Origin of the sequence: Amycolatopsis oliviviridis (assembly GCF_014654365.1) — a bacterium.
Taxonomy (GTDB): Bacteria; Actinomycetota; Actinomycetes; order Mycobacteriales; family Pseudonocardiaceae; genus Amycolatopsis; species Amycolatopsis oliviviridis.
Genome location: NZ_BNAY01000002.1, coordinates 57,672 through 113,896, shown reverse-complemented (window position 1 = coordinate 113,896; position 56,225 = coordinate 57,672). Strand labels below are relative to the sequence as shown.

General features: G+C 68.4%; 53 protein-coding genes (2 of these 53 cut by a window edge). 31 read left to right on the top strand and 22 right to left on the bottom strand.

The genetic code is table 11. The features are described from left to right. Positions 1–430: the 5' portion of a hypothetical protein gene (locus IE302_RS08020; RefSeq protein ID WP_191253365.1), read on the bottom strand. It extends 158 nt beyond the left edge of the window; the window shows 430 of its 588 coding nt (coding positions 1–430); it begins with the start codon at positions 428–430; its stop codon lies beyond the left edge, outside the window. Between the two features lie 182 nt (positions 431–612). Here IE302_RS08020 and IE302_RS08015 point away from each other — a divergent pair, with 182 nt between their 5' ends. Continuing rightward, the gene (locus IE302_RS08015) at positions 613–936 is read left to right on the top strand and encodes a hypothetical protein (protein ID WP_191253363.1); all 324 of its coding nucleotides are present in this window, start codon (positions 613–615) and stop codon (positions 934–936) included. Positions 937–1,025: 89 nt separating this feature from the next. Here the strand turns inward: IE302_RS08015 and IE302_RS08010 are convergent, their stop codons facing one another. Continuing rightward, on the bottom strand, positions 1,026–1,763 hold the full coding sequence (locus tag IE302_RS08010) for a PhzF family phenazine biosynthesis protein (protein ID WP_191253361.1): 738 nt from the start codon (positions 1,761–1,763) through the stop codon (positions 1,026–1,028). 8 nt (positions 1,764–1,771) lie between these two features. Between IE302_RS08010 and IE302_RS08005 the strand changes: the two genes are divergently transcribed. Further along, positions 1,772–2,218, top strand: coding sequence for a GNAT family N-acetyltransferase (locus IE302_RS08005; RefSeq protein ID WP_191253359.1), 447 nt, complete (start codon positions 1,772–1,774; stop codon positions 2,216–2,218). Positions 2,219–2,287: 69 nt separating this feature from the next. On the opposite strand, the gene IE302_RS08000 is transcribed toward IE302_RS08005, so the two are convergent. Further along, positions 2,288–4,594: a PQQ-dependent sugar dehydrogenase gene (locus tag IE302_RS08000; protein ID WP_191253357.1), complete on the bottom strand. Its 2,307-nt coding sequence runs from the start codon at positions 4,592–4,594 to the stop codon at positions 2,288–2,290. 274 nt (positions 4,595–4,868) lie between these two features. On the opposite strand from IE302_RS08000, the gene IE302_RS07995 reads away from it, so the two are divergent. Beyond that, complete coding sequence (locus tag IE302_RS07995; RefSeq protein WP_191253355.1) at positions 4,869–5,666, top strand: alpha/beta fold hydrolase; 798 nt, start codon at positions 4,869–4,871, stop codon at positions 5,664–5,666. 13 nt (positions 5,667–5,679) lie between these two features. On the opposite strand, the gene IE302_RS07990 is transcribed toward IE302_RS07995, so the two are convergent. The 4 genes from IE302_RS07990 to IE302_RS07975 form a co-directional block, all read right to left on the bottom strand. Then, positions 5,680–6,282, bottom strand: coding sequence for a nucleotidyltransferase domain-containing protein (locus tag IE302_RS07990; protein WP_229907669.1), 603 nt, complete (start codon positions 6,280–6,282; stop codon positions 5,680–5,682). 91 nt (positions 6,283–6,373) lie between these two features. Next, on the bottom strand, positions 6,374–6,775 hold the full coding sequence (locus IE302_RS07985; protein ID WP_191253353.1) for a nuclear transport factor 2 family protein: 402 nt from the start codon (positions 6,773–6,775) through the stop codon (positions 6,374–6,376). Between the two features lie 191 nt (positions 6,776–6,966). Next, positions 6,967–7,740 carry an SDR family NAD(P)-dependent oxidoreductase gene (locus tag IE302_RS07980; protein ID WP_191253351.1) on the bottom strand — a complete coding sequence of 258 codons (774 nt, stop codon included), beginning with the start codon at positions 7,738–7,740 and terminating at the stop codon, positions 6,967–6,969. Beyond that, positions 7,737–8,009, bottom strand: coding sequence for an Atu4866 domain-containing protein (locus IE302_RS07975; protein ID WP_191253348.1), 273 nt, complete (start codon positions 8,007–8,009; stop codon positions 7,737–7,739). The genes IE302_RS07980 and IE302_RS07975 overlap by 4 nt, the downstream gene beginning before the upstream one ends. A 260-nt stretch (positions 8,010–8,269) precedes the next feature. Between IE302_RS07975 and IE302_RS07970 the strand changes: the two genes are divergently transcribed. Continuing rightward, positions 8,270–8,620, top strand: a complete 351-nt coding sequence (locus tag IE302_RS07970; RefSeq protein WP_191253346.1) for a hypothetical protein — start codon at positions 8,270–8,272, stop codon at positions 8,618–8,620. Positions 8,621–9,016: 396 nt separating this feature from the next. Beyond that, positions 9,017–9,934 carry an SAM-dependent methyltransferase gene (locus IE302_RS07960; protein WP_191253344.1) on the top strand — a complete coding sequence of 306 codons (918 nt, stop codon included), beginning with the start codon at positions 9,017–9,019 and terminating at the stop codon, positions 9,932–9,934. A gap of 166 nt (positions 9,935–10,100) precedes the next feature. Here IE302_RS07960 and IE302_RS07955 read toward each other — a convergent pair whose 3' ends face one another. The 3 genes from IE302_RS07955 to IE302_RS07945 all read right to left on the bottom strand — a co-directional run bounded on the left by IE302_RS07955 (position 10,101) and on the right by IE302_RS07945 (position 12,250). Further along, positions 10,101–10,346, bottom strand: a complete 246-nt coding sequence (locus IE302_RS07955) for a TetR/AcrR family transcriptional regulator (RefSeq protein ID WP_229907668.1) — start codon at positions 10,344–10,346, stop codon at positions 10,101–10,103. Between the two features lie 108 nt (positions 10,347–10,454). Beyond that, the gene (locus IE302_RS07950) at positions 10,455–11,111 is read right to left on the bottom strand and encodes a response regulator (protein ID WP_191253342.1); all 657 of its coding nucleotides are present in this window, start codon (positions 11,109–11,111) and stop codon (positions 10,455–10,457) included. Beyond that, entirely contained in the window at positions 11,108–12,250 is a 1,143-nt protein-coding gene (locus IE302_RS07945; protein WP_191253340.1) for a sensor histidine kinase, read from the bottom strand. Before IE302_RS07945 ends, IE302_RS07950 begins: the two co-directional genes overlap by 4 nt. A gap of 161 nt (positions 12,251–12,411) precedes the next feature. On the opposite strand from IE302_RS07945, the gene IE302_RS07940 reads away from it, so the two are divergent. The 3 genes from IE302_RS07940 to IE302_RS42680 all read left to right on the top strand — a co-directional run bounded on the left by IE302_RS07940 (position 12,412) and on the right by IE302_RS42680 (position 16,119). After that, the gene (locus IE302_RS07940; protein ID WP_191253338.1) at positions 12,412–12,894 is read left to right on the top strand and encodes a DUF6326 family protein; all 483 of its coding nucleotides are present in this window, start codon (positions 12,412–12,414) and stop codon (positions 12,892–12,894) included. Positions 12,895–13,213: 319 nt separating this feature from the next. Next, complete coding sequence (locus tag IE302_RS07935; RefSeq protein WP_229907667.1) at positions 13,214–13,612, top strand: hypothetical protein; 399 nt, start codon at positions 13,214–13,216, stop codon at positions 13,610–13,612. Between the two features lie 11 nt (positions 13,613–13,623). After that, positions 13,624–16,119 (top strand): tetratricopeptide repeat protein, encoded by a 2,496-nt coding sequence (locus tag IE302_RS42680; protein WP_229907666.1) that lies wholly within the window; start codon positions 13,624–13,626, stop codon positions 16,117–16,119. Here the strand turns inward: IE302_RS42680 and IE302_RS43235 are convergent. After that, a complete protein-coding gene (locus IE302_RS43235) occupies positions 16,041–16,598 on the bottom strand; it encodes a DUF4386 domain-containing protein (protein WP_373307921.1) in 558 nt (185 codons plus the stop codon). The two genes, IE302_RS42680 and IE302_RS43235, sit on opposite strands and share 79 nt — an antisense overlap. On the opposite strand from IE302_RS43235, the gene IE302_RS07915 reads away from it, so the two are divergent. After that, complete coding sequence (locus IE302_RS07915) at positions 16,500–17,165, top strand: TetR/AcrR family transcriptional regulator (protein ID WP_373307961.1); 666 nt, start codon at positions 16,500–16,502, stop codon at positions 17,163–17,165. The genes IE302_RS43235 and IE302_RS07915 overlap by 99 nt on opposite strands. Before the next feature lie 740 nt (positions 17,166–17,905). Continuing rightward, positions 17,906–20,056 (top strand): putative bifunctional diguanylate cyclase/phosphodiesterase, encoded by a 2,151-nt coding sequence (locus tag IE302_RS07910; RefSeq protein WP_191253333.1) that lies wholly within the window; start codon positions 17,906–17,908, stop codon positions 20,054–20,056. A 78-nt stretch (positions 20,057–20,134) separates the two neighbouring features. Here IE302_RS07910 and IE302_RS07905 read toward each other — a convergent pair whose 3' ends face one another. After that, positions 20,135–20,998, bottom strand: coding sequence for an SAM-dependent methyltransferase (locus tag IE302_RS07905; protein WP_373307920.1), 864 nt, complete (start codon positions 20,996–20,998; stop codon positions 20,135–20,137). A 111-nt stretch (positions 20,999–21,109) separates the two neighbouring features. On the opposite strand from IE302_RS07905, the gene IE302_RS07900 reads away from it, so the two are divergent. The 3 genes from IE302_RS07900 (at position 21,110) to IE302_RS07890 (ending at position 25,627) form a co-directional block, all read left to right on the top strand. After that, complete coding sequence (locus IE302_RS07900; protein WP_191253331.1) at positions 21,110–22,435, top strand: cytochrome P450; 1,326 nt, start codon at positions 21,110–21,112, stop codon at positions 22,433–22,435. An 89-nt stretch (positions 22,436–22,524) separates the two neighbouring features. Continuing rightward, positions 22,525–23,532: an alpha/beta fold hydrolase gene (locus IE302_RS07895; RefSeq protein WP_191254707.1), complete on the top strand. Its 1,008-nt coding sequence runs from the start codon at positions 22,525–22,527 to the stop codon at positions 23,530–23,532. 103 nt (positions 23,533–23,635) lie between these two features. Further along, positions 23,636–25,627 (top strand): galactose-binding domain-containing protein, encoded by a 1,992-nt coding sequence (locus IE302_RS07890; RefSeq protein WP_191253329.1) that lies wholly within the window; start codon positions 23,636–23,638, stop codon positions 25,625–25,627. 112 nt (positions 25,628–25,739) lie between these two features. On the opposite strand, the gene IE302_RS07885 is transcribed toward IE302_RS07890, so the two are convergent. After that, positions 25,740–26,432, bottom strand: coding sequence for a GntR family transcriptional regulator (locus IE302_RS07885; RefSeq protein WP_191253328.1), 693 nt, complete (start codon positions 26,430–26,432; stop codon positions 25,740–25,742). Positions 26,433–26,566: 134 nt separating this feature from the next. Here IE302_RS07885 and IE302_RS07880 point away from each other — a divergent pair, with 134 nt between their 5' ends. From IE302_RS07880 to IE302_RS07870, 3 genes are all read left to right on the top strand, one after another. Beyond that, positions 26,567–27,424, top strand: a complete 858-nt coding sequence (locus IE302_RS07880) for a fumarylacetoacetate hydrolase family protein (RefSeq protein WP_191253326.1) — start codon at positions 26,567–26,569, stop codon at positions 27,422–27,424. Position 27,425: 1 nt separating this feature from the next. Further along, complete coding sequence (locus tag IE302_RS07875) at positions 27,426–28,349, top strand: VOC family protein (protein ID WP_191253324.1); 924 nt, start codon at positions 27,426–27,428, stop codon at positions 28,347–28,349. A 91-nt stretch (positions 28,350–28,440) separates the two neighbouring features. Continuing rightward, positions 28,441–28,956, top strand: a complete 516-nt coding sequence (locus IE302_RS07870) for an SRPBCC family protein (protein WP_191253323.1) — start codon at positions 28,441–28,443, stop codon at positions 28,954–28,956. A 69-nt stretch (positions 28,957–29,025) separates the two neighbouring features. Here IE302_RS07870 and IE302_RS07865 read toward each other — a convergent pair whose 3' ends face one another. Continuing rightward, positions 29,026–31,119, bottom strand: coding sequence for a HelD family protein (locus IE302_RS07865; protein ID WP_191253320.1), 2,094 nt, complete (start codon positions 31,117–31,119; stop codon positions 29,026–29,028). 171 nt (positions 31,120–31,290) lie between these two features. Here IE302_RS07865 and IE302_RS07860 point away from each other — a divergent pair, with 171 nt between their 5' ends. Then, on the top strand, positions 31,291–32,280 hold the full coding sequence (locus IE302_RS07860) for an LLM class F420-dependent oxidoreductase (protein ID WP_191253319.1): 990 nt from the start codon (positions 31,291–31,293) through the stop codon (positions 32,278–32,280). Positions 32,281–32,448: 168 nt separating this feature from the next. Beyond that, on the top strand, positions 32,449–34,896 hold the full coding sequence (locus tag IE302_RS07855) for an esterase/lipase family protein (protein ID WP_191253317.1): 2,448 nt from the start codon (positions 32,449–32,451) through the stop codon (positions 34,894–34,896). An 893-nt stretch (positions 34,897–35,789) separates the two neighbouring features. Here the strand turns inward: IE302_RS07855 and IE302_RS07850 are convergent. Together IE302_RS07850 and IE302_RS07845 are read right to left on the bottom strand one after the other, a co-directional pair. After that, positions 35,790–36,680, bottom strand: a complete 891-nt coding sequence (locus IE302_RS07850; protein ID WP_191253315.1) for a barstar family protein — start codon at positions 36,678–36,680, stop codon at positions 35,790–35,792. Positions 36,681–36,846: 166 nt separating this feature from the next. After that, entirely contained in the window at positions 36,847–37,356 is a 510-nt protein-coding gene (locus IE302_RS07845; RefSeq protein ID WP_191253313.1) for a MarR family winged helix-turn-helix transcriptional regulator, read from the bottom strand. 231 nt (positions 37,357–37,587) lie between these two features. Between IE302_RS07845 and IE302_RS07840 the strand changes: the two genes are divergently transcribed. Genes IE302_RS07840 through IE302_RS43165 form a run of 9 tightly spaced genes read left to right on the top strand, consistent with a single transcriptional unit; the run spans position 37,588 to position 48,050 of the window. Continuing rightward, positions 37,588–38,634 carry a 2,5-dihydroxypyridine 5,6-dioxygenase NicX family protein gene (locus IE302_RS07840; protein WP_191253312.1) on the top strand — a complete coding sequence of 349 codons (1,047 nt, stop codon included), beginning with the start codon at positions 37,588–37,590 and terminating at the stop codon, positions 38,632–38,634. Between the two features lie 8 nt (positions 38,635–38,642). Further along, entirely contained in the window at positions 38,643–39,440 is a 798-nt protein-coding gene (locus tag IE302_RS07835) for a maleate cis-trans isomerase family protein (RefSeq protein WP_308436859.1), read from the top strand. Beyond that, positions 39,418–40,689: an FAD-dependent monooxygenase gene (locus IE302_RS07830; RefSeq protein WP_191253308.1), complete on the top strand. Its 1,272-nt coding sequence runs from the start codon at positions 39,418–39,420 to the stop codon at positions 40,687–40,689. Before IE302_RS07835 ends, IE302_RS07830 begins: the two co-directional genes overlap by 23 nt. Positions 40,690–40,724: 35 nt before the next feature. Beyond that, a complete protein-coding gene (locus tag IE302_RS07825) occupies positions 40,725–42,125 on the top strand; it encodes an MFS transporter (protein ID WP_191253306.1) in 1,401 nt (466 codons plus the stop codon). Further along, positions 42,122–42,988: an FAD binding domain-containing protein gene (locus tag IE302_RS07820; RefSeq protein ID WP_191253305.1), complete on the top strand. Its 867-nt coding sequence runs from the start codon at positions 42,122–42,124 to the stop codon at positions 42,986–42,988. The genes IE302_RS07825 and IE302_RS07820 overlap by 4 nt, the downstream gene beginning before the upstream one ends. After that, positions 42,985–45,381, top strand: coding sequence for a xanthine dehydrogenase family protein molybdopterin-binding subunit (locus IE302_RS07815; RefSeq protein ID WP_191253304.1), 2,397 nt, complete (start codon positions 42,985–42,987; stop codon positions 45,379–45,381). Before IE302_RS07820 ends, IE302_RS07815 begins: the two co-directional genes overlap by 4 nt. Continuing rightward, positions 45,378–45,878, top strand: a complete 501-nt coding sequence (locus IE302_RS07810) for a (2Fe-2S)-binding protein (RefSeq protein ID WP_191253303.1) — start codon at positions 45,378–45,380, stop codon at positions 45,876–45,878. The genes IE302_RS07815 and IE302_RS07810 overlap by 4 nt, the downstream gene beginning before the upstream one ends. Continuing rightward, positions 45,875–46,540 carry an SRPBCC family protein gene (locus IE302_RS07805; protein ID WP_191253302.1) on the top strand — a complete coding sequence of 222 codons (666 nt, stop codon included), beginning with the start codon at positions 45,875–45,877 and terminating at the stop codon, positions 46,538–46,540. Before IE302_RS07810 ends, IE302_RS07805 begins: the two co-directional genes overlap by 4 nt. Continuing rightward, complete coding sequence (locus IE302_RS43165; RefSeq protein ID WP_191253301.1) at positions 46,527–48,050, top strand: isochorismatase family protein; 1,524 nt, start codon at positions 46,527–46,529, stop codon at positions 48,048–48,050. Before IE302_RS07805 ends, IE302_RS43165 begins: the two co-directional genes overlap by 14 nt. Before the next feature lie 131 nt (positions 48,051–48,181). Here the strand turns inward: IE302_RS43165 and IE302_RS07795 are convergent, their stop codons facing one another. Beyond that, the gene (locus IE302_RS07795; RefSeq protein WP_191253300.1) at positions 48,182–49,330 is read right to left on the bottom strand and encodes a cytochrome P450; all 1,149 of its coding nucleotides are present in this window, start codon (positions 49,328–49,330) and stop codon (positions 48,182–48,184) included. Positions 49,331–49,344: 14 nt separating this feature from the next. After that, positions 49,345–49,863 (bottom strand): MarR family winged helix-turn-helix transcriptional regulator, encoded by a 519-nt coding sequence (locus IE302_RS07790; RefSeq protein ID WP_191253299.1) that lies wholly within the window; start codon positions 49,861–49,863, stop codon positions 49,345–49,347. 99 nt (positions 49,864–49,962) lie between these two features. Here IE302_RS07790 and IE302_RS07785 point away from each other — a divergent pair, with 99 nt between their 5' ends. After that, positions 49,963–51,027 (top strand): DUF6348 family protein, encoded by a 1,065-nt coding sequence (locus IE302_RS07785; RefSeq protein WP_191253297.1) that lies wholly within the window; start codon positions 49,963–49,965, stop codon positions 51,025–51,027. On the opposite strand, the gene IE302_RS07780 is transcribed toward IE302_RS07785, so the two are convergent. Together IE302_RS07780 and IE302_RS07775 are read right to left on the bottom strand one after the other, a co-directional pair. Further along, positions 51,024–51,461, bottom strand: a complete 438-nt coding sequence (locus tag IE302_RS07780) for a PPOX class F420-dependent oxidoreductase (protein WP_191253295.1) — start codon at positions 51,459–51,461, stop codon at positions 51,024–51,026. The two genes, IE302_RS07785 and IE302_RS07780, sit on opposite strands and share 4 nt — an antisense overlap. Before the next feature lie 34 nt (positions 51,462–51,495). Continuing rightward, the gene (locus IE302_RS07775; RefSeq protein WP_191253294.1) at positions 51,496–52,131 is read right to left on the bottom strand and encodes a TetR/AcrR family transcriptional regulator; all 636 of its coding nucleotides are present in this window, start codon (positions 52,129–52,131) and stop codon (positions 51,496–51,498) included. Between the two features lie 98 nt (positions 52,132–52,229). Here IE302_RS07775 and IE302_RS07770 point away from each other — a divergent pair, with 98 nt between their 5' ends. Together IE302_RS07770 and IE302_RS07765 are read left to right on the top strand one after the other, a co-directional pair. Beyond that, positions 52,230–53,672, top strand: a complete 1,443-nt coding sequence (locus IE302_RS07770) for an MFS transporter (protein ID WP_191253292.1) — start codon at positions 52,230–52,232, stop codon at positions 53,670–53,672. A gap of 19 nt (positions 53,673–53,691) precedes the next feature. Continuing rightward, the gene (locus IE302_RS07765) at positions 53,692–54,879 is read left to right on the top strand and encodes an FAD-dependent monooxygenase (protein ID WP_191253290.1); all 1,188 of its coding nucleotides are present in this window, start codon (positions 53,692–53,694) and stop codon (positions 54,877–54,879) included. Here IE302_RS07765 and IE302_RS43055 read toward each other — a convergent pair. Further along, positions 54,876–55,001, bottom strand: a complete 126-nt coding sequence (locus tag IE302_RS43055) for a hypothetical protein (protein ID WP_268246739.1) — start codon at positions 54,999–55,001, stop codon at positions 54,876–54,878. The two genes, IE302_RS07765 and IE302_RS43055, sit on opposite strands and share 4 nt — an antisense overlap. Positions 55,002–55,185: 184 nt before the next feature. On the opposite strand from IE302_RS43055, the gene IE302_RS07760 reads away from it, so the two are divergent. Then, on the top strand, positions 55,186–55,965 hold the full coding sequence (locus tag IE302_RS07760) for an endonuclease I family protein (RefSeq protein WP_191253288.1): 780 nt from the start codon (positions 55,186–55,188) through the stop codon (positions 55,963–55,965). On the opposite strand, the gene IE302_RS07755 is transcribed toward IE302_RS07760, so the two are convergent. Continuing rightward, on the bottom strand, positions 55,962–56,225 hold the 3' portion of the coding sequence (locus tag IE302_RS07755; RefSeq protein WP_191253286.1) for a GNAT family N-acetyltransferase. The gene runs 240 nt beyond the window's last position; the window shows 264 of its 504 coding nt (coding positions 241–504); the start codon falls outside the window, past its right edge; its stop codon occupies positions 55,962–55,964. The two genes, IE302_RS07760 and IE302_RS07755, sit on opposite strands and share 4 nt — an antisense overlap.

The following is a 56,225-nucleotide window of genomic DNA, read 5'->3' as shown; positions in this document are numbered from 1 at the left end:
ATCCCAAGGGCAGCAGGGAATCGATCTTGTCGTCCATGAACCTCTTCTGCTCTTCGCAGGCCAGCGCGATCGCCCCGGCCTTGTCGTTTCCGGCGATCTTGGCGAGGAAGTCCTTGATCACCCGCACGCCCTCTTCCGGCGCTTGAGGAGCAGGGCGCCGGGTGACCGTGACCCGCGGCCGCGTCGCCCGGCTGATCGTCGTGCTGGTCGGGCCGTCCTCGCTGCTCGTGGGCGCCGAGGTCGGTGCCGGATTGGAGGACGGGACGGGCAAGGGGATGCTCTCGCCCTTGCCGAGAAGGAATCCGGGAGTGGCGAAACCGGTGATGCAGAAGGCGGCCAAGACGATCACGGCGATCAAGATCCCGACGGCCGTGCCGGGCTTGACGGTCGACGGCCGCGTCGGGGTGTGCTGCTGATCGGGGTAGCTCATCGGATTCACCTTCCGTGCGGATCTGAATTGGCGATCCGACGGTGCTTTCCCGGTGCGGGTTCCGACCTTTCGATGATGTTACGGCTGCTCGCATCCTGTTCCGTGAAGCGGAGAAATGTGCTGGTAGAGGGGACACCGTACGATCGTCGCCAGCCGGCGAAGGGACGCGAAAGGTGACGACGATGCCCGAGGATCTGGGTCCCTTCCAGGGCTTCTGGAACGCCTGGGACGAAGTGCACGCCGAGATATGCGGAAAGGCCTTCGAACACTTCCCTCGCGCGGCGGAGATCCAGTTCCGGGAAATGCGTGAACATCTCGACAACGGTGACACCCTGGCCGCCGCGCGCGAAGCGACGGACGTGATCAGCGTCGCGCTCAACACCCTGCGCTGGCTGGGATACGGACCGGCGGAAGCAGCCAGGATCGCGAGTGACCGCGCTAGGGAACGGATGCTCGGTCAGACCTCGTCGATTCTCGACAAGTATCAAAGCGAACACGACATCTGACGCGGGAGCGCGACCGTCAGCGCGTTGATCCTGCAAGAAAGAACCGGGGGGCGGGGTTCAACTGCGAACACCGCCGCCGATCGACTCGATCAGCGAGCTGCCACCGACCTGCCACCGACCTGGACTCCGCCGTCGCGGCCCGTCGCCGTGATGGTGGCCGGGCTGCCCAGGCTGGCGCCCATGTCCACGCTGATCGCCGCCCCGAGGTACGCGGCGAGGCACGCGGTGCTGTTGGCGTTGGCGATGTCCTCCGGGACACCGATGGACGGCGCGAACATCCGCGCCGCGAGCGCCCCTTCCGGCGAGGGCCGGGAATACCCGTAGACGCCGAGGAAACCGAAGTGGTCACAGGCGTCGCGCAGACGATCCATGTCCGGCCTCAGGGCGGCCAGCGCGGCGCGTTCGGGTACGGACGCCAAGACCCGTTCCCGGCCGATCCCCGCGACGCGCAGCTCCGGCTCGAACCCCAAGGCGGCCGACATCAGGGCGCGTTCGGCGGCGGTCGGCTCGCGGTGCTCGACGGGACCGGGGTCGAACGCGGCGGTGAAACGCCGCCCGTCCGGTTCGCACCAGCCGTCGAAGACCCGCTCGCCGGTCCGGAGCGTGATCTCGAACCGTTCCTCGGCACCCGCTTGTTCGGCGAGGGCGGCCAAAGCGGCGATCGTGCCGTGACCGCAGGCGGGCAGTTCGCCCGCCGAAGTGAAGAACCGCAGTTCGACCGGACCGTCGTCCGGCTGTCGGACGAAGACCGCGTGCGACGCGCCCCAGGCGGCCGGTACTCGCCGGATCGTTACCGCGGGCGAAACTGTCGGTGGTCGCTGCCACACTCCCCGCCATGACGAACGAGGTGCGGCTCAGGGCCGTCGAGCAGGCCGATCTCGACGTGTTCTTCGAGTACGAGCAGGACCCGGAGGCCGCCGCCCGCGCCGCGTTCCCGGCACGCGATCGCGAATGGTTCATGAAGCACTGGAAGACCCGGGTACTCGGCGATCCGGCGGTGACCGTGCGCACCGTCCTGGCCGACGGCCGGGTCGCGGGCAACGTGGTGGCCTGGCCGCAGGACGGCAGGCATTGGGTGGGTTATTGGTACGGCAGGGAGTTCTGGGGAGGAGGTGTGGGATCGCGAGGGCTCGCTCTGTTCCTCGACGAGATGCCGGTACGGCCGTTGTACGCCGATCCGGTGGAGACCAACGTCGGATCGGTCCGGGTGCTGGAGAAATGCGGTTTCCGGTTACTGTCCGAAAAGGACGGTGAGCATGTGCTGCTCGTACTCGGCGAGTGACCGCGGACGAGGCGGCCACCACCATGATCCCGGCCGCGAGGTGCGACCGGGACCACGGAGGGCGGCGGTTCAGCAGGGCCGCAACAGCCAGCAGAGCCGGTAGTTCGCCTGGTAGGTCGTGGACGTGCCCGGCGCGACGATGTTCTGCGTCCGCGCGCCGCCGTGTGACCAGTCGGTGAAGGCGTACTTCAGGTTGAGCGGTGGCAGGTTCTGCGGGCTGTCAGCGCTGATCGAGTTGGTGGATCCGGCGATCACGGTGCGGGAGAACGGCGTGCGCTGCTGGGTCCCGCCGACGGTGAGCAGCGCCTGATTCGGGCTGGAGGCGAAGTTCAACGACACCGTCTTCGGCTGGAGGTCGACGGTCTTGCCGCCGGTGCGCCCGGTCGAGTCGGTCGCCGTGAGGGTCAGTTGCAGGTAGGACGGGTACTCGTGGTCCGGTGCCACGAACGAGCCGGACGCGACCCCGGGGAAGTCCTGGACGTTGTGCGTGTGGCAGGTGCCGTTGGCCGCGCAGTGGCGGATCGCGAGCCGCCACGACAGCGCCGAGGGCGGAAGCTCGCCGTCCTGGGCGTCCACCGCGCGGCCGGAGAACGTCACGGTCTGGCCGACGGACCAGGTCAGCGTGCCTGACGGGCTGTCGATGACCGGCACCGGATCGAGGCCCTGCGGATTCCCGACGGTCACCCGCACCGTCGTGGTCGCGCTCGCGCCTACGGAGTCCGTCACCTTCAGCCCGGCGTCGACGGCGGCGGCCGCGGTGTAGGTCCAGGTGGGGCGGGAGGCCGTCGAGTCGTCGTAAGCGCCGTCACCGTCGAGATCCCAGGCATAGGACAGGGTGTCCCCGGCGTCCGGATCGGTGGAACCGGTGCCGTCGAACTGGACCGTCAGCGGCGCCGGACCGCTCGTCGGATTCGCCGTGGCCACCGCCGTCGGTGGCCGGTTGGTGCCGCCCGGATGGCTCACTCGATGGAGTTCGCCGCTGCCCAGCGCCACGTAGAACAGATCGCCGCCCGGACCGGTGAGGACCTGCACCGGCGTGTTGGCACCGGTCACGAAAGGCACCAGACGGCTCACGTTCGGCAGGCCGTCGACGGTCTGCATGGCCCAGATGCACCCCCTTGAGGAGTCGGAGAAGAACAGCGCGCCGGAGTAAGCGGCGGGGTAGTTGCTGCCGGACTCGAAGGCGATACCGCTGATCGAAGAGCCGCCGGTGGGGCACGGGTCGCCCGCCACCACCTTGGCACTGTGGTTGTAGGCGTAGTACGGCGCGGTCTGCCCACCGGAGGCGTACAGGGACTCGCACAGGTCGAGGTTCGCGCCGTCGTACCCGGCCTGTCTGGGAGCGCCTTCGAAGCAGGGCCAGCCGAAGTTCTCCGCCACCGTGTCGCCGACGTCGGCGACGCGGTTGATCTCCTCCCAGGTGTCCCACCCGACGTCGCCCGCCCAGAGCTCGCGGGTGCCGGGCCGGAAGCCGAACCGGAACTGATTCCGCGCGCCGTAGGCGATAACGCGCCGGGCGTTGGCGTCGGAGCTGCTCGCGAAGGGGTTGTCGGGCAGGCCTTCGCCGGTGTCGGGATCAAGGCGCAGCAAGGTGCCGTTGAGCAGGACCGGCTCCCCGGCGGGACGTCGTGGTGACTGCGAACGCAGTGCGCCGCCCTCGGCCGTCGGCGGCGTGAGGTTCGTCCCGGCGGGCGAGGGCGGGTCGGCGCAGGGATTCTCGACCTGGCCGTAGTCGGCGAAGTTGAAGCTGGCGCCGTCGCCGCCGCCCGCGTACAGAGCGCCGTCCGGCCCGAAGCCGAGAGCGCTGACCGAGTGACTGGGGAACTGCTGGCACCAGCCGGTGACCAGCGGCTTCTCGCTGACGGCGGTACCGGCCGGACCCATGGTCAGCCGGGAGACACGGCCGGTGACGACACAGCCCTTGGCGGTGGCGCCCGGCGGGGTCGGGCAGGTGTCGCCCCACCGCGGCGGGGTGCCGCCGGGCGCCGCGTCGAGGGTGTAGGAGACGTAGACGTAAGGCCTGGCGGGGAAAGCGGGATCGACCGCCAGTCCGAGCAGACCGCGATCCCAGAAGTCCTGAGTCTGCGGACGCAGATCGGCGAAGACCGTCGCCGTCGGGTCGGCGAGCGAGTCGAAGACCTTGACCAGGCCGCTCTTCTCCGCGATGAACACCCGGCCGTCCGGCGCGAACGCGGTGGCGGTCGGCGAGCTGAGCCCGTCGATCGCCACCGTGTCGGTGAAACCGGCGGGTACCGCGGCTTCGGCGGGTGCCGCCGCGACGAGCGCGACCGCGAGGGCGGCGACGAGCGGGCCGACGACGCCCGTCGCCAGCGCACGCCGTGATCTTCGTGGGAACAGCGGACGTCGGGAACTCATCACACGAACTCCTCCTGCGCAGGGACCGGAAAGCACGGGACAGCTGTCCGGTATGGCGCGGGAAGACCGAAAGTTGTTACGGCCCTGCGGGAAATGCGCACAACTCGCCAAAAAACGCGCCGGGGCGGGCGCGCGGCGGCTCCTCGCGCGCGGCCGCCCCGACGGGAGCCGCAGGAGGGGGAGTCGGTCTCGTCGCCGTCCAGCTCGCTTCGGGTAGCTCTCGCGGGTGACAAACCCGCGCTACGCTGAATGGTCGACAGGACGAGGAGAGCGGATGGAAAACGGCGGAGTCCGGGTCCACGGCGAGTCCCGGCAGCCGGTGCTGTTGCTGCCTGGCGGCGCCGAGTCCTGCGAAGGCTTCTTTCCGGGGCTGGTCGAAGGTCTCGTCGCCGATCCGGGCTGCCGGGTGATCGTGCACGACCGGCCGGGAACCGGCACTTCGACCGACGACAGCGCGCTCGCGGACGCCGCGTCCCACCTGAGCGCGCTCATCGAGAGCCTGGACTGCGGTCCGGTCGTGGTGGTCGGGCAGAGCCTCGGCGGTGCCGTGGCGGTGCTGCTCGCCCGTGCGCACCCCGAGCAGGTCGCGGGTCTGGTCCTGCTCGACCCGACGCCCATCGACGATCCCCGTACTTGCGCCGGGCTGGAGCGTGCGATGGGTGTGCTCGGCAAGGTCTCGACGGTTCCCTTGGTGCGCAAGGTCTTTCCGCGCGTCGTCCACACTGCCGTGGTCCGGGCCGCGCGACGTCAGGAGCTCCGGCCGGACTGCGAGGCCGCGTTCGTGCGCACGGCGGACGCCGACTTCCCAGTGCTGGCGCGTGCGGTTCGCGGCATCACGGCACTGGCGAAAGAGGTCCAGGGTGCCGAGTTGCCCCGGCTGCCCGCCGTGGTGGTGACCGCGGACCGCAAGCCGGACAGCGCGATGCGGCGTTCCCACGAGCGTTTCGCCGCCGCGTTCGGCGGGCGGGTCGAGTGCTGGCCGGGGGCGACGCACAGCGTGCACCTCGACCATCCCGACGAAACCCTGGCGACGGTGCGAGAACTGGTCTCTCAGGTCGGCCGCGAGGCCTGAGCGGATCGGGCTGTCAGGGGCGGGAGAAAGCCTCGGCAGGCTGGGCGAGGCGCTGTGCGAGCGTCTCGTCGTGACGGGCGATCTCCCGGACGAGCGCTCCGATGGACGCCTCGTTGGCTCGGTGCAGTTCGCGATCGTCCGTCGCACGGGCGCGCGCCCGCGCCAGCTCGTCGAGCAGTTCGGCCGGGAGCTTGTCGGCGTCCCGGCCATGGTGTGGATTGAGGCCATGGCGGACGCAGGCCAGTGCGATGACCTGATCACGTACACCGTCGAGCATCAGCAAGGCCTGCCAGCGACGGCCTCGAGCGATCGCGGAGCGCGCGTGCAGCCCGTAGAGCCATCCCATTCCCACGAGATGGCCGGGGTCGGGGCTCGCCGGGCTTGTCGGCGTGTTCGCCGTCCCGAACACAAGCTCGAATCCCGGCTGGGTCGCCCGGAACTGCTCGTCCGGCTCCGCCTCTGCCCCGATACGCAGCGCCAAGTCGATATCCGACCACGCGTCCTCACGCCCTGTCGCGGCGGAGCCGACCAACGCCGCCGCGCTCACCTCCGCGTCATCACGCGCCCAGGAGAGAAGAACGTCCCGGACCGCCGTTCTCTGCGCGATCGAAAACATGCGACCGACCCTAAAGAATCATGATGCGCTGGTCACGGACTTGGCGGCGAGGCCGCTGACAGGCTCCATGCGGCGCCTTCCTCGTGCCGGGTCAGGGGGCGGCCGGCGGGAGGTCCATGATGCCGGTGGCCTGTGACCAGGCACAGCGCCACGTGCCGTCGGCATGGGTGTAGACGTCGGTGTGCCAGGCATCGTGCCGCGGGATGTCCGCGCCGTCGACGGTGAGTTCGATGGCGCACCGGTAGCGGAGGACGACGACGTCGGTGCCGACGATGGCGTCCACGTCGCCGGTCAGCTCCAGTGTCCGGTAGGCGACCCGTCCGGTGGTGAGGAGATCCAGGTATTCGGCCTTCGTCCACACGGTGCCGGTCGGGTTGCACAACCGGTACTCCTCGGCGTGCAAGCGGTCGTAGGTGCCGCGATCCACGTCGAGGAGACAGCGGATCCGATCCTGCTCCGCCTTGATCACTTGGCCGGCCACATCGTCGGTCATGCCGCTCCTGGATTCTCCTGTGGCGAGATCGAGCTGATCGTCGCGTGGTTACGCCGGAGATGTTCTCGTCGAACAAATCCTGCGTCGTCGAACATCGCGCTGGAAGCATCGATGCTACGGGAATATCGTTACTTTCCCCGGCTGCCTGACATCCGCGGATGACGCGCTTTCGTTCGTTGTGGTTCCGGGTGTCAGGCCGCGGTGTAGCCACCGTCGGCGGCGACGACCGCGCCGGTGATGAACCCGGACCGAGGCGAGGCCAGGAAACCGATCACCTCGGCGATCTCCTCGGGCTGCGCGACCCGGCCCAAGGGGTGGGCGTCGCCGAAGGAGCGCAGATACGCCCGGCTGTCCGCGCGGAAGTTGTCGAGCATGTCGGTCTCGATCACACCGGGGGCGACGACGTTGGCACGGATGCCATGCGGGCCGCCCTCCAGCGCGAGCACCTTGGTCAACTGCGCCAGCGCCCCCTTCGACGCGCTGTAGGCCGCCGCATCGGCCAGGCCGACCGTGCAGGCGAACGAGCCGACGGTGACGATCACGCCCGCACCGCGTTCGCGCATCACCCGGAACGCCTCCCTGGCGTGCAGAAAAGTTCCGCGGGCGTTGACCGACATCAGCTCGTCCCAGTCGGCCGCGGTGGTCTCGGTGATCGGCTTGTTCACCGAGCGACCGGCGTTGCCGACCAGGATGTCCATGCCGCCGAATCGGTCGATCGCCGTGGCGACCGACCGCACCGCGACGTCCTCCCGGGACACGTCACCCACCAGCGTGGACACCCGGTCGAATCGGGTGGCGAGATCATGCACCTCGGGGCGGACGTCCGTGGCCAGCACTCGCGCGCCGCGGGCGTGCAGCCAGGCGACCGTGGCCGCGCCGACCCCGCGGGCCGCCCCGGTGACCAGCGCGACCTTGCCCTCCAGTTCACGGCTCTCCGGCTCGCGGGCGGCGGGTGCCACGCTCATCGCCGTATCTGCTCTCGGTGGTCCGCGGCGGACTCGCGATAAAGGACGAGATGCTCGTGGTAGAGCACGCCGTCTCGGATGTCGCCCGTCGCGGTGAACCCGGTGTCGTCCACATAGTCGAGGTGGTTTCCGGTCACCGTGTAGCGACCGGTGTAGGCGCTGCGACGTTCGCCGCGCGCTTCGTCGTAGCGCCCATCGGTGCGTAACTCCTGCCGGATATACCCGTCCGCGGTGACCCACATGCCTGTCACGTCGATATCGCTTGTCATACCGACCAGCGTCGGCGACGGAGACGAGCGAAGGCAGGACGTGCGGTGGCTGGGTGTGCGGCACCCCCCCAACCGGTCTGCCGCCGGGAGACCCGGCCGCCGCGTATCCGGTGCCCGCCGTCATGTGTCATCGGCATGTGCGGTCCACGTGTCCGAAAACCCGTTGGCGCCAACCGACAACGGTCGTAGTCTGAACCACTTGGCACGTCGACGACGACATCAAGCGGGCAGCCGATCCGACCACCTCGCAGGCCGAGGTGATGGCCCTGCGGCTGCGGGCACTCGCCGCGCGGCACGGACCGAGCCTGTTCCGGAGGTTGGCGACGAACCCCGACTGCGACTCTGCGCTGCTGCACCACATGGCTCGCAACGCCACCGCACGGCGGACGTACCGGGCGGTCGCCGAACACCCGAACACCCGCGCCGAGACCCTGCTGCTGTGCCTCGGCGACGACATCGCGCGGCGGTGGGCCGCGGAACACCCGAACCTGCCGGCCGACATTCTGATCGGGCTTCTGAACGACCCGGACCTGGCCCGGCATGCGGCCGCCAACCCGGCACTACCGATCGAAACAATGGAGTCGTTGATCGCGCGGCCATCCACTTCGTGACATCACGGGGTCCGTCGGTAGTCCGTGGGATGCGACCGACGGTTCCCGCTTCGACCATATCGGCTACTGGTCCAAGGACGTCACGGCGGACAACAACGCCTGGCACTCCGAGGCGCACCGATCGAGTTCGACTCCTGCCCCTACGGTCGCTCCTTCACCTACCACCGGCTCGACAGCATCGGAGCCCGGATCGAGTTGGTGGACCTCGCGGTCCAACCGGGGTTCCGCGACACCTGGGTCCAAGACACAGCGGCGATGCCGGTGCTCGACCTCGACGATCCGACCGCCGGACCGTGACGGTCACGCCGCGGTCGCGGTGCCCTGGTCCAGCCCCCTGCCGCCGTGCTTCAGTGTGAGTGGACCTCTGGCAGTCGGGCGAACGAGATAGGGCAAGGCATGACTTCCCACAGACGCGACGGAGACACCTGGGATTTGGCGTCCAGCGTCGGCACGACAGCCACCGCGGCCGCAGCGGCCCGGGCGATCGCGACCCGCGAAGATCGTTCGCTGATCGACGACCCGTTCGCCGAACCGCTCGTCCGGGCGGTCGGTATCGACCTTCTGACGAGGCTGGCGACCGGCGCACTTCCTCCCGGCGACCTGGTCGGGCAGTCGGCGATCGACGTGGCCAAGATCCGTACGAAGTTCTACGACGACTTCTTCCTCGACGCGGCAAGGGCGGGCATCACGCAGGCCGTGATCCTCGCCTCGGGGCTGGACTCACGCGCGTACCGGCTGCCCTGGCCGGCCGAGACAGTGGTGTACGAGCTCGATCAGCCACAGGTCATCGAGTTCAAGAGCCGCACCTTGGCCAAGTTGGGCGCGGAGCCCACGGCCGAGCGGCGAGTAGCCGGAGTCGACCTGCGCGAGGACTGGCCGTCCGCTTTGCGCGCCGCCGGTTTCGACTCGGCGCGGCCGACCGCGTGGAGCGCGGAAGGCCTGCTGGGCTACCTGCCGCCGGAGGCGCAAGACAGCCTTCTGGACACCATCACCACGCTCAGCGCGCCGGGCAGCCGGGTGGCCACCGAGAGCAGGCCCAATCCGAAACCGGGCGATGACGATACGACGAAGGAAAGCCTGAACCGCCTCTCCGAGCGTTGGCGCGCGCAGGGTTTCGATCCCGGCATGGCGAAACTGCGTTACTTCGGTGATCGCAACGAAGCCGCTCCCTACCTGGCCGGCCTCGGCTGGACGCTGGACGGAGTGACCATCCGAGACCTGCTGGCCGCCAGCAACCTGCCGCTGAACGACGACGACCTGCGCATGGGCGACGTCCGCTACATCAGCTGCGTCCTCACCGAGGCCGCGAGGTAGCCGCCGCCCGGCATGACGACCCTCGAGGAAAGAACCCAGCGGTCACCTCAGGTCTGGATCCGGACGCGAGGTGATCTCCTCGACGTTGGTGTGAATCCAATCCAGAGACGGTCCCTGGGGGCGACAGCCTCGATTGCTCAGGCAGCAACTCTTTGCGGAGGGGGACTCAGTCGTCGGTCGTCGGCCCTGGTCCAATCGCGGTGTACCGGGCGGCGATGGTGCGGACGGCCTCGTCGACTTTGGTCGGAAACTGCTTGAACAAGGTGGCTTGCGCAACGCCCGAGCGCTCTGCGATCCGTGCCAGCGATGTCCGGTCGTAGCCCAATTCGAGGAACAGTGCGGTCGCGGCCGTCACGATCAACGCGCGCTTCTCCTGGGCGATGCGCTGGTGGTATGTCCGGCTGATGCGCATCAACTTCCACCCACCGGCATGATCGCGGACCTCCCGGCAGATGACCTGCTCCCTGGGCTGGGGGTGTAGCCGTGGCTAGAGCGGCCGTGCAAGTACGTCGGGTTCGGTTCAGTCACCCACCCGGCCGGTGTCGTATGCCCACATCGCGATCTCGACCCTGTTTCGGGCGCCGATTTTGGTCAGCAGGCTGGCGACGTGGGTCTTGGCGGTCGTCAAGCCGATGAACAGCTCGGCGGCGATCTCCGCGTTCGTGCGGCCGCGGGCGACCAGCGTCAGCACCTCCTCCTCGCGTTCGGTGAGCGGCTCGATCGGTTGGATCCGCCGGCTCGACGGTTCCCTGGCGGCGAGCGTGGCCAGCAGCCGCCGGGTGATGTTCGGCGCGATCAGGGCATCGCCGACGGCGGCGGCGTGGACGGCCTGGACGAGCAACTCCGTCCCGGCGTCCTTGAGCAGAAAGCCTCGGGCGCCGGCCCGGAGCGCGCCATGGACGTACTCGTCGAGGTCGAATGTCGTGATCACGACTACTGCGATCGGGTCCGGGACGCCCCGCCCCGCGAGGAGCTTGGTCACCTCGATGCCGTCGAGCCCGGGCATCTGGATGTCGACCAGGCACACGTCGGGGCGGAGCCGATGCGCCAGCTCGACGGCGGCGTGGCCGTCGGCGGCCCGGCCGACGACCTCGATGTCGGGCTGCGCGTCAAGGATCATCGACAGGCCGGTGCGCACCAGATCTTGGTCGTCGGCCACCAGCACGCGCACCGTCATCGGCGTACCTTAGTCGGCAGTTCGGCGTCGACCGTCCACCCGCCCTCGGGCGACGGCCCGGCACGCAGCGTGCCGCCGAGCAACTGCACGCGCTCGGCCATCCCCAGTAGTCCGAAGCCGTGGTTCACCGACCGTGCCGGGTCGATCTGTCCGTCGTCGGTCACGCGCAGGCGCAGCGTTCCCGCGCCGTCCACGACCTGGATCTTCACCCGCGAGGCGTTGCGGGCGTGCCGCAGGGCGTTGGTCAGCGCCTCCTGCGCCAGCCGGTAGACCGCCGTGTCGATCTGGGGCGGAAGTTCGTCCAGGTCATCCGGCAGCTCCACGTCGACGACGGGGACCGGGGTGGATCTGGCGAGGGAGACCAGGTCGGCAACGCCGGGCTGGGGGGCGTACCCCGCCGGCGCTCCGTCGCGCAGCACGCCGACCATCGCCCGCATCTCCGCGAGCGTCCGCGACGCTTCCCCTTCGATCGCCGCCAGCACCTCGAGTGCCGCCTCAGGTCGCGAGCCTGCCATCGCCAGGCCCGCCTGCGCCTGCACGGCGATCGCCGAGACGTGGTGGGCGACGATGTCGTGCAACTCGCGCGCGAGCCCGACCCGCTCCTGGCCGCGGATTCGGTCCGACTCCCGGCGCCGGCTCTCGGCGCGGTAGCGGAACGCCGCTCCGCCCGTCGCCGCCGCCGCGAGGATGGCGAACCCGCCGAAGATCTCGGTCGGCCCGATGTGGTCGGGGACCATACCGATTCCCGCGGTGAGCGCCACCACCGCCAGCCCGATCACGATCTCGTGCCCTGAGCCCCAGCGGACCAGTGCGTAGACGAGCACCAGGACGTAGATCATCGTGTCGAGGCCCACGCTCGGGGCCCCGCCCAGCAGGCTCGCCAGGCCCAACGCCATCGCGGTGCCGAAGGCCACCACGACACAGGCCAACGGGTGGGTACGCCGCCACAGCAGCACCGGCGCGAGTCCGGCCGCCACGATCGTCGCGAACGGCCGCCAGGCGACGTCGTCCCGGAGGAGCCCCTCGAGCAGCGCCGTCACCATCAACGTCCCGACCAGCAGCCAGTCCCGCGGCACCCGTTCGGGAGCGTCCGTGGCGCGCGGCTCGGCCCACAGCGAGCGCAGGGCATTGGTGGTCACGCACCCAGCCTAGGGACCGCCAAGGCGTCGGGGACCGACCGAAAGAACGAGACGCCGCTTCCTCCCCACGGCCGGGCGGTCCGGCCCCGACGACGATGTGCCCGCCGCCGGACTCGGCGATCGTTGGCTCACCAGTCCTCACCACGACAACGGAGCCCACGATGAAAACACGCCAACCCGCCACGACCGCACTGGACGAGCAGCGGATCCCGGTGAGAACCAAGCTCGCCGCAGCGTGGACGAGCCTCGTGCTCCTGTACGCCTACGTGGACATTCTCGCCTTCTTCAAACCCGGTGTCATCAAAGACATCGAGGCCGGCGTCGTCTTCGAGTTCGACATCAGCCAGACGTTGTTCACCGTCTTCCTCACGCTCATGGCGATCCCGATCCTCATGGTCGTGCTGTCGATGACCCTGCCCGCCCGGGCGAACCGCACCACGAACCTGATCGTGGCCTCGATACAGGTCCCCTTCGCGGCGTTCAACGCGGTGGGCGAGTCCTGGAGGTACTTCTACGGCCTCGGCGTCGCACTGGAATTGATCGTGCTCGCCCTCATCCTGCGGTGCGCCTGGACCTGGCCCCGCACCGCGCCGCCGGCGACCATGGCCACCAGTCCGGACCGTGAAAACGTTCGCGCCCAGTAGCGTGAATCCAAGCCCAGTCCCCGTCCTGTTCGGAGCCAGGTGCCTCGGTGCCGCGACATGGGTCTGCTGGCGGTGGGACACCAACTACCACTGGGACGTCGCGTAAGGCCTTCCATGCCTGGGCATCGCCGCCGCGTTACTTAGGTGCCCTGAACGCTGACGATGGTCTTTACCCAGTCCAGGCTGAGAACACGTCAACCTCCGCTTCTCGGCATGAGAGCGCGTTGACGGATCATTGGGGAAGACGGGTGCTGTAGCGGTCCGGGCGTCATGGCCGATAACGATGGTTGACGGTCGTGGGCCAGGTGAGGGGTTCGATGTGATCGAGTCGGTGGAGCTGGTGGTCGCGGCGTTGGCCGCCGGGGCGGCGGCAGGGACGCGTGAGACGGCGTCGACAGCGGTGAAGGACGCGTACTCAGGAGTGAAGACGCTGGCCCTGCGCACGTTGCGCCGTGGCGGATCCGTGCCGCCCGCGGTGGTGGAGGCGGTCGAGTCCGACTTGATCACGCCGGGCGATGACGAGGACGGCGTCGCCCGGCGACGCGCTGTCGAAAAAGCGCTGACCGAGGTCGATGAAGAGCTCGTGACGGCGGCGCTCAAGGTGCTGGAGCTGACCGATCCCGCCGGAACCCGGGCGGGAAAGTACCGGGTGACGTTGCGCGGCAACAAAGGCGTGCAGGTAGGCGACCACAACACTCAGACCAACACCTTCGGCTGACACCGCCGCCGATGCCCTCGAACCCCCATGGTTCCGACGGAACACCGGACCCGCGACGGCCGCCTGTGTACGAGATCCGCGACGGCCAGGGCGTGCAGGTGGGAAACCACAACGTCCAGCACAACATCTACGAGCGGCACGTCCACGCACCGGCGGTCATCACGCCGATGGAACGGGTCGAAGCACCCGCCGGTCTGATCAATCTGCCGGAGCGATCCGCGCTGTTCGTCGGCCGTGGCGGGGAAATGCGGCGGCTGCGGGAGGCGATCACGGCGTCCTCGCCGGGATCGGTGGTGGTGACCGCGGTGCACGGACTGGGCGGGATCGGCAAAAGCGCACTGGCCGCGCACTACGCCGACACGCACCGAGCGGGCCACTCTCTGGTGTGGTGGATCACCGCCGACGCCCCCACGTCCATCGAAACAGGTTTGGCGCGGTTGGCGGTCGCGCTGCAACCCGCGGTGGGAACTCTGCCGCTGGAGCAGCAGACCGAGCACGGCCTGCGCTGGCTGGCCACGCACGGCGGCTGGTTGCTGATCCTGGACAACCTCCCTGGACCGAATGACGCGGCGGCGCTGCTGGCCCGCCTGCCCGGGGGCCAGGTGCTGATCACCAGCAGGCGCACCACCGGCTGGCACGACATCACCACCACGCCGCTCTCGCTCGACGTCCTGGAACCCGGCCAGGCGCGGGAACTGCTCACCCGCATCCTGACCCACGACGACCCCGGCGCGGACGCAGTGTGCGCCGAACTGGGATATCTGCCGCTCGCCATCGAACAGGCCGGTGCCTTCATGGTCGAAACCGGAACCACCGCCGGCGAGTACCTGGACTTGCTCGGCCGATACCCGGCCGCCATGTACGGCGAGACCGCCGAGGGCGGGGACACGCAACGAACCATGGCCCGGATCTGGCGCGTCACCCTCGATCGGCTCGCCGACACTCCGTTGGCGGGCAAGGTGTTGCGAGTGCTGGCCTGGTACGCCCCCGATGACATTCCCGTGGCGTTGCTCAGTGATCTCGATGACGAGCTCGCCGTGATCAAGTCGTTGGGCCGCCTGGCCGCCTACGCCATGATCACCCGCACCGGTGAGGCGATCGGGGTGCACAGGCTCGTGCAGGCGGTCACCCGCACCCCAGATCCCGACGACGTCCACCGCACTCCGGCCGACGTCGCACACGCACGCGAGCGCGCCACCCGCGCGCTGAGCAGGGCACTCCAGCCGCTGGATCCCGAGGCGCCCCAAGACTGGCCGGTGCTGCGGGTCCTGATGCCCCATGCCCAAGCACTCGTCAGCAACACCGACCCCGAGGACGACACCGGCGACACCATCTTCGTCCTCGGCCAGCTGGGCCGATTTCTGGGGAACCAGGGGACAGTGGCGATGGCGACGGGATATCTGGACCGTTGCCTCGTCGACTGTGTGCGGGTGCTGGGGCCCGACCATCCCGTCACGCTGACCTCCCGCAACAACCTCGCCGCCGCCTACGAATCGGAAGGGAATCTCCGGCAGGCGATCCAGCTGTACAGGGCCGCACTGGCCGATCGCGAACGGGTGCTGGGTCCTGACCACGCCGACACTCTGGTCTCCCGTAGCAATCTTGCCTTCGCCTACCGGTCGGCGGGGAGTCTCGAACAAGCGATCCCGCTGCACGAAGCCACCCTCGTCGACCGCGAGCGAGTGCTGGGCCGCGATCACCCGGACACCCTGACTTCTCGCAACAACCTCGCGGGCGCCTACGAAACGGCGGGGGATCTCCGGCAAGCGATCCCGCTGTACAAGGCCGTGCTGGCCGATCGCGAACGGGTGCAGGGCCCCGACCACCCGGACACCTTGGCCTCCCGTAACAATCTCGCGGGCGCCTACCGGTCGGCAGGCGATCCCGGGCGAGCGATCCCGCTGTACGAAGCCACTCTCGCCGACTGTGAACGGGTCCTGGGCGCCGACCACCCCAGGACGTTGACCTCACGCAACAATCTCGCGGGCGCCTACGAGATGGCGGGGGATCTCCGGCAAGCGATCCCGTTGTACGAAGCCAACCTCGCCGACCGCGAGCGAGTACTGGGGCCCGACCACCCCAGTACGCTGACTTCACGCAACAATCTCGCCGCCGCTTACGAGATGACGGGGAAACTCGGGCAGGCGATCCCGCTCTATGAAGCGACCCTCGCCGACTGTGAGCGAGTGCTGGGTCCGGACCACCCCGACACCCTGATCTCCCGCAACAACCTCGCCTACGCCTATTGGCTGGCAAGGGATCTCGGGCGGGCGATCCCTTTGCACGTGGCCACTCTCGCCGCCCGCGAACGAGTACTCGGTCCCCATCACCCGCACACTCTGTCCTCTCGATACAACCTCGCCGCCGCCTACGAATCGGCGGGGGATCTCCGGCAGGCGATCCCGCTGTACAAAGCCGTCTATTCCGCCTACAAGCGGATATTGGGGCCCGGACATCCCGAAACCCAGGCCGTACGCGCCAGTCTCCGTCGCGCCCGCGGAAGGTGACACGTGGAAATTCGGTCAGCCCGCTGCGGGTGTCGGCGTGGTCGGCGGTGTTCGTGCGGTGCGTGGCGGCGGACGCCGCGGACGAGCAGGTAGCCGATCATCCAGAACTCGCCCACGGTCGCGGGAAGGGCGAGCGCGTCGGCGACGAGCGGTAGGCCGGGGGCGAGGTAGGTGGTGAACGCACTGAGAACGTAAGCGATGCCGCCGCCGATGAGGAGCAGGCCGAGGGTGCGGGGCATCCAGCCCGAGCGGAGCGCGCACTGGCCCAGGGGGATGGGCCACAGGCCGAAGAACAGCGTTCCCACGCCCCACAGGTTGCCGCTGACCAGATACAGGAGTCGGACGGTGGCCGCCGTGTCCCCGATCGGGTCGCTCGCGAGCTGGACCGCGGTGGCCAGTGCTGGGCCGCGGCGGTCGTTCTGGCTGATACGCAGGGGATCCAGGCACTGACGATGCGTCGGCTCGCCATCGAACTCCACGTCGAGGCCATGTCGCTCTACTACCACCTGCGCGACAAGGAGGCCTTGCTCGACGGCGTCGTCGAGACCGTGATCGCCGAGGTCGGCGCCGCAGTCACCCGCCCCGACACGAAGGGCGGTGGCGAAGACTGGCGTACGCGGCTGCGGCGGCAGTTCCTCGCGGCACGGCACGTCATGCTGCGCCACCCGTGGGCGCCCGGGCTGTTGGGCTCGCGCCGGACCGTCCCGGCCGTCGTGCTCGCCTATTACGACGAGATCATCGGCACGCTCGTCGGCGCCGGGTTCTCCTACCGCCTCGCCCACCGGGCGCTGCACGCGTTCGGGAGCCTGCCGCTCGGTTTCGCGCAGGAGATCTTCAGCCCGGAGTCAGCCGGCGGGAACATGGAGGACGACGCCGCGGAGGCGGACCTCGCCGCGACCGCCGAGAATCTGCCGCACCTGACCGCCATGGTGGCGGCCGAGATCCACGACAGCACCGACCCCACGCTCGGGTGGTGCGACAGCCAGATCGAGTTCGAGTTCACCCTCGACCTGCTCCTCGACGGCCTCGAACGCCTCCGCGGCTAGCGGAAAGCCCGTACTCGTCCTGTGATCGTCTGGCCAGGCGACGGTGAAGTGACAGCGGCTTTCGACGTCATCGAAGAGTCTGCCGGAAACGCGATTATTGACACTGACAACGATGGGCGATCGGCGACAGTAGAAGATGATGCCTTTCGAGAAGTCGGTTTCCGGCAACGGGGACGCGATTCACCAACTTCGGGACGTCGGGAAAAATCTTTCAGTAGATCGAGGTGTGCTGTCGCCGTGTTCGCACAAGGAGGCCACGAGCCCGGCGATGCGCGATCTTAGGTGTCCATCGGTGCCTGACGACAGCACACCATCGGTTGATGTGCGGTCACACCGATGGACCAGCCACGAACTCGGTGGTAGCGAGTAAGCTTTTCGCCTCAAGGCGAACGATCCACGTGGTGACGACGCCGCAGAGAACCGGGACGGGATTCCTCCGGGAAATCGGCACCACGAGGACGGATGATGTCCGGAAACGCGACTATCCCCTGGAGGCGCACACAATTTCCGAGTCGATCGGGACGCCGCTGAGCAGGCCGAGAAGATCATGCTCGGCATCCGGATCCGGGACTTTTCGAAAGATCCCGAAATCGATTCGCCTATCCGCGGTGGTGTCGCCAGGAAGAGCCGCTAGGGCATCACTCTGTGGTGGACCTGTCGTACCCTGATCGGTCTTGGACGAAAAGCCGAATCGGCGCGAGCGGCCGGTCGAGGACACGGAGATCGAGGGGTCGAAAGTCATGACCAGGCCACTACCTTCCGGCGGGCAGGAGCGGCCTGCCGGAACGCAGCCTCTCGCGTCGCGGCGGGAACGCGTCAAGGTGGCGCGAAAATGGGCCTATCTCGTCAGTAGCACCACTTACCTCCCCTTGTCGCACGACCAGATCGAACGAGAATTGCTTGGCCTGCTCGACAGGCTGCTCGAGGCGGTGGCAGGGGACCAGCCCGCCACCGAGAGCGCGGCGGAGGTCGGCGCCGAACTCGTCCGGCTGCACTGCGTCGGCAGGACGAGCCTGCAGTGCACGGTGGACGTGCTCGCGGCCGCCTTACTGGCGCCGACGGAGTCACGCTCCGCCGAGCGGTTACCGGAGCGCGTCGCCAGGCTGCTCGGTGCGCTGGCGTCCGGTTACGTGGAGGCGATCCGTTCCGCGACCGTCGAGCAGCGGGACACGAGTGACCAGGCGTTGCTCAATGCGGTCCGGGAGTCACAGCGCGAGTGGCGGGCCAGTGAGGCGCAGCTGGACGAGATCTTCCTCTGCTCGCCGAACGGGATCGCGGTCACCGGGCCCGACGGGCAGCTCGTCCGCACGAATCCCGCCCTGCATCGGATACTGGACCGGACGGCGAGCGAGGTCGCGGGCGGCGATCTGTTCGAATTCGTCCACGAGACGGATCGGCGCCTCCTGCGGGACGGCTACCGCGATCTCCGGGACGGCAAGATCGACCGGCTGCGATCGCGCCCGCGCTTCGTCACCAAGGACGGCGACCTGTTCCAGGCCACGCTGACCGCTTCGCTTCTGCGCGGTTCGCACGGCTACGTCACGATCGTGGCAGACGACGCGGAGCTGAAGCTCCTGCAGAACCAGCTGCGACACCAGTTGTTGCACGACATGCTCACCGGTCTGCCGAACCGGCAGTTCTTCAGCTCGCACCTTGAACATGTGCTGCACCAGCCGAATCCGGCGACGCTGTACCACGTGGATCTCGACGGGTTCTCGTTGGTCACCGATGGTCTCGGCAGGAGCGCGGGAGACCGGCTGCTGCGGATCGCCGCGGACCGGCTCAGATCCGTGGTGGCGGGCGAGAACGCGATGGTCGCGCGGTTCGAGAGCGACAAGTTCGGCATTCTGATCGAGAATTCGGCGAGCACGCCGGACGTCCTCACGATGATCGAGCGGATCAACGAGACGCTGTCGGAGCCGGCCTACATCGACGAGAAGGGCCTGGCGGTGACGGCGAGTTTCGGCGTGGTCGAAGACCTTCCCCGCAACGTCGAACCAGCCGAGTTGTTGCGTTCGGCGGACTTGGCGATGCGGCGGGCCAAGAGCAAGGGGCCCGGCCGGTGGGAACGGTACGACCCGGTATGGGACGGCCAAGCCAGGGAGACCATCGGCCTGGTGGCCACCATGCCCGGGGCCTGGGAGAACGGCGAGCTGGGCATCGGCTACGAGCCGCTGGTACGGCTGGCCGACGGCGAGATCGTCGGTGCCGAGGCGCGGCTGAGATGGGAACATCCGGACCTGGGAGTGCTGCCAAGGGAAAAGTACCTCGAACTCGCCGAGCGCACCGCGCTGATCGGCGCGCTCGGCGCGTGGGTGGTCAAACGCGGCTGGACGGACAAGGCCGACGGCGGCGGCGCGGACATGCCGCTGCTGGTACCACTGACACCGAACCAGCTGACCGATCCTCGGCTGGCCGGGACGATCCAGGGAATTCTCGACAGCGCCGCGCCCACTCCCGACCGATTGTGGCTCGGCTTGCCTGCCGGGGCACTGCTCGTAGCCGGGCACGAGATGGTCGACAACGCGCGCGTGCTCGCCGACGTGGGGATCGGAGTGGTACTGCTCGACTTCGGCGTGACGCCGGGCGAACTGGCATTACTCGAGGACCTCCCGGTACACGCCGTACGCCTCGACTCTCGTCTCGTGTGGCATGCCGTCGATGAGGACTCGATCGCCCTCGCCGGGGCGAGGAACATGATCGCGCTGGTTCGCCAGGCCGGAATCACTGTGCTCGCCGGTGATCTCGAAACCAGCGCGCAGGCACGGTGGTGGCAGCGAGCGGGCGTCGAGCTGGGAATGGGCCCGCTGTTCACCGGTGACGAGGGATCGGTGACCGACATCGGATCCCTCATCGGCGGTGGACGGGCCCGTCCGGGGCAAGGCCAGTGAGCCCCAGTGTCCTGAGTAGACAGTAGCTTCGGCGGAACGCCGTTCGGGTCGTGTCGTGGACCGCTCCGGCGTCCCGCTTCAGGGTTTGCGTGCCATTCCGGCGTAGAGGACCTGGTTCAGTGTCGGGTCTTCGGCGATGTCGCCGGGTCCGGCGGGGCGCCAGGTGCCGCACCCGACCAGGCCGGGTTCGAGCAGTTCGAGATCGCCGAACATGGTGAGCACGTCGTCGTAGGGGCGTGACGTGACCAGGTTGCCGCCTGTCCCGATCCTGACCGCTTCCCGAACCTGGTACGGCAGGTAGTCCTCGGTGATGTGTGTGATCGCCAGGTAACTTTCGGAAGCCATCGCGTCGATGTAGTGGCGCATGAGGCCACACGGGTCGGATTCGTCCGGGAGCCAGTGCAGCATGCACAGGAACAGCATGCCGACCGGCTCGTCGAGGTTCAGCTGCCGGCGCAGCAGAGGATCACCGAGGATGCGTGAGAAGTCACGGGCGTCGGCCTTGAGCACGGCGGCGCGGTCGTTGCCGGCGAGAATCAGTTGGCTGTGCGCGACCGCGACGGGATCGTGATCCACATACACCACCCGGCATTCCGGGTCGGCGTCCTGTGCGATTTCGTGCACATTGCCGACGGTCGGCACGCCCGAACCGATGTCGAGGAACTGGCGGACGCCCCGGTCGATCATGAATCGCACGGCCCGCCGGAGGAACGCGCGGTTGAGCCTCGCCACCCCCCTGGCGTGGGGCATGATTTGCTCGGCCTTCGTGGCGGCCTCGCGGTCGACGGCGAAATTGTGGCCGCCGCCCAGCATGTAGTCGTAGACCCGGGCGGCACTGGGCATCGTTTTGTCGGTGCCCGGCGGGACCCAGTCCGGTAGTCGCGTCAGCGTCAACACCCCGATCTCATCGGTTTTCCTTGGCGAGCCGTCGAGCTTACTCATCCCGTCATGTGATCGGGTCACGACTGCGCAGTCACCCGATCGAGTGCTGTGGGCTGCCACCGAATGGCGCTAGCGTGTTCTGTTCCCTTCCACGTCGGCGATGGAGTGCGGATGCCTGTACCGGTTGCACCCGGTCGATGGCCCTTGATCGGACACACTCCGGCGATGCTGCGTCGTCGCTTCGGATTCACGTCGTCGTTGTACGCTCACGGAGATGTGGTGCGGGTCTATCTCGGCCCGATGGAAACGTATTTCGTGACCAGTCCGGAACTGACGCACCAGGTGCTGGTCACCGACGGGAGTAATTTCCGCAAAGGCGCGATGTTCGAGAAGTTCCGCCCGTTCGTCGGCAACGGAATCGGTCTCTCCGACGGTGTTTTTCACCTGCGGCAGCGCCGGTTGATGCAACCCGCTTTCCACCACGCCACCATCGCGGGGTATGCCGAGATCATGGCGAGAGCGGCCGTCGAACTGGTCAGGCCATGGAGGCCGGGCGAGGTACGCGAGGTGGACCACGACATGCAGGCGGTCGCGGTCGCCGCCGTCGGCGAGTCGCTTTTCTCCACCGAACTGGGCAAGGCCGCGATCGAGGAGGCCCGCAGATCGATCCCGGTCATCCTCAAGTACGGCATGATCCGCGTGCTCTCGCCCGCGTTCGTGGAGAAGCTCCCCATTCCGGCCAACCGGCGGTTCGACGCGGCCGTCGACCGGATGCGGACGATCGTGGAGGAGCTCATCGACAACTGGCGTGCCGAGCAAGCCGACCGGAGCGACCTGCTGTCCATGCTGCTGCTGGCCAGGGACGCCGACACGGGTGAAAGGATGACCGGCGAGCAGGTGCGCGACGAGGTCATCACCCTGCTCACCGCGGGGATCGAGACCAGCGCGCTGGCGCTTTCCTGGCTGTTCCACGAAATCGCCCGGCATCCCGAGGTCGAGCAGAAGCTGCACGACGAGATCGACGAGGTGCTCGGCGGCCGGCAGGCCACCGCCGAGGACGTGCCACGGCTGGTCTACACGCGGCAGGTCGTCAACGAGGTCCTGCGGATGTATCCACTGTGGATCCTCATGCGCCGGGTCGCCACGGAAGTCGATCTCGGCGGTGTGCGCCTGCCGCCGGGCACCGAGGTGATCATCAGCCCGCACGCCATGCATTTCGATCCGAGGTTCCACGACCACCCCGGTCGTTTCGACCCGGACCGCTGGGCGGGCAAGCGAGCCAAGGATCTGCCCCGCGGGGCCTACATCCCGTTCGGCGCGGGTGCCCACCAATGCATCGGGAATTCCTTCGCCATGACCGAGATCGCGATCGTCGTGGCCACGATCGCCGCGAAATGGCGGCTGGTTCCCGTTCCTGGCAAGCCGGTCAGGGAGAAGTACACGACCACCGCGTACCCGAGCCGGCTGCCGATGACGGTCGTCCCGCGCTTCCGATAGTTGCCGAACACATTATTTCAGTGGAGGTTTGTTTTATGCCTTGGCGTCATGGCAGAGTGAAGCGTCTTCGTCTGCGCCGTGCCGGCGCGATGACGTTCGCCATCCTGCTCGCCGGGTCACTGCCGGCGCCCGCGCAGGCTCAGGCCGATGCGTCGTCCTGCCGGGACGTGACCATCCCGGTCCAGCTGGCCGGGCTGCTTCCCCAGATCGTGCACGGCAGACTGTGCGAACCACCGGGAGGCGCGCGAACCGTTCAGGTGCTGGTCCCCGGCGCCACCTACGACAGCGTGTACTGGGACGCCGCACCCGATCCGGAAACCCATTCGTTCCGGCTCGCGATGAACAAGGCCGGCTACGCCACCCTTGCCCTGGATCGGCTCGGCACCGGCGCCAGCTCCAAGCCGCCCAGTGCGTTGCTCACGGCGTTCACCGAAGCCGGCGTGGTACACCAGGTGATCCAGGCGGTCCGGCACGGCGACGTCGGCTCGCGGTTCGACAAGGTGATTCTCGGCGGACACTCGCTCGGCTCCGCCATCGCCATGCTTGAAGCAGGCACCTACCACGACGTGGACGGCGTGCTGATCACCGGACTGGCACACCACATCAATCCTCCCGGCGCGCTGATCGTCCTCGGCTCGTTCATCCCCGTCGCGCTCGACCCGGTGCTGTCGCGGCTGGGGCTCGACCCCACCTACCTGACCACCCAGCCAGGAAGCCGATACGCGGCGTTCCACGCACCCGGACCCGAGGTCCCCGAGATGACCGCTTACGACGAGGCCACCAAGGACGTCGTCGCCCCCGGCGAACTGCTCGACGCCGCCGCCCTCGGCACGGTGCTCCCGTACAGCTGGCGGATCACCGTGCCGGTGCTGGTCGTGCTCGGCGGTGGGGACGGCGGCCTCTGTGGCCCGCTCGCGACCGACTGCACCTCCTCGGCCGGCCTGCTCCAGTCCGAGGCGCCGTACTACTCCGCGGCGGCACGACTGCGGACCTACGTACTGCCCGGCTTCGGCCATTCGATCAACTACGCACCCAACGCACCCGACTACCACCAAGCCGTCACACACTGGGCCGGCACGATGGGGCTGGCCGGCTGAACTCTGGAAGCGCCGCGAGAAAACATGAACTTGACTCACGTATGTGTCAGCCGTCACCATCTCCCGATGGACGCCTGCCTCGGGCGCGCACAGGAGGTTCACGATGAGACGGCATCGAAGGTTCCTGTCACTCGCGGTAGCCGCGCTGGCCGCCATCGCGCTCGTCGTCGGGGTCACGCCGACGTCGTCGGCCACGTCGAACTGGTGGGATCCGCCGAACCGGCCGAGTCCGGACAGCGAGATCGGCGCGACCGGCGCCCCGTTCACCGGAGGCCAAGGTGGGGAGGTCCGCGGCTTCGTCGACGGCCATAACCACATACTCGCCAACGAGGGCTTCGGCGGCAGGCTGATCTGCGGCAAGGCGTTCTCGCCCGCGGGCGTCGCCGACGCGCTGCGGGACTGCCCCGAGCACTACCCCGACGGCAGGGGAGCCACCTTCGAGAACCTCACCGCCGATCCGGACGGGCACCATGACCCGGTCGGCTGGCCGACCTTCAAGGAGTGGCCGACCCACAAGTCGCTGACCCATCAGCAGAACTACTACGCCTGGATCGAGCGGGCGTGGCGCGGCGGGCTGCGCATCATGGTCAACGACCTGGTGTCCAACGGTGTCCTGTGTGCCCTGCCGATCATGCCCAAGGACCGCGGCTGCGACGAGATGGACGCCATCCGGCTCGAAGCACGCAAGTCCTGGGAGATGCAGGACTACATCGACGGCATCTACGGCGGCCCCGGCAAGGGCTTCTTCCGGATCGTCACCAGCCCGGAGCAGGCCCGCAAGGTGGTGATGGACGGCAAGCTGGCGATCATCCTCGGGGTGGAGACCTCGGAACCCTTCGGCTGCAAGCAGATCATGGACGTCGCGCAGTGCTCCGCCGCGCAGATCGACGCCGGGATCAACGAGCTGTACTCGCTCGGCGTGCGCAGCATGTTCCTGTGCCACAAGTTCGACAACGGCCTGTGCGGCGTGCGCTTCGACTCGGGCACCACCGGCCAGATCCTCCAGGCCGGTCAATTTTCCTGCTGTGCCACCACGTGGACGACCGAGGCGTGCCCAGGGCCGCAGCAGGACAATCCGATCGTGGGCGGCGACCCGGCCAAGCGCTGCAACACCCGAGGGCTCACCCGCCTCGGCGAGCACGCGCTGCGCCGCATGATGGAGCGGCACATGATGGTCGAGCTCGACCATATGAGCGTCAAGGCGGCGGCGCGCACCCTGGATATCCTCGAGGCGGAGAAATACCCCGGGGTGCTGTCCACGCACAGCTGGATGGACGCCGGTTGGTCCGAGCGGGTGTACAAGCTGGGCGGCTTCATCACCGGCTATGACAACGGCTCGGAGAGCTTCGTCAACGAGTGGAAGCGCAACAAGGCCCTGCGCGATCAGTACAAGGTCGGCTACGGCTTCGGTTCCGACATGAACGGTGTCGGCGGCTGGCCCGCGCCGCGCACCGGCGCGACCAACCCGGTGGTCTACCCGTATCGCACCTTCGACGGGGCCACGATGATGGACCGGCAGAAGACCGGCGAGCGGGTCTGGGACGTCAACGTCGACGGCGCCGCGCACTACGGCCTGATCCCGGACTGGATCGAGGACGTCCGCATGGTGGGCGGGAAGGCCGTCATCGACGACCTGGCGAGGGGAGCGGAGTCGTACCTGAGGACCTGGGAAGCCACCACCGCGCATGGTCTCGGCACCAACCTCGCCTACGCGAAGCCGGCCACGGCCAGTTCGACGGAGTGGAATCCGTTCGTGAACCTGTCGCCCTCGCGCGCCGTCGACGGCGACCGCGGTACCCGGTGGTCCAGCTCCTGGAACGACGGGCAGTGGTACTACGTCGATCTCGGCTCCGAGCAGACCGTCGGCCGGGTGACCATCGACTGGGAGGCGGCCTACGCGTCCGAGTATCGCATCGAAGCGTGGAGCGAAGCCGGCGGCACCTGGCAACCGGTCTGGTCGACCACCGCCGGAGACGGCGGCATCGACACCGCACGGTTCGAGCCGGTCACCACGCGCTGGGTGCGATTCTTCGGCGTCAAGCGGGCCACCCGCTACTGCTTCTCGTTCTGGGAGTTCGGAGTCTTCGCCTCGTAGCGGTTTCTCCACGCGCCAACGAATGTGTGGCTGTCCACTATGGACAGCCACACATCTCGCGTGGTGACCAGGCGGTGAGCGACCAGATCGCTTCGAACTGACCACGACGCGACTATTCCCCGGCCTGGTTGGGTTGATCGGGTGCACAGCTGATCAACAGCCGGGCGGTGTGCGCGATGTGGTCACGCAGCAGTTCTTGCGCGTGATCGGCATCGCGCGCGAGAACTGCGTCGAGTAGTGCCCGATGCTCGGCGGCGACGTCGCGGCCGGGTTCGTTGCCGAGGGATACCGACCACTGCCGGTACAGCTCGGCCTCCTGCCGCAACGACCGTGCCGCGTCGAGTAGCCGCTGGTTGCGGCAGCCGGTCAGCAGCGCGTGGTGGAAGGCCGCGTGTGCCTGCGACCACTCGTCGGACAGATGGTCCGGATCGGCCGGGTCGCGATACGGCGCGCGTTCCAGAAGATGGTGCGCGGCAACGGCATCGGCCTCCCAGCGGGTGTCGCCTTCCCGCACCGACAGCCCCAGTACCAGGGACTCGATCTCCGCCCGCGCCTGTGTCAGTTCGGCCAGATCCCGATGGGACAGCGGCCGGACCAGGTAACCCTGCCGCGGCCTGGCCACCACCAGTCCTTCGGCGACCAGTCTCGTCAGCGCCTCACGGGTGGCGCCGACGCTCACTTGGTAGCGGTCGGCCAGGTCCGGGAACTTGAGCCGGTCGCCCGGTATCAGCCGACCGGCGAGGATGTCGGCGCGCAACGCCTGGTGGATGCCGTCGGTGCGGGTCGCTCCGCCGCTCTTGGTCATGCCCACAGCCTAGCACTTTACGAATCTGCATTGAACTTTCGAAAGTTTAGGTCTAGTTTCGAATTCAGCCCCGAGATCCCGCCAACCGCACGAGGAGCCGGCCGATCCAGGCCGGATCCCGGAAGGGTGAAGTCATGAAACTGGCCAATGTGGACGGACGCGCGGTCCTGCTGACCGCCGACGACACCGGAATCGACGTCGAAACCGCGTCGGGCGGCAAGTTCGGCCCCGGTCTCGTGTCCGTTTACGAGAACTGGGACGCGTTCCGGGCCTGGGCGCGACAGCCGCCCGCCGGACCCGGCGTCGTCTTCACCCGCGCGCAGCTGGGCTCACCCTCACCGGCCCCGCGGCAGATCGTCGCGATCGGCCTGAACTACGACGCCCACGCCGCCGAGTCCGGTTTCGAGGCACCGGAAGGACTTCCCCCGACGTTCACCAAGTTCGTCTCCGCGCTGACCGGCCCTGACGCGGAGGTCGTGCTGCCTGCCGGTGGCGACGTGGACTGGGAGGTGGAACTCGTCGCCGTCATCGGCCGGACCGCCACCCGCGTCGCGGAATCCGACGCGTGGGACCACGTCGCCGGGGTGACGATCGGACAGGACCTCTCCGAGCGCGTCGCGCAACTGGCAGGCCCCGCCCCGCAGTTCAGCCTGGGCAAATCCTTCCCGAACTTCGCGCCGGTCGGGCCGTGGCTGGTCACGCCGGACGAGCTGGCGAACCGGGACGACCTGGCGCTCGGCTGCGCGGTCGACGGCGAGACCGTGCAGGACGGCCGCACCCGCGAACTGATCTACCCGGTCGCCAGGCTGGTATCCGCGCTGTCGCGGACCATCACCCTGTTCCCGGGCGATCTCGTCTTCACCGGGACCCCGGCGGGCGTGGGCATGGGCCGCACGCCGAAGCGGTTCCTGCGGGCGGGCGAACACCTCGTCAGCTGGATCGAAGGCATCGGTGAGATGCGCCAGACATTCGTTACCGCACAGGAGGACTGACATGGGCATGCACCGCCTCACCCGGGTCACCATGGGAGTCCCGAACGTCGCGGAAACCATCGCCTACTACTCCGAGTTCGGGCTCACCCACCTCGGTGACGGGGCCTTCAGCACTCGCGAAGGCGGCGAGCAGCTGCAGGTCCGGCACGCCGTATCCCGACGGGTGCTCGAACTCGGGGTGGGGGTCGACGATGCCGACGACGTCGCGCGGGCCGCGTCGCGGCTGGATCGCCTCGGCGTGGCGGGTGGCACGGACGGCACCGCGGTCACCGCGATCGAGCCGGTTTCCGGATTCACCGTCCGTGTCGAAATCGCGCCGAGAATCGTGCAGCGGCCCGTCCCGGCCACCCCCTACAACGGGCCCGGTCGCATCGAGCGGTTCGGCCGGGCGCCCGGAGTGCTGCGTGAGGACCCGATCCGGCCCAAGAAACTCGGTCACTGCGTGGTGGGCACGACCGATCTCGAAGCCACCATGGGGTTCTTCACCGAGGGGCTCGGTTTCAAGGTCAGCGACTACATCGGGAACAAGGGCGCCTTTCTGCGCTGCTCGGTCGATCACCACAACGTGCTGGCGCTCGCGGCACCGGTGAACTTCCTGCATCACACGTCCTGGCAGGTCGACGACATCGACGACGTCGGGCGAGGCGCGGCGGCGATGCTGGCGGGCAACCCCGAGCGACATGTCTGGGGCCTCGGCAGGCACTACGCGGGATCCAACTTCTTCTGGTACCTCAAGGATCCGGCGGGGAACTTCAGCGAGTACTACGCCGACATGGACTGCATCCCCGAGGACGAGATCTGGACCCCGGAAGTCTTCGAGGGTGCCCAAGGCCTGTTCAGCTGGGGCCCGCCCCCGCCGCCGTCGTTCCTGGAACCGGACGACCTCGCCGCGCTCATGACCGGACAGCACGCACCCTCCCGGTGACCGCGCCGGACCGGCGAGAGGACGCGTCACCGGAAATCGAAAAAGTCAGAGGCGCTGGAAGATCTCGCGCCTGACCAGAAAAGGAGAAGTCATGTCAGTGGAATTGTACGTCCCCCAGATCCCGGACAACCTGAACATCCGGTTCGTCGAAAACCGCATCGTCATCAACCGCCCGGTACAGGCCGTGTACGACTGGGTGACCACCTGGTCGAACCTGCCGAAATGGCTGCCGATGGCCCTCGGCACCGAGGTGCGACGCGGCACCGAAGGCGTCCCCGCCGAGATGGGCGACGTACTGCTCGAAACCATCCAGCCGGAGCTGAACGAGAAGCCGAAGCTCTACACCGTGGTGGCGCGGGTCCCCGGCAAGCTGTGGACGGTGGTCGGCCGGGACGTGCTCGACGACGGCTCCCTGGCCCCGGCGATGCACGCGATCGCCACCTTCACCACCTTCGACCTCGGCGACGGAACGACCCTGTTCTGCCGCCTGTTCGAGCGACTGGTCCCGGACACCGAGCCGCCCGGCCCGCACCCGGTCGAGGACCCGGCCCGCATCCAGGTCGGCCTGGAACTGATCAAGGCGCACCTCGAGGGCACGGCCGGATGACGTCGGTGGCTCGGGGCCGCTACCTCCAGCGGCCCCGTATGGCCCCGAGGAGGAACGCAGTGGGTGTCGTCAGGGTGTGAGTTCCGGGATGGCCGACAGCTCGTCCGGTGGGGGACCGGGATGCACGATGCCCAGCCGGTGGGTGGCCCTGGTCATGGCGACATACAGGTCGTTGTGGCCCAGCGGTGCCGCGTCGAGGATCGCCGCCGGGTCGATGATCAGGACCGAGTCGAATTCCAGCCCCTTGGCCTGCAGGGGAGCCAGTAGCACCACCTTGTCCGTCAGGTCCGGCATCGTGGCCAGGGACAACTCGGCGGCCAGCCGTCCGAGGCGCTTGCCCGGAGCGACGATCGCCAGCCGGCCTTCGGTGTGGGTAGCGACCAGGTCGGCGACGACTTTCGGCAACTCGGCGGGGGTGGTGCGCAGCCGCCACGGAGGCCGGCCGGTGGAGCGGACCGACCGGGGTGGCCGCAGTCCGGGATGGTGGGCGGCGAGCAGGTCCGCGGTGGCGGCCATGATCTCCGCTGGGGTGCGGTAGTTGACGGTGAGCTGGGCCAGCCGCCAACGGTCGTCCAGGTGCGGCCGCAGCACGCGTTCCCACGAGGAGGCGCCCGCCGGGTTCCCGGTCTGAGCGAGGTCGCCGAGGACGGTCATCGACCTGCTGGGGCAGCGGCGCATCAGCATCCGCCAGGCCATGGCGGACAGTTCTTGTGCCTCGTCGACGACGACGTGTCCGAACGTCGCCGGGCTGCCGCCTTGGCCGATCAAGGCAGCGGCCTCGTCCAGCAACGGGATGTCGGCGACGCTCCAGCCGGCGTCCGGACCGTCGACGACGTCCGACACCGCGTGCTGCGGAGTCAGCAGCGGCCACAGGTCGTCGAGCACGTCCTGGACGCCGGCATCAGCCAGCAGGCTGCCCTTGAGACGGGCCTTGTCGGTCTCGTCCAGCAGGTTTCTCGGTCCGTCGTGATCGTCCTGGCCGATCACGACACCCGCGGCCGCCAACGCGCGCAGGTCGGCTTCGCTCAGCCGGCCATCAGGGCTGCCGCCGTCCAGCGCTTCGCCGGTATCGGTGAGCACCACCGTCTCCAGGTCCTCGATCAGGCCCTGCGCAAGGGCGTCCACGATCTCCCGCGCGAAGACCAGCCTGGCCTGGTTATGCGGCAGCCCGGTCTGCCGGGCCCTCCGCACGGCACGGCGGCAGGTCTCCGGCTCGAGCCGCAGTGCCTGCTGCTCGAACTCGATGTCCATCGGTTCGTCGGGAATCCGGACCCGCGCGCGGACCGCTGCCCTCAACCGTTCGGCCATGTCCGCCCGGCCCTTGAGCCCGGCGGTCTTCGGCGGATCCACCCGGCTGACCTCGATGCCCGGGCACAGGTCGGCGATGGTCGCCGTCACCACGGTGTTCTCGCCCAGGCCGGGCAGGACCTGGCCGATGTAGTCGAGGAAGAGCCTGCTGGGGCCCACGACCAGGACACCGCGGGCACGCAGGTGGAGATGCGTATAGAGCAGGTAGGCGACCCGGTGCAACGCGACAGCGGTCTTTCCCGTGCCCGGGCCACCCTGCACCACCAGCACTCCTTGGTGCTCGCTCCGGATGATCCGGTCCTGCTCGGCCTGCAGGGTCGTGACGATGTCGCGCATCCTCCCGGTCCGATCGGCTGTCACCGCCGCCAGCAGCGCGCCGTCCCCGACCAGGCTGCCGTCGGCGGCGTGGTCCGGGTCGAGCAGCTCGTCGTCGAGCCCGACGACCCTGCGGCCCCGCGTGATGATGCGCCGCCGTCGCCGGACACCGTGCGGCTCGGTCGCGGTCGCGGCGTAGAACGGCTGGGCCACCGGTGCGCGCCAGTCCACCATCAAGGGCTCGTCGTCGGTGTCCCGGAACAACCCCAGCCGCCCCACGTACACACGATGGCCGTCGCGCAGGTCCAGCCGCCCGAAGCACAGCCCCTGTTCCACCCCGTCAAGGCGGGTCACTTCCGCCTGCCAGGTGGCTATCGCCGCGTAGTCTTCGCCGGCACGCCGCACGGCCGCCAACCGTGTGGCCGCCTGTTCGCGCAGGGCATCCACCCGGGCGTACAAGACCGCCAGGTACTCCTGCTCGACGTCGATCTCGGTGATGGTCACTCGAACACTCCCCGGGCGATCGATGCTCAGTGACATCGAGGATGCGGAGTGACCTCGCGGAAAAACAGTCTTGTTCTTTCCCTCGGCCTCAGCCGCTGGGAGAGTGAACGGCGGAGCTGCCGCCGGAGGGCTGGCTGCTGGAGTTCGTCCGGCTGGAATCCCCGGCGAACGCGCCGTGTGGCGGGTCTGCAGGCTAGGTTGAGGATCATGCGCTTCGGACTCTTCGTCCCGCAGGGCTGGCGGCTGGACCTGGCCGGCATCGAACCTGTGGACCACTGGAAGACCATGCTCGGCATCGCGAAACACGCGGAGGCCGGGCCCTTCGAATCGATCTGGGTCTACGACCACTTCCACACGGTGCCGGAGCCGACCGAGGAGGCCACCCACGAGGCGTGGTCAGTGATGTCGGCCTTCGCCGCGGCCACCGAGACCATCCGGCTCGGGCAGATGTGCACCTGCATGGGCTACCGTAACCCGGCGTACCTGGCGAAGGTCGCCGCGACCACCGACATCATCTCCGGCGGGCGCGTCGAGATGGGGATCGGCGCCGGCTGGTACGAGCACGAGTGGCGGGCTTACGGCTACGGCTTCCCGAGTGCCGGCGAGCGGCTCGCCCGGCTCGACGAAGGCGTCCGGATCATGCGGGACCTGTGGACCACCGGAAAGTCCACATTGGACGGCGAGCACTACCGCACCGACGGCGCGATCCTGCGCCCGCTACCGCTGCAGGACGGCGGGATCCCCCTGTGGATCGCCGGTGGTGGCGAGAAGAAGACCCTGCGGATCGCCGCGCGATTCGCGAAGTACACCAACTTCGCCGCCGACAGCGAGACATTCACCCGCAAGTCGGAGATCCTGGCCGCGCACTGCAAGGACGTCGGCACGGACTTCGGCGCGATCGTGCGCTCGGCCAACCACAACGGCGTCATCGCCGAGACCGAGAAAGAGGTCCAGGACAAGCTGGCCTGGCTCAAGGACCACTACGCGAGGTACGCGTCCCCGGAAGCGGCCGAGCGCGCGTACTCGGTCTTCACCGCAGGAGTGGGCGTCGGCACGCCCGAGCAGGTCGCCGAGCGACTGGCCGAGCTGGAAAAGCTCGGCATGACCTACGCGATCTTCAACTTCCCCGACGCCGCGTACGACCGCTCCAGCATCGACCTCTTCGCGAAGCATGTCGTCCCGGCGGTGAACAGCTAGGCCGTGTCCGGGCGGGTCGTCCTCGTACCAAGGCCCTACTCGGGCGACCACGGCATGCGCGGATGTTTACGGACTGCGGTCGGGTCTGTAACGCGGCTGCGGTGTCAAGCGACAGTTCACCAAGCCGAGGTGGCGGTGGGGTGCGCGAATTCGATGCGGGGGCAAGCGGTGACCGAACTCGTCGTGGTGAGTACGGACGAGGCCCCGGTGTTGGACGTCGTTTTTGTGCACGGCCTTGACGGCGACGCCCGTAAGAGCTGGTCGGCGAAGCGGGAAGGTTCGTTCTGGCCCGAGTGGCTTGGGCAGGACATAGAGGGAGTGTCCGTCTGGTCCTTGGATTACGATGCGGCGTCGAGCCATTGGCTGGGCCACGCGATGCCGATCCAGGACCGGGCGATCAGCCTGCTGGCCCACCTGGAGAAGGACGGGATCGGACAGCGCCCGCTGTGCTTCGTCACTCACAGCATGGGCGGACTGGTGGTAAAAGAGATGCTGCTGCACGCGGCCGACGGCCGCGCAGACTACACCGAGTTCGCCACCGCCACCCGCGGTGTGGTGTTCCTGGCCACCCCGCACACCGGCTCTGACATCGTCACCAAGGCCGTCGTCAAGGCGTTAGCCGTCGTCTACCGCAAGACGGAAGCTGTCGACGGCCTGGAACGCAACAGCGCGCATCTTCGGCAGCTCAACACCAGATACCGTAACTGGTCCGTTCACCCGACATCGGATATCAAGCACAAGATCTTCTACGAGACCCGGCCGACCAAGGGGATACAGGTGGTCGACGCGGGCTCGGCCGACCCCGGAATCCCTGGCCAGACACCGATTTCGGTGGACGCGGACCACATCGACATCTGCAAACCCAGTGCTCCCAGCGACCTGGTCTACGGCCAGATCAAGCTCTTCGTCACCGGAATCATCACGGCACTGCGGACCAGCCCGGCCGGCGCCGGCCACCAAGAGGAGACCTGCGAGCTCGACGTCGACGAGGCCTTGCCGTATGTGCGCGATGTCAACCCTTTGGATACTGGGGTGAAGCCGAGTGTTCCTCTGGTGGACTCCGACTCGCCTATCGCGCTTTGGCTGAACCACAAGACGCCACGCAGCCAAATTTGCTCGTACGCACTCCGGGATCATGACGCCGATCTCCGTGCACGGCTGAGGCGCGTGGTCGACGACCCGTCGGGCGCGGTCATCCTCATCGGTCGCTCATGCACCGGCAAGAGTCGCTCCGCCTGGGAGGCGGTCCGTGAGTTCTTGCCCGACTGGCATTTCGTGAACATGAACAACCCCGAGGACATTGAGCGGTTGAGCCGGGCGAAGCTGTCCAAGGGTGGCGTCGTGTTGTGGCTCGACAACCTGAGATCGGGTACCGGCGTGGCCGGAGCGGTGAAAGCCGCTCTGGCTGTCCTGCGTGACCATGGACGGACCTACCAAGCGGTTGCCGTCGCAACCATGTGGCATGCGCCGGTGGTCGGTTCGGCGAACCAGCCGACCGCGTTGGCCGACTCCTTCGCCATGAAAGAACTAGCGACCTACGCCGGTTCACCCGTGCCGGTTTTGGAATCGTGGTCGGACGCGGAACGTCGACGAGGTTGGGCGCGTTCGATCGACGCGGAGGACAACCTGCTTGCCGCAGCTCTGAGGCAGCGGGTCGTCAGCCCGCCCCAGATGCTCGCCGGCGCTCATTGGACGATCAATCTGTGGCAATCGCCGGTCAAGCGTGAGACGCGCAGCCTCCTCGATGCGGCTATCGACTTGGCGATCTTGGGTTTCGGTGTGGACCCCCGAATGCCGCTGACTCTGCCCTTGCTCCGTGGCGCCACACCCGCTTATCTGGAGCGGCCACCGGAATCTCCGACCTGGTTCGAAGACGCTCTGGCCGAGGCGACGAATCCACTCGAGGAGGCGGTGTGGGCATTGCGGCCGCCGTTCCCCGATTCCTCCGGAACCTACACACTCTTCGATCCACTTCTCGAATTCGGCAAGCTCGTGCGGTTCCACGAGCCGTTGCCTGAAACGGTGTGGCGTCTCTTCGCGATGGTCGGCCTCACCCGGTTCCCGCTCGAAGTGCTGGCACGTTCAGCCGGGCATCGGCTACTGCATCCCCTTGCTGCCGAGCTTGAACTGGCGGCCGCCGCGGCCGCGCCCACCCCGGAACCACCCGCCGTCAAGCCGGAACTCCCGGTTCTGCCGGTACCGCGTCCCGACGCCGCCACCGAAAGGCAGGCCCTGTCGATAAAACCTGGCTTCAGGTCATCAAGCCGTGATCGCGCCGACCAGTTACTTGCCGACGACAACTACGATGAACTGGTCGAACTCGCTGTAGGTTCCAACGACTCTTATGTTCGCCGTCGACTCGCCAAACTTTATGAGCGTCACGGCGAGATCGACAAGCTTCGCCAGCTCGCGTCATTCAGCAATCGCGGTGGCCGGCACTTCGTCGAACACCTCTGCGCGACCGGCAACCTCACCGAACTCCTGCGCATGATCGCCGCCGGCGACGGCTATGCCCGACGCGCCATCGAAGACTGGGCGATCGTCGGCCTCTCCGAGGAGGAACGCCAGGTGATCCTGGCGCATGGTCTGAACCCGGACGGGACCCCGCGAAGCTGACACGTACCGTCGCTCACAACGACCGCTCATCGGCATGAGCGGACGCGTGTTTCAGCGAACGACCGACTGGTGAACTATGTCTGATGTGCGTCTTTCCTATCTGTCAGTCAAGCGGCAGTGGACTTTTGGTCAAATATCGACGACATATTATTCCGCTCTCCGCTGCTTTCACCCAGTCGACTCTGGTCTCGGTCGGCGTCAAACTGGCACAATAGGCGTTATCGAGGCAATGATCACATGGAGGCATTAAAGTGTCGACAGTGCCGGAAGTTTCAGGACAGCACGAAGGTCCCCTCGCCGAGTTTGTGGCCTTGAGGGCCGAAATGCAGCTGCGTGCGGAAACGCAATGGAAGATCATGAGCCTTCAAATTACCGGATCCGGCGCCATCTTTGGATTCGCGATGACCAGCCAAGATCGAGTACCCTTGCTGTTAATAGTTCCACTGACGTCGTATATGCTCGGCACTCGGCATGCAATGCACGCCCATGCAATAATGGGGATTGCAAAGTATATTCGGACGCACTTGAGTATGCGCGTGCCTGGAGGCCTCAATTGGGAGGATTGGGTGATCGAGAAGAGGAGAGTGGAGACGATTAAACTATTTGAATGGGGAAATCCTAATATGCTAATATTTCCCGGAGCTGGGGCGCTCGCCCTGATTGTGCTGATCGCGTGGCCGTTTGTGTCGAATAAATGGACTCAGCAAGCCGTATTGGTGTCAGTTCTTGAAACGTTGGCATGGGTGCTGGGTCTTGCGCTCACGGCAGTCTGTGTGCGGACACTATGGAGGTCCAGTCCATATCGTTTAACAGTCCGGAAATAACCATGTGCACTGGGCGGAGCCGGTTTCGTCAGGCCGACCGAGATGATGTGCTGTGGCCGACCGTACGGCTCAGTGCAGGTTGATCTCGATTCGGTGCTTCGTGAGCATGTCCAGGAGGTATTCGAGGGTGATCGCCGGGCCCGGCCGCCGCCGGTCGTTGCCGGCGACCAGGTGCTCGCGGGCGATGGCCGAGTTATGCCACGCCAGGCGAAACGGGGTCTGTGCGCCGAAATCTCCGCGGAGGCAGTCTTCCAGAGCGTCGAGGTTCCAGCCGAAGTACCCGCCTGGGCCGTTGATCGCCTCACCGATCGCGCAGTAGAACCCCTCGATGTCGGTCACGAACCGGCCGTCGAGATCGTAGGTGGTCCCGGGTTGCCCGTCGGGTGCGCTGAGGCTGTGTCCGAGCGCCACTCCCGCCCATCGATGCCGCAGCTCTCTGTCGTAGCCGGCCCACAGGTTCCGCCGGGACGGTCGTCCGGTGCGCCAATGCTCCAGGATGTCGAGGATTCCCGTCGGCAACGGCTCCCTCGCGCCCATGTCGACGGTCACGTCCAGGAGTCCGGCGCCGAGCCGCGACGGACCGGCGGCGTTGACCGTTCCGGACACCACAGCGTCGATCACCCGGCCGGCGGATCCATCGGTGGCGACAGCGTGGACCTCGCCGCGGATCCGGCGGCGGCGTAGGCCGGCCTTGGACGACTGTCCCAGCGCGTCGAGTGCGGCCAGTAACGCGGGTTCCGGTCGGCAACCGAGGAGCCTGACTCGCTGCACTGGTGCTGTCAGCCGGTCCGCGGGGGCGTCGGCGAACAGTCCCTCGATTTCCGCGCACAGCGCCAACGGGACGTCGTCAGAAGAATCGGCGCCGATGTCGCCACAGAGCAACCAGCGCGGGCCGACCGGATACTCCCATGACCACCGCTGCTGCTCCCGCCGAAGACCGGCACCAGGATTGACCACCACCCCGACGACACTATCCGCAGAGAAAGCCGCGACGGGCCTGAGCCCCGCGATGGAGTCGTTGGTCTGTGCCGCCGTCGCGTCCACAAGTCGGCACGAGAGCGCGTTCGGTGCGGGGGGAGGGGTTGCTCGGCGCGGATCACGATGATCCCGCCGCGGACGGCGCTTTTCAGCGCAGCTTGTCGACCGACGCGATCCGTTCCCAGTGGGCGCCGAGCGCGTTGAGCAGCGCCGCCGTGTCGACGTCGCCGGCGACGCTGTCGTCGCCCAGTAGTGCCTTGTCCAGCTTGCGGGCGCGGCGATTCACCTGGCTCAGGACCGTCTTGCCCTCGTCGGTGAGTGACAGGAGTTTGCGCCGGGCGTCGTGGGGGGACTCGACGCGCTGGATCAGGCCCCGCCGTTCGAGCCGGCGGCACAGGTCCGCCATCGTCGAGGTGTCGAGCGCGACGGCGCCCGCCAGGGAGCTCTGGTCGCTGCCGGGGTAGGCGCGAACCGCGGACAGGACCGCGAACTGCGGGCCGGTCAGGACCGGGTCCACGTGCCGGTTCCAGGCGGCGAGGTAGGCCTGGTACAGCCGCCGGGCGCCGTAGCCGGGGGCCGCCAGCAGATCCGAGGGCGGCGCGGGCGTGACCGCCGCCGCGTCGTCCCTGCCTCGGCCCGTGCGCGCCGGTTCACCCATCGCCTTCTCCTTGTCGGCTCCACCCGCTGCCCGGGCCCCCGGGGTGATCCTACGTGTCCGGACGGTCGCTCACGGGCAGGCCGCCGAGACCTGTCCTCGGTGACCTCTTGCGTATCCGGATAGTACGTGTTCGGATGAAGGCCCCCTCGGGGACGGCGAGAGAGCGGATCCGGGCCCAACTCTTGCGTGTCCGGATAGTACGTGCTCGGATTAGTGTGGAGGTGTTCGACGATGGACCAGAACCTGTTCAACGACATCTGCTTGCGCCAGCTGACGTTTTCGGGAGTGCACGAGGGCGAGACCGTGGTGGTGCTGACCCGCGGTGGCGAGCGGGCGGAGTACGCCGACGCTTTCCTGTGGGCCGCCCAGCAGCTGGGCGCCTCGGCCTATCACATGCGGCTGCCCTCGCCGTCCAGCGCGGCGGGCGCGTGGGCGGTGGGCGACTCGGGGCTCGGGAACATCCCGTTGGCGGTCGAGGCGCTCAAGAGCGTGGACATGGTGGTCGACTGCACGTTCCTGTTGTTCAGCAAGGAACAGTTCGCGATCCAGGACGCGGGCACCCGGATCCTCACCGCCGTCGAGCCGCCCGAACTGCTGGCCAGGCTCATGCCGACGAAGGAGCTGCGCGAGCGGGTGGAGATCGGGGCCGAGCTGCTGGCCAAGGCCGGCACGATGCGGATCACCAGTCCGGCGGGCACCGACGTCACCTATCAGCTCGGCGTGTACCCGACGCTGTCCGAATACGGCTACACCGACACCCCCGGCCGCTGGGACCACTGGCCGGCGGCGTTCGTGTTCACCGGCGGCGCCGATGACGGTGTCGACGGGAAGATCGTGCTTTCGCCCGGAGACGTGTTGCTGCCGTTCAACACCTACGTGCAGACCCCGGTGGAGATCACCATCGAGCAGGGCTTCATCCGCGACATCCGCGGCGGCGCCGGAACGTCCGGATTGGACGCGGATCTGCTGCGCTCCTACATCGAAAGCTTCGAAGACCCCCGCGGTTACGGCATGAGCCACGTGGGCTGGGGACTCGACGAGCGCGCGCACTGGCACGGCCTGACCCAGTTCCCCGGCGGGATGGGCATGGAACTGCGGAGCTTCTACGGCAACGTGATGTTCTCCATCGGCCCCAACAACGAACTCGGCGGGCCGAACGACACGCCCTGCCACTTCGACATCCCGATGCGCGGCAATTCCCTGTACCTGGACGACGAACTGATCGTCGACAACGGTGAGCTGACCGTGGCCGACATGCGCCCGGCGGCCCGCCGATGAGCGCCGCCGTGGCCGATCACCACATCGGGATGATCGTCCCCAGCTCGAACCTCACGATGGAGACCGAGCTGCCGCGGATGCTGCGCGCCAGGGAGGAGACCGAGCCGGGGGACCGGTTCGTCTTCCATTCCGCGCGGGCCCGGATGCGGCACGTCGAACCGGAACAGCTGCGGGCGATGAACGCCCAGGCCGGCCGGGCGGCGGCCGAACTCGCCGACGCGCGGCCGGACGTGGTCGCCACCGCGTGCCTGGTGGCGATCATGGCCCAGGGGCCGGGCTACCACTGCACCGCCGAGGACGACATCACCCGTGTCCTGCGCGAGGAAGGCTGCGAGTCGCCGGTCGTGTCCAGCGCCGGTGCGCTGCTGTCCGGTCTCGACGCGCTGAAAGCCCGCAAGGTCGCGATCATCACGCCGTACATGAAGCCGTTGACCAAGGCGGTGGCGGACTACATCGAGGACGCCGGTTTCGAAGTCGCCGACGCGCTTTCCCTTGAGGTGCCGGACAATCTCGCCGTCGCCCGGCTGGACCCCGCCGGGTTGCGGGAGCACCACCGGAAGCTGAACCTGTCCGATGTGGACGTACTGGTGCTTTCCGCGTGTGTCCAGATGCCGTCGCTGTCCGCGATCCAGCCGGTGGAGGACGAGGTCGGGATCCCGGTCCTGTCGGCGGCGACCGCCACGACGTTCCGGGTCCTGTCGGAACTCGGCGTCGAGCCGACGGTGCCCGGTGCCGGGAGCCTGCTCAACGGTGCGAAAGCTTTGACGAAGACGGGAGGCGGGCATGGCCGCGAGTCAGTCGTTTGAGGTCGTTGTCGTCGGGGGCGGGCTCGGTGGGCTCTGCGCGGCGTTGTCGCTGCGGCAGCGCGGCCTGCGCGTCACCGTGGTCGAGGCGGCACCGGAACTGGGCGAGATCGGCGCCGGGATCCAGACCGCGCCCAACGCCAGCCGGATCCTCATCGGACTCGGGCTGCGCGCCGATCTGGAGCGGGTGCGGACGGAGCCGCAGGACCAGGTCCGCCGCCGCTGGGCCGACGGCGGCATCATCGCCCAGCTCCCGCTGGGCAGGCGGGTGACCGACCAGTACGGCGCACCCTACTGGCACTACCACCGCGCCGACCTGCACCGAGTCCTGCTCGACGCCTGCCTCGACCCCGACGGCGCCGGTCCGGTGGTGCGCGTGGCGACCGGCGCGCGGGTGGTCGAGCTCGACCGGACGGTGGCGGACCGGCCCGCCGTGATCACCGCGGACGGGCGCCGGTTCACCGGCGACGTCGTGGTCGGAGCGGACGGCATCCGGTCCTCGGTGCGCGATCTCGCCGGATTCGACGACACGCTCGCGTTCTCCGGCGAGATGGCCTACCGGGCCCTGATCTCCGGCGACCTGATCGCGCAGGACCCCGCCACCCGCTTCCTGGCCGACCGGTACCACTCCACGATCTGGTACGGCCCCAACAAACACCTGGTGCACTACATGATCCGCGGCGGGGAGTACCTCAACGTGGTCGCGATCGTACCGTGCACCGAAGCGGTCGCCAGGGACTGGAGCGGCCCCGCCACCGCCGCCGAACTCGCCGCCGAGTACCACGACTGGGACGATCGGGTCCCGACCATGCTGGCCAAGGCGAAGGACGAGGACGTCTCGGTGTGGGCGATGTACCGTCGGCGCCGTGATCCGGTGTGGGTGGACGGCCGGGTCGCCCTGCTCGGCGACGCGTGCCACGCGATGCTGCCTTACCAGGCGCAAGGCGCGTCCCAGGCGATGGAGGACGCGGCCGTACTGGCCGAGGAGCTGGGCCGCGTCACGCGCGACGGGATCGACGGGGCCCTGGTCCGCTACGTCGACCGGCGCGCCAAGCACGCCGGCATGGTCCAGGACGCCTCGTTGCAGAACATGGACTTCTACCACCTGCCCGACGGTCCCGAGCAGCGCGAACGGGACGAGAAGCTGCGGCGCTTCGACGGCGAATCCGACGTGTCCTACGACTGGCTGTGGAACGGCAGCCCGCTCACCGACCCCGACACCGAGTCCATCCACTACCAGTTCGCCCGCTGAGGCGCGCTGGTCGGCAAATCGCAACGGAGCGGTTCATGCGTACTGGTGATCAGATCGTCCAGGACCTGCCCTGGCGTTGGAGCGTGCAGGGAAAGATCTTCCTCATCGGCGGGCTGGGCTACATGTTCGACGCCTGGGACGTCGCGTTGAACGGGTTCCTCACCCCGCTGGTCGGGACGGAATTCGGGTTGTCCGCCGGGACGAAAGGCCTGGTGGCGACCGCGAACCTGATCGGCATGGCCGTGGGCGCGGTCGTCTGGGGCACGATCGCGGACCGGATCGGCCGCAAGCGGGCGTTCAGCGTCACGCTCCTGCTGTTCGCGTTGTTCTCCGTGCTCGGGGCGCTCGCGCCGAACGTGGAGATCTTCCTGGCGCTGCGCTTCCTGGCCGGCATCGGGCTCGGCGGTTGCATCCCGGTCGACTACGCGATCGTCAGCGAGTTCTCCCCGCGCCGCCATCGCGGCCGGGTCCTGTCGGCGATGGACGGCTGGTGGCCCGTCGGGACGACGCTGGCCGCCGTCACCGCGACGCTGCTGCTCCCGGTCCAGGGGAACTGGCGCTGGATGCTGGTGCTGATGATCCTGCCCGCGCTGCTGCTGTTCTGGGTGCGGCGCGGCGTGCCGGAATCACCGCTGTACCTGGTCCGCAAGGGCCGCGAGGCCGAGGCCCGCGCCGTGATCGACGACCTCGTCCGTCGCACGGGGACGACACCGGAGCCGTATTCGATCCCGCCCGCGGTGGTGGAGGACACCCGCGGCGGCGCGATCGCGGCGGCGTTCGACCAGCTGCGCCGGGTGTGGGCGTACAACCCGCGGATCACCGCGGTGGCGTGGTCGCTGTTCATCAGCGTCATGCTGGTCTACTACGCCGCGCTCAGCTGGATGCCGTCCATCCTGAAGGCACAGGGATTGAGCGAGATCGCCGCCTTCGCCTCGACCGCGTTGATGAACGCGCTCGGCATCGTCGGCGTCGCGGTGGCCGTGCTCCTGGTCGACAAGGTGGGCCGCAAGCGGATCATCGCCGTGGCCGGGCCGCTCACCGCGCTGTCCCTGGTCGTCTTCTCGCTGCTCCTGGACTCGCCCACGGCGGCGGTCGTGGCGATCGGCGCGTTCGGCCTGTTCGCGCTCTGCGTCATCCCGGTGATGTACGCCTACGTCTCCGAGCTCTACCCGACCGAACTCCGCGCCTCGGGCTTCGGCTGGGCGTCGTCGTCGAGCCGGGCGATCACCGGTTTCGCGCCGTTGCTGTTCGGCAGCGTCCTGTGGCCGGTGCTGGGGTTGCCGCTGACCTTCACCGTGCTGGGTGTGCTCGTGGTGGCCGCGGTCGCGTTCATGATGATGGGCGCGCCGGAGACCCGCGGCCGCGAGCTGGACCGGATCGTCGAGACGGCCGAACCCGTGACCGAGACGCCTCCCGCCACGAGGTCCGCTCTGTGAAGCCCGCCGCGTTCCGCTACCACCGGGCCCACGACGTCACCGACGCCGTCGGTCTGCTCGGCGAGCTCGCCGCCGCGGGCGAGGATCCGAAACTCATCGCCGGCGGCCAGAGCCTGATGCCGATGATGAACTTCCGGCTCGCCCGGCCGACGGCGCTGGTCGATCTGGGCCCGCTGCGCCGCGAACCTGCGCTGAACTCCTTGCGGCCCAACGGTTCCGGGCTCACGATCGGCGCGATGGTCACTCATCGGACGGTGGAGATCTCCGAGCTGGGACCGGATTTCTCCGTGCTCTCCCGCGCGATGCGGTGGGTGGGGCATCTGCCGATCCGGTCCCGCGGCACGGTGGCGGGCAGCATCGTCCACGGCGACGCGACCGCGGAATGGTGCCTGCTCGCGCTGCTGCTCGACGCGGTGATCGTCGCGGAAGGCCCGGGCGGGCCGCGGGAGATCCCGGCCGCGGAGATGTTCCACGGCTTCTACACCACGGCCGTCGAACCGGACGAAGTCGTGACGGCCGTGAGCTTCACCCGCCCGGCGCCGAAGGCCGCATTGACCGAGTTCGCGCGCCGTCACGGCGACTTCGCGATCGTGGACGCCGCGGTCAGTCTCGACGCCGATGGTGGGGGACGGGTCGTGCTCGGCGGTGTCGCACCCGCGCCCGTCCGGGTGCCCGAGGCCGAGGCCGTGCTCGCCGGTGGCGTCCCCGGACCGGCTCTGTTCGCCGAGTGCGGGGACGCCGCGGCGGCGGCCATCGATCCGCCCGACGACGCGGCGGGCAGCGCAGCCTACCGACGGCGCCTGGCGCGCACCCTCGTCACCCAGGCATTGCACGAGGCCTGGGAGAAAGGAGAAACGCGATGACCCCGCGGTTCGACGGGCGCGACGGCCGCTGGGTCGGGGCGTCGGTGCCTCGGCGCGAAGACCCCCGCTTTCTCACCGGTCGGGGCCGGTTCGTCGACGACATCCAGCTGCCCGGCCTGCTGCACGCGGCGTTCGTCCGCTCGACGGTCGCGCACGGCACGATCACCGGGATCGACCTGTCGGCCACTTTGGCGGTCGAAGGGGTCGTCGCCGCGTTCACGGCGGCCGACCTGGAACTCGGTGACATCGTCGCGCTGCTCGACCGCCCGCCCGAGGAGTTCTCGCCGACCGCGATGCCGATCCTCGCCCGGGAGAAGGTGCGGTTCACCGGGGAGCCGGTGGCATTGGTCGTCGCGCGCGATCCGTACAGCGCCGAGGACGGCGTCGAGGCCGCGATGGTGGACTACGAGCCGCTCGGGGCGATCGTCTCCGAGGAGACCGCGTTCGCCGAGGACGCGCCGCTCGTGCACGACGAAGCGCCGGGCAACGTGCTGGTCGACGTCTCGATGTTCGACACACCGGGCGTCGACGCGGCGTTCGAGGCGGCCGGGAGCCGAGTCGTCGAAGTGATCACGAAAAGCGGGCGGCAGAACGCGCTCCCGCTGGAAACGCGGGGAGTGGTCGCGTCCTGGGACGATCGCGACGATCAGCTGCTCGTGCAGATGTGCACCCAGGTACCGCATCAGGTGCGCACGGCGATGGCCCGTTCGCTGCGGGTCGCTGAGCGCACCGTGCGGGTCACCGTCCCGGACATGGGCGGTGGTTTCGGGCAGAAATGCGTCGTCGGCCGCGAGGAGATCGCGGTCGCGGCGGCGGCGCGACGGCTGAACCGGCCGGTGAAGTGGATCGAGGACCGCCGCGAGGCACTGACGGCCGGATTCCTTGCCAGGGAACAGCGTTACCGCACCCGCGCCGCGTTCGACGAGGACGGGCGGATCACCGCGCTGGACGTCGACGTCGTCTGCGACATGGGCGCCTACTCCTGCTACCCGTTCACGGCGGGGATCGAGCCCCTGATGGCGTCGGCCGAGATGCCGAGCGTCTACCAGGTGCCCGAGTACCGGGTCCGCGCCCGCGCCATCGCGAGCAACAAGGCACCGACGGCGCCCTACCGAGGCGTCAGCCGGCCCCAGTACGTGATGGCGATCGAACGGGTCATGGAACGCGCCGCCCGGGAACTCGGGCTCGATCCGGTCGAGATCCGGCGGCGCAACGTGATCACCCAGTTCCCGTACACCGGCGTCAACGCCATCACCTACGACCCCGGCACTTACCGCGAATCGCTCGAACTCGCCGAAGCCACCATTCGCGACGAGGGGTGGTACGAGATCCGCGACCGCGCCGCCGCCGAGGGCAGGAACATCGGCATCGGCTACTGCTGTTTCTCGGAGCGGACCGGATACGGCTCGGGAGCCTTCGCCAAGCGGAAGATGGCCGTGGTCCCCGGATTCGACATCTCCGAGATCCGGATGGACACCACCGGTTCCGTCGTGGTCACCAGCGGCACGATGAACCACGGCCAGTCCCACGAGACGACGCTGGCGCAGATCGTGGCCGACCGGCTGGGGCTGCACCTCGACCAGGTCAAGCTCCGGCAGGGCGACACCGAGCGCATCGCCTACGGATGGGGGACTTTCGCGTCCCGCTCGGTGACGATCGGCGGTTCGGCCGTGGCCCTCGCGGCCGGGAAACTCGGCGAACTCCTGTGCACGATCGCCGCGCATCTGCTCGAAACGAGTCCCGGCAACGTCCGTCTCGACGGTGACGGAGGCGTCGTCCAGATCGACGACCCGGAGCGGCGCGCGTCGTTCGAGGAGATCGCCGACGTCGCCTACCTGCGCAGTCATCTGCTGCCCAAGGACGTCGAACCGACGCTGACGGCCACGGCGAGCTTCGACGTGCCAGGCGACGGCACGTTCTCCAACGCCACGCACGCGGTGGTCGTCGAGGCCGATCCCGGCACCGGCCGGATCAAGATCCTGCGCTACGCGTGCGTGGAGGACTGCGGCGTCGTGATCCATCCGCAGGTCGTCGACGGGCAGTGCCGCGGCGGGATCGCGCAAGGCATCGCCGGCGCGCTGTTCGAGGAGATCACCTACGCGGGCAACGGCGAGCCGTCGGCCGCCAGCTTCATCGACTACCTCGTCCCGACCGCCACCGAGATCCCCGACATCTCCGTCACCCACCTCGAAACGCCTTGCGCGTTCACCGAAAACGGCGCGAAGGGCGCGGGGGAGGGCGGCACCATCGGCGCGCCCGCCGCCGTGCTGAACGCGGTCAACGACGCCCTGCGCCACACGGGCGTCGAACTCGACGCCACACCGGTACATCCGCAGACCGTGCTCGCCGCCCTCGACGCGGTGAGCCACGGGGAAATGAGCATCCCGACATGAGCGACCGGCACCTGATCGTCCTGAACGTCAACGACTCCGAACACGAGGTGCTCGTCGAGCCGCGCAAGACCCTGGTCGACGTGCTGCGCCACGATCTGGGGCTCACCGGCACCCACGTCGGCTGCGAGCACGGGGTGTGCGGCGCTTGCACCGTCCTCGTCGACGGTGAACCGGTGCGGGCGTGCCTGGTGTTCGCCGTGCAGGCGGAGGACGCCGACATCCGCACGGTCGAGTCGTTGAGCCGCGAGGGCGAACTTTCCGATCTGCAGCAGGCTTTCAGCGCGCACCACGGTCTTCAGTGCGGGTTCTGCACACCCGGATTCCTGATGCTGGCCGAAGGTTTCCTCGCGCAGCGGCCGGACGCCGGCCGTGAGGAGATCCGCGAGGCGGTCTCGGCGAATCTGTGCCGCTGCACCGGTTATCAAACGATCGTGGACGCGGTCGAGGCGACGGCCGTCCGTCGTTGCCACGTCCAGGAAAAGGAGGCGACAGCGTGATCCTGGAGAACCAGCTTTCCGTCCCGGCCGATCCCGGTGCGGTCTTCGCGCTGATCAACGACGTCGAGCGGGTGGCGGGCTGCCTGCCCGGCGCGACCCTCGACGGCAAGGAGGACGACGCGTACCTCGGCCGCGTCAAGGTCAAGGTCGGCCCGATCACCGCCGCCTACTCCGGCACCGTGCGCTTCACCGAGGTCACCGAGGACGAGCGCAGGCTGCGGCTGCTGGCCAGGGGAGCGGACAGCCACGGCAACGGCGACGCCGAAGCCGAGGTCACGCTGACCGTGCGCGAGGCGCCCGGCGGCGCCACCATCGAGCTCCGCACCGACCTGTCGATCCGCGGAAAGCTCGCCCAGTTCGGCAAGGGCGCGATCGGCGCCGTGTCCACCCGGCTGCTCGACCAGTTCGCGCGCAATCTCGCGGACCAGTTGCAAGCGCGACCCGGCGCGGTGAAACCCGCGTCCGCACCTGCGACGTCTGTCGTTCCCACTGCCGCTGCTCCGGAGGCCGTCGACGGGCTGGCCATGCTGCTTCCCGCGGGCGTCAAGCGCTACGGCGTCATCGCTGCCGCCGCGGCGCTCGGCCTGTTCCAGGGCTGGCTGCTGGGCCGGATCCGCAACCAGGACAAACTGATCAAGGAGTTGCAGCGTGCCCGTCGATGAGCAGTCCGGCCTGCACGGGGCCGAGACCGACAGCGTCTACGACCGGGCGGGCTTCGGCGCGGCGGTGCGCCGCGGGTCCCGCCCGGCACTGGTCGTGGTCGACCTGACCCGGGGATTCACCGAACCGGATTTCCCCAGCGGAGCCGACCTCACCGCCGAAGTGACCGCGACCGCCGCGCTGGTGGCCGAGGCCCGGCGGCACGGCTTCCCGGTGCTCTACACCGCGATCGCGTACACCCCCGCCGAGGCGGACGGCGACGCCGTCGCCTGGCTCCGGAAAGCGCCGGGGATGCGGGCGCTGCTCGAAGGAAGCGACGCCGTCGCCCTCGACCCGCGTCTCGAACGGCGCGACGGCGACCATCTCATCGTGAAGAAGGGCGCGTCGGCGTTCCACGGGACCTCGCTGGCCGCCCTCCTTTCGGGCCTGGACGTGGACACCGTTCTCGTCTGCGGCGCCACGACTTCGGGATGCGTCCGGGCGACCGCCGTCGACGCCGTCCAGTCCGGTTTCGCCACGCTCGTCGTCCGGGAAGCCTGCGGTGACCGTGCCCGGGGTCCGCACGACGCCGCGCTGTTCGACCTGCAGGCGAAGTACGCCGACGTCGTCGCTCTCGACGACGCTTTGGCGTACCTCGCGGAAGTCTCGGATCGCCGCACGCTCACCCAGCCCGCCCTGGCCGACCTCGGTGACGTGCCCGCGACCAGCTGCTGGGTGACCTCGGGTCCGGTCCGGCTGCACGTGCTCGACTACGGGCCCGCCGACGGCGTCCCGCTGCTCGTGCTGCCCGGGATCACCAGCCCGGCGATCACGATGGACTTCGTGGCGCGGAATCTCACGGATCTCGTGCGCCCGCTCGTGCTCGACGTCCGCGGCCGCGGGCTGTCCGATGACGCACCGGATCCGCTGCGCGGGTACGACCTCGCGAGCTACGCCGCCGACGTCGACGCGGTCGTGGCCGGACTCGGCCTGCGCGACCCGATCCTGCTCGGGCACTCCATGGGCGCGCGGATCGCCGCGCTCGCCGCGGTCACCGGTCGCCTGTCCCTGCGCGGTACGGTGCTGGTCGACCCGCCGTTGAGCGGGCCCGGACGAGGGCCGTACCCGACCACTCTCGACGCTTTCCTCGGGCAGCTCGGCCAAGCCCGCCGGGGGACCGACGCCGACGAGGTGGCCCGCTCGTGGCCGCGATGGCCGCGCCGGGAACAGGAATTGCGCGCCCGCTGGCTGTCCTCGTGCTCCCGTAGTGCGATCGCCGCGACCCACGCCGGGTTCGAAGCCGAAGACTTCTTCGACGACTGGCCGAAGGTGCCCGCGCCGACGTTCTTCCTGTACGGCGGCGCGAGCCCGGTCGTCACCGCCGCCGGTGCGGCCGAAGCCGCCGAGCGCAATCCGTCGGCTGAATGCGTCGAGGTCCCGGACGCCGGGCACATGGTCTTCTGGGACCGGCCGGACGAAGGCCTGGCGGCCCTGCGTGAGGCGTTGGGGAAGCTGCTGTCGGCGAACGGCTAGGCGAGGTCGGCCGGGGTGGTCGTGAGTGGTAAGTGTCGTTAGAACGGCACTTACCACTCACGACCCCCTGGACCGATCGACTAGGCGAGTCACAGCGGTGGGCGAAACCCCCAGGCCTGCCGCCCGAGTGGTCACCAGTCGATCGGCACCGCGACCGGGCCCTGGAGGGTCAGGAACATCCGACGCCACGCGAGTTCCTCGAAGGGCACCGCGAGGCGTAGTTCCGGAGCGGCGGCCAGCAGCGCGGTGACCGCGGTCCGCAGTTGCAGCCGGGCCAGTGCCGCTCCGAGGCAGTGGTGCGGTCCATGGCCGAACGTGAGATGTCCTTGTGTGCGAAGGGGATCTGTCCGCGCCGGTGCGGGAAACCGGCGTGCGTCGTGGTTTCCCGCGCGCAGGGGAGCGAGGACGAACTCGCCCGCGCGGATCGGCACCCCGCCGACGTCGGCGTCCTCGATCGCCACCCGGCCCTGGTCGGCGGCGGAACCTTGGTCCTGGCGCAGGAATTCCTCGATCAGCGCGGGTGTCGTGGCGGGATCGCGGGGCAGCTCCGGATCGGCCGCGAGCCGCAGCACGATCTGGGCCAGGGCGTTCGCGGGCGGGACGTATCCGCCGAGAAGGATCGCGAAGGCGAGCTGGGTGACCTCGTCCGGCCTGAGCGCGTCGCCGTCGTCGCCGCGGGCCTGGAGCAATCCGGTCAGCAGGTCTTCGCCGGGCGCGCGGCGCTTCGCCTCGACCAGGTCCGCGAGGTAGTCACCCAGCTTCCGGGCGGCTTCGGTCATCTCCTCGTAGCTCGGCGCGGTGAACACCGCGAGCATGCCGTCCGCCCACGCCCGCAGATCGTCGCGTGCCGACGGCGGGACGCCGAGGAGCTCGTTCAGCACCGAGAGGGCGAACGGGATCGCGTACCCGTCGAGGATCTCCGCCGGTGGACCCTGGGCGATCAGCTTCGCGACCAGATCTTCCGCCAGCGCTTCCACCCGCGGCCGCAGGAACTCCACCCGCCGCGAGGTGAGCGCCTTGCCGGCGATGCGCCTGAGCCGCGCGTGGCCGGAGCCGTTCATGGTGAAGAGCAGATCGTCGGCGCCGGTCCCGGGAACACCGGGAAGCCACACGCGGAAGCGCGGATCGGCCAGCAGTGCGCGGATGTCGTCGTAGCGGGTGACGAGCCAGGCGTCCTCGCCGTTCGCGAGACGCACGCGGCCGACGGGTTCCTCGTCCTGCCTCCTGGCGAATTCGGGCGGGCAGCTCAGCGGTTCGGTCGCCGTGAACGGGTAGTCCATGTGATTCCTCCCCATTACTTCTTCGGTTTGCCGGTCACCTCTTCGGCCAGTGAGTGCAGCGGCATCAGGGCGGAGTCGCCGCCCACCTTGAGCGCTCTGGCGGTGAGCAGGCGGTACAGCTCGTCGGCGGCTTCGACCAGACGCGCGGCGCGTTCCGTGGCCGAATCCGCGTCCGGGTCGAGCTCGGTGAGCGCGGCGGCGAGAACCTGTTCGGCATCCCGCTGCTGCCGTCGCGCGACCGCGTCGACCAGGCCGTCGACCGGGGTGACCAGGGTGCGGCGGCGATCGGCCGGATCCGGCCGCGTGCGCAGGGCGCCTCGTTCACGCAACCGGGCGACGGCGGCGGAGACGTGGCTCTGCGCGAAACCGGTGCGCGCGGTCAGTTCGCTGATCGACAGTCCCGGCGCTTCGACGATCACCGAGATGAGCACGAGATAGATCTCCGGCACCTCGGGATCGGCGTCGTCGCGCATGCCCTGGGACGCGAGCTCCATCAGATGCTTGCCGAGCAGGTACAGCTCACCGGCCTTCATATCGGAAACGATACATCTAAAACGATGTATCGCGCCAGTGCGGAACCTGCCTCGTGGTGTGGCCGAAGCCGTCTTCGGCGCGGCGCATAGACTTCCGCCGTGATCGGATCAGGGGGGCTCGACGCCGCGATCGAGGTCGGGATCGCCGCGTTCTGCGCGGGCGAGGAACCGCCGGGCGACGACCAGGTGTGGGAAGCGCTGACCGGTACGGGAGTCGAGCCGTGGCTGGCCGAACGGCTGCTGGTCTTCCTGCCGATGGCCTACGTCCGGCGATTGCTGCCGGACGTCTCGTACCCGGACGCGGTACTCGACTCCCGTGGGAAGGTCCCTCTCTCAAAGGAGCCGGTGTTCGTGGCCGCGTTCGAACGCGCCCAGCACGCGAGCCGGGCGGAGTTCGAGCGGATCGCCCTGCGCAGCAGTACGTTCGCCGTGATCAACGAGGCGCTGAAAGCCGGATCACAGCTCGCGGACCTGGAGCTATCCGAACCGACGCTGTTCAAGGATCTGGAACCCGTCGTCGAAGGCGACGGCGGGGTGCCGTCACCGCGGGCGGTGTTCGAGGATTTCCTGCGAGAGCACGGAATCCCGCTCGACGACGGCACGAAGGTCGATGCGACGCTCGTCGTGCATCCCGCCCCAGCGGGCATGGTGATGGCCCAGGTCGACTTCGCCGTGTCGCATCCCGCGCTGGCGAAGCCGTGGCTGGTCGAGAGCTTCGCCGGGCACGGCACCACGTGGCGCGAGGCGATCGGCCGCGCCGTGAACATGTTCAGTCTCGCGGCCTTGCATCCGATCATCGACGGCCTGCTGTCTCCCGGTGCCGCGTCCGGCCAGGTCGAGCGCGAGCGCTACGACCATCCGGACGGGGCGTTCGAGCTGGTGCTCGGTGCGCAGATCAATCTGTTCGCCGAGACCGTGCCTCCCGTCGGACCGTTGCTGGACCGGCTTTTGGAAGCGCTGCGCGCGGAGAAGCTCAGCCGCGAGGTGCACGGGCTCCGGCTGTTCGCCGCGCATCTCGACGGCGGGTTGCTGAACAACGAAGTCCTGCTGGACAGCGAACCGTGGTCCGGTGGCGAGGCGGTGGTGGCCGCGAGCCCGGCGCCGCTGCCCGAGGGACGGGTCGCGGTGCGGGTGTTCGGACTGCTCGTACCCGTCGAGGCCTAGGCGTCCGGCCCGATGCCACGCCGGAAAGGCTCGACCCCGACGACATGGCGGGCGCGGGTCGGCTCGACCAGGATCTTGACCCGCCGCTCGCCCGGGATGCGCCACTCGAACCGGTCCGTCCCGACGTACTTCTTCGCCAGCCTGTCCATGCAGAGCTCCGCTTCGTCGCCTTCGACGAATTCGACGACCCGGCCGTGGATGACCACCCGGTCGTAGGGATTGTCAGTGTCCATACAGGACAGTGAGACGCGAGGATCGTGGCGCAGGTTCTCCTCCTTCACCCGGCCGACGGCGGTGTTGAACACGATGTGGTCGCCTTCGACGTCGATCCACATCGGCGACACGTGCGGCGAACCGTCCCGGTTCACCGTGGCCAGATGCCAGAACTTCGCCGCCGCGATCCACTCGCGAACCTGTTCGCTCAATTCAGCCACAAGAACCTCCGGTGTCGTTCCGTCAAGTGCGTCGTCAGCGATAGGCGCGCAGGAACACGTCCACGCCGTCGGTGAGAATGTCGAGGATCTCCGGCTCGCCCACCGTTCCCGCGTCGTCCTCGTCGGTCACGTCGAGGACGAGGCGCATCGTCAGCGCGACGAAATGCTGCATGGCGCGCCGCGGATCGGTCAGCTGGAGCTTGCCGTCCGCCGCGAACTTCGCGAAGCGTTCCTCCATCATCCGTTCGGGCCGGTCGCGCGTCGCTTCCGGTAGCCGTGGCGCCACGGGGGCCTGTGAGCTCAGCCGCCTGAACGTCGCGTAGTCCGAAGTGGGGAACATCCCCGTCGTCACTCGCCGGGTGAAACCGAGCAGGGCGTCGCGAATGTCCCTGTCGTCGGCCAATTCCTCGTCGATCGCCTTGCGCACGGTCGCGACCACGGCGTCGTCGGCGCGCTCGAGAACGCTGCGGAAGAGGGTCTGCTTGTCGCCGAAGTGGTCGTAGACGGTGCGTTTGGACACCCCGGCCCGCGCCGAGATCGCGTCGACGCTGGTGAGTTCGTAGCCATCCGACACGAACAACGCCTCGGCCGCGTCAAGGATGGCCGCTCGTTTGGTCTCGGCCTGCAGCCGCCTGCCCGGTGTCCGCGCGGTCGTTCTCGGGGTCGCCATGGTTCTCATCGTATTCTCAGTTCCAGAACACTGCACTGTGTAGTGTAGTTTTTGAGGCGGAAAGGCCGTCTCCCTGAATCCCGCACAAGGAGTCCCTCATGCAGGAGAGCAGGATCGACGCAGGACCGCACACCAGGTGGACCGGACCGCTCATCGGCCTGGTGGCGGTCCTGGTCCTGGTCAACTTCATGGTCGACACGGCCATCACCGCGCCGCTGCTCGTCCTTCCGGAAATGCTCGACCACTTCGGCACCGATCAGACGGCGTGGATCAACGCCAGCGCGATGCTGGCGGGTGTGATGTGGGCGCCGCTGCTCGGCAAGAGCGCCGACGTCCACGGCAAGCGCAAGGTGCTCGTGCTGACCTTGCTGCTCAGTTGCGCGGGCGCGCTCATCTGCGCGGTGGCCGCCAATCTCTGGATTTTCGTGCCAGGGCGCCTGCTGCAAGGGGCGGCCGTCGCCGCCCTGTTCCTGTCCGTCGCGATCGTCCGGGAGAGCTGCGCTCCCCGGATCGCGATGATCGTGGTGGGCATCGTGACCTCCGGATCCGCGGTGCTCAACATCGGTTCCCGTTTCCTCACCGAGAAACTGGCCGCGGAGTTCGGTTTCCGGATCCTGTTCCTGATCTCGGCCGTCGTCGCGATCGCGATGGCGATCTGCGTGCGCCGCGTCGTTCCCGAATCCGCGCTCAAGACACCTGGCCGGATCGACGTCGGGGGCGCCTTGCTGCTCGGCGGCGGTCTGGCCGGGGTGCTCAGCTACGTCAGCCTCGGTTCGGAATACGGCTGGTTCACCCTTGGACCGCTGGTTCTCCTGGCCGGTGGTGTCGCGGCCTTCGCCCGGTGGTTCCTGGTGTCGAGCCGGAAGTCCGACGCGCTGATCGACGCCCGGAATCTCGGCGCGCCCTTGGTGCTCACGCTCCTCGTGCTCGTGCTCAGCACCGGTTCCTATCAGAGCATGCTTCAGCTCATTCCCCTGGTCAGCGATGTGGCGGGGGAGCAGGGACTCGGGTACGGACTGGCGGGCCAGGGAACGCTCGCGCTGCTGCTCGCGGCGCCCGGGATCGGCGTCATGATCGGCGGACCGGTGGCCGGCGTGGTCGCCACCCGCGTCGGGCCGATCGTGACCCTGGCGGGCGGGATCGCGCTCGGGACGGTCGGGACCATCGGGATGTTCTTCGGCGTCTCCCAGTTCCCCGTGGCGGTCTTTTTCGCTTTCCTGCTGGGTTTCACGGTCGGCGTACTCGGTACGTCCGGCTTCAACGTGGCCGGCGGCCTGGCGTCGGCCGACCGGCAGGGCATCGTGTCCAGCCTGGTCATGGTCGTCGTCGCGATCGGTTCGGTGGTGCTGGACTTCGTGGGCGCGGCGGTGCTCAAGTCGACCACTGTTTCCGTCGGCGGCGAAACGGTGAACTCGGGCACGGGCGTCTTCACCTACATCACGATCGCCACCGTCGCGTTCGCGCTCGCCGCGGTATTCGTCGTCCTCCTGGTGCGAAAGTCGCGCCGTACAGCCAAAACGCCGTTGCCGGCGTCACTTTGACAGAATCGGGAGAAGGAAAATGAACACAGCGAAAGGCGCGGTCCTGGTCTCCGGCGCGAGCATCGCCGGTCCCGCCGTCGCGTTCTGGTTGCGGCGGCACGGATTCTCGGTGACCGTGGTGGAGAAGGCGGGAGCACTGCGTGGCGGCGGCTATCCGATCGACATCCGTGGCACCGCGCTGGAAGTGGTCCGCCGGATGGGAATCCTGCCGCGACTGCGGGCAGCGCATATCGAGACGCAGTTGCTGACCTTCGTCGACGACGGTGGCGGCGAGGTGGCGTCGCTGCATCCGCAGACGGTGACCGGCGGGGTCGAGGGGCAGGACGTCGAAATCCGCCGCGGGGATCTGGCGGAAGTCCTGTACGAGGTCACCCGCGACGACGTGGAGTACGTGTTCGACGATTCCATCGCGACACTCACCGAACACGAACACGGTGTCGAGGTCACCTTCCGCGGTGGAGCGCGGCGTGATTTCGATCTGGTTCTGGGGGCCGACGGTCTGCACTCCCGCACCCGCGAGCTCGTTTTCGGGTCGGAGCACAAGTTCCACCGCTATCTCGGCTATTGCTTCGCCGGATTCACCATGCCCGACAAATTCGGTCTTTCCCAGGAAGGCGTGCTCTGGAACACGCCCGGCCGAGGAGCGGCGCTCTACGCGGTCAAGGGAAGCGACAAGGTCCACGGGTTCCTGGTCGCGGCCCGCCCGGAGCCGCCGCGCGAGCTACTCCGTGATCCCGAGGCGCAGCGTGACCTCGTCGCCTCGACTTTCGCCGGTGACGGCTGGGAGATCCCGGTCATGATCGCCGCCCTGCGCGAGGCGGACGATCTGTTCTTCGACACCGTCAGCCAGATCCACCTCCTGAGCTGGTCCCGAGGCCGGATCGGTTTGGTCGGAGACGCCGCCTACGCGCCGTCGTTCCTGACGGGACAGGGAACCAGCCTCGCGCTCGTCGGTGCCTACATGCTGGCCAGGTCCCTGGCCGTCCATCGCGACCACGCCGACGCCTTCGCCGCCTACGAAGCCGAAACCCGGCCATTCGTCGAGCTGAACCAAGCACAGGTCGGTGTCGGCGACGCCGCGCTTTTCCCGGTCACCGCCGAAGCCCTCGCGCGCCGCAACAAGCGACTTCGCGGCTTGAGCACCTCGGCGCCGGAAACCGGACGGCCGGCGCACACTGCCCTCGCCTTGCCTGATCTTTCCTTCTAGGTGCGATCTTTCAGCCACCGGTCCGCCGCCTGCCAGTCGACGCGCGGGTCGATGTCGGCGGCGTGATCTATTTCTCCGGTGACGTCCGCCGTCGGGCCGGTGATCCACTTGCTCTTGAGCACACGCGCTCCTCGTGTTCACAATTGTCTGATGGCGTAGATGATACGCGTATGCATACTACTTTCGGAGGTGGTTTTCCTTGACATGCATGACAGTATTTTTCCAACTAAACGACTAGTGCGTTGCCGGGATTGTGGTTGTGCAGACGGCGATCCGGGTCGGCGCCTCTGGGGAGAGGAACTGCCCATGCAGCCAGTCCGCCGTATCCCGCTGGTTCTCGCGCTCGGCGCCGCTTTGGGAATCGCCGTCGTGCCACCTGCCCTCGCGGGACCGGTGTCCGGTGACGACTACTACCAGGACGCGCTGGGCAAGACCGGCGCCGAACTCAAGGCGGCGTTGCACGGGATCATCAGCACCAACACCAAACTGACCTACGATCAGGTGTGGGACGGGATCAGGGCCACCGACGAGGACCCGGCCAACGCGGCGAACGTCGTGCTGCTCTACAGCGGCCGTTCGCAGGCGAAGACGGCCAACGGCGGGGGAGTCGACGACTGGAACCGGGAGCACGTCTGGGCCAAGTCGCACGGTGACTTCGGCACGGCCACCGGACCCGGCACCGACCTGCACCACCTGCGGGCGGAGGACGCGTCGGTCAACAGCACCCGGGGCAACAAGGACTTCGACGCGGGCGGCTCACCGGTCGAGGAGGCGCCGGGGAGCCTGACCGACGACGACTCGTTCGAGCCGCGGGACGCGGTGAAGGGCGACGTGGCCCGCATGATCCTTTACATGGCGGTGCGGTACGACGGCACCGACGGTTTCCCCGACCTGGAACCGAACGACGCCGTCGACAACGGCTCGAAGCCCAACATCGGCCGTCTCTCGGTGCTGCTGAAGTGGAACACGCAGGACCCGCCCGACGCCCCGGAGCAGCGTCGTAACCAGGTCATCTACGACCAGTTCCAGCACAACCGCAACCCGTTCATCGACCACCCCGAATGGGCCGCCTCCATTTACGGCTAGGGAGTGGTGAGCTTCCTGAAGAAGCACACCCGATCCTGACCCGGTCCGTCGTAGTCACTGTGGACAGGGACACCGTCGGCCATGCGGTCGCCCGGTTCGAGTGCGAACCCCATGGCACGGTGAAAGGCGATGGATCCGGCGTTCCCCGGCGAGGTGATCGCCCGCACTTCCGTCCGGCCCGCTTCGGCGGCCCGCTGGAAGAAAGTCGTGTATAGACGGCGGGCCGTCCCCTGGCCGCGAAGCGCCGGATCCACTCCCAC

What these genes read in the sequence shown, in the direction of transcription:
- IE302_RS08015 (WP_191253363.1), top strand. Translation starts at nt 613, where the DNA reads ATGCCCGAGGATCTGGGTCCCTTCCAGGGCTTCTGGAACGCCTGGGAC.
- IE302_RS08005 (WP_191253359.1), top strand. Translation starts at nt 1,772, where the DNA reads ATGACGAACGAGGTGCGGCTCAGGGCCGTCGAGCAGGCCGATCTCGAC.
- IE302_RS08000 (WP_191253357.1), bottom strand. Translation starts at nt 4,594, where the DNA reads ATGAGTTCCCGACGTCCGCTGTTCCCACGAAGATCACGGCGTGCGCTG.
- IE302_RS07995 (WP_191253355.1), top strand. Translation starts at nt 4,869, where the DNA reads ATGGAAAACGGCGGAGTCCGGGTCCACGGCGAGTCCCGGCAGCCGGTG.
- IE302_RS07990 (WP_229907669.1), bottom strand. Translation starts at nt 6,282, where the DNA reads ATGTTTTCGATCGCGCAGAGAACGGCGGTCCGGGACGTTCTTCTCTCC.
- IE302_RS07985 (WP_191253353.1), bottom strand. Translation starts at nt 6,775, where the DNA reads ATGACCGACGATGTGGCCGGCCAAGTGATCAAGGCGGAGCAGGATCGG.
- IE302_RS07980 (WP_191253351.1), bottom strand. Translation starts at nt 7,740, where the DNA reads ATGAGCGTGGCACCCGCCGCCCGCGAGCCGGAGAGCCGTGAACTGGAG.
- IE302_RS07975 (WP_191253348.1), bottom strand. Translation starts at nt 8,009, where the DNA reads ATGACAAGCGATATCGACGTGACAGGCATGTGGGTCACCGCGGACGGG.
- IE302_RS07970 (WP_191253346.1), top strand. Translation starts at nt 8,270, where the DNA reads ATGGCCCTGCGGCTGCGGGCACTCGCCGCGCGGCACGGACCGAGCCTG.
- IE302_RS07960 (WP_191253344.1), top strand. Translation starts at nt 9,017, where the DNA reads ATGACTTCCCACAGACGCGACGGAGACACCTGGGATTTGGCGTCCAGC.
- IE302_RS07955 (WP_229907668.1), bottom strand. Translation starts at nt 10,346, where the DNA reads ATGCGCATCAGCCGGACATACCACCAGCGCATCGCCCAGGAGAAGCGC.
- IE302_RS07950 (WP_191253342.1), bottom strand. Translation starts at nt 11,111, where the DNA reads ATGACGGTGCGCGTGCTGGTGGCCGACGACCAAGATCTGGTGCGCACC.
- IE302_RS07940 (WP_191253338.1), top strand. Translation starts at nt 12,412, where the DNA reads ATGAAAACACGCCAACCCGCCACGACCGCACTGGACGAGCAGCGGATC.
- IE302_RS42680 (WP_229907666.1), top strand. Translation starts at nt 13,624, where the DNA reads ATGCCCTCGAACCCCCATGGTTCCGACGGAACACCGGACCCGCGACGG.
- IE302_RS07910 (WP_191253333.1), top strand. Translation starts at nt 17,906, where the DNA reads ATGACCAGGCCACTACCTTCCGGCGGGCAGGAGCGGCCTGCCGGAACG.
- IE302_RS07905 (WP_373307920.1), bottom strand. Translation starts at nt 20,998, where the DNA reads ATGAGTAAGCTCGACGGCTCGCCAAGGAAAACCGATGAGATCGGGGTG.
- IE302_RS07900 (WP_191253331.1), top strand. Translation starts at nt 21,110, where the DNA reads ATGCCTGTACCGGTTGCACCCGGTCGATGGCCCTTGATCGGACACACT.
- IE302_RS07895 (WP_191254707.1), top strand. Translation starts at nt 22,525, where the DNA reads ATGACGTTCGCCATCCTGCTCGCCGGGTCACTGCCGGCGCCCGCGCAG.
- IE302_RS07890 (WP_191253329.1), top strand. Translation starts at nt 23,636, where the DNA reads ATGAGACGGCATCGAAGGTTCCTGTCACTCGCGGTAGCCGCGCTGGCC.
- IE302_RS07885 (WP_191253328.1), bottom strand. Translation starts at nt 26,432, where the DNA reads ATGACCAAGAGCGGCGGAGCGACCCGCACCGACGGCATCCACCAGGCG.
- IE302_RS07880 (WP_191253326.1), top strand. Translation starts at nt 26,567, where the DNA reads ATGAAACTGGCCAATGTGGACGGACGCGCGGTCCTGCTGACCGCCGAC.
- IE302_RS07875 (WP_191253324.1), top strand. Translation starts at nt 27,426, where the DNA reads ATGGGCATGCACCGCCTCACCCGGGTCACCATGGGAGTCCCGAACGTC.
- IE302_RS07870 (WP_191253323.1), top strand. Translation starts at nt 28,441, where the DNA reads ATGTCAGTGGAATTGTACGTCCCCCAGATCCCGGACAACCTGAACATC.
- IE302_RS07865 (WP_191253320.1), bottom strand. Translation starts at nt 31,119, where the DNA reads ATGTCACTGAGCATCGATCGCCCGGGGAGTGTTCGAGTGACCATCACC.
- IE302_RS07860 (WP_191253319.1), top strand. Translation starts at nt 31,291, where the DNA reads ATGCGCTTCGGACTCTTCGTCCCGCAGGGCTGGCGGCTGGACCTGGCC.
- IE302_RS07845 (WP_191253313.1), bottom strand. Translation starts at nt 37,356, where the DNA reads ATGGGTGAACCGGCGCGCACGGGCCGAGGCAGGGACGACGCGGCGGCG.
- IE302_RS07840 (WP_191253312.1), top strand. Translation starts at nt 37,588, where the DNA reads ATGGACCAGAACCTGTTCAACGACATCTGCTTGCGCCAGCTGACGTTT.
- IE302_RS07830 (WP_191253308.1), top strand. Translation starts at nt 39,418, where the DNA reads ATGGCCGCGAGTCAGTCGTTTGAGGTCGTTGTCGTCGGGGGCGGGCTC.
- IE302_RS07825 (WP_191253306.1), top strand. Translation starts at nt 40,725, where the DNA reads ATGCGTACTGGTGATCAGATCGTCCAGGACCTGCCCTGGCGTTGGAGC.
- IE302_RS07815 (WP_191253304.1), top strand. Translation starts at nt 42,985, where the DNA reads ATGACCCCGCGGTTCGACGGGCGCGACGGCCGCTGGGTCGGGGCGTCG.
- IE302_RS07810 (WP_191253303.1), top strand. Translation starts at nt 45,378, where the DNA reads ATGAGCGACCGGCACCTGATCGTCCTGAACGTCAACGACTCCGAACAC.
- IE302_RS07795 (WP_191253300.1), bottom strand. Translation starts at nt 49,330, where the DNA reads ATGGACTACCCGTTCACGGCGACCGAACCGCTGAGCTGCCCGCCCGAA.
- IE302_RS07790 (WP_191253299.1), bottom strand. Translation starts at nt 49,863, where the DNA reads ATGAAGGCCGGTGAGCTGTACCTGCTCGGCAAGCATCTGATGGAGCTC.
- IE302_RS07775 (WP_191253294.1), bottom strand. Translation starts at nt 52,131, where the DNA reads ATGGCGACCCCGAGAACGACCGCGCGGACACCGGGCAGGCGGCTGCAG.
- IE302_RS07770 (WP_191253292.1), top strand. Translation starts at nt 52,230, where the DNA reads ATGCAGGAGAGCAGGATCGACGCAGGACCGCACACCAGGTGGACCGGA.
- IE302_RS07765 (WP_191253290.1), top strand. Translation starts at nt 53,692, where the DNA reads ATGAACACAGCGAAAGGCGCGGTCCTGGTCTCCGGCGCGAGCATCGCC.
- IE302_RS07760 (WP_191253288.1), top strand. Translation starts at nt 55,186, where the DNA reads ATGCAGCCAGTCCGCCGTATCCCGCTGGTTCTCGCGCTCGGCGCCGCT.